This window comes from Methanothermobacter sp. (assembly GCF_030055425.1).
GTDB lineage: Archaea > Methanobacteriota > Methanobacteria > Methanobacteriales > Methanothermobacteraceae > Methanothermobacter.
Map to the genome: position 1 here is coordinate 116901 of NZ_JASFYE010000001.1, position 57509 is coordinate 174409.

Annotated in this window: 59 protein-coding genes, 2 tRNA genes and 1 riboswitch (1 of these 62 only partly in view); of the genes, 19 read left to right on the forward strand and 42 right to left on the reverse strand. The window is 50.0% G+C overall.

The features are described 5' to 3' along the window. Positions 1 to 179: 179 nt before the first annotated feature. Positions 180 to 539: a hypothetical protein gene (locus tag QFX39_RS00680; RefSeq protein ID WP_300476419.1), complete on the reverse strand. Its 360-nt coding sequence runs from the start codon at positions 537 to 539 to the stop codon at positions 180 to 182. Positions 540 to 672: 133 nt separating this feature from the next. Between QFX39_RS00680 and QFX39_RS00685 the strand changes: the two genes are divergently transcribed. After that, the gene (locus QFX39_RS00685; RefSeq protein WP_300476422.1) at positions 673 to 1836 is read left to right on the forward strand and encodes an Nre family DNA repair protein; all 1164 of its coding nucleotides are present in this window, start codon (positions 673 to 675) and stop codon (positions 1834 to 1836) included. A 4-nt stretch (positions 1837 to 1840) separates the two neighbouring features. Then, complete coding sequence (locus tag QFX39_RS00690) at positions 1841 to 2830, forward strand: DegT/DnrJ/EryC1/StrS family aminotransferase (RefSeq protein WP_300476424.1); 990 nt, start codon at positions 1841 to 1843, stop codon at positions 2828 to 2830. A 17-nt stretch (positions 2831 to 2847) separates the two neighbouring features. Here QFX39_RS00690 and cgi121 read toward each other — a convergent pair whose 3' ends face one another. The 5 genes from cgi121 to QFX39_RS00715 form a co-directional block, all read right to left on the reverse strand. After that, entirely contained in the window at positions 2848 to 3318 is a 471-nt protein-coding gene (gene cgi121 / locus QFX39_RS00695) for a KEOPS complex subunit Cgi121 (protein ID WP_300476425.1), read from the reverse strand. Then, entirely contained in the window at positions 3315 to 4814 is a 1500-nt protein-coding gene (locus QFX39_RS00700) for a 2-isopropylmalate synthase (RefSeq protein ID WP_300476427.1), read from the reverse strand. The genes cgi121 and QFX39_RS00700 overlap by 4 nt, the downstream gene beginning before the upstream one ends. A gap of 145 nt (positions 4815 to 4959) precedes the next feature. After that, positions 4960 to 5970, reverse strand: a complete 1011-nt coding sequence (locus QFX39_RS00705) for a TIGR01177 family methyltransferase (protein ID WP_300476428.1) — start codon at positions 5968 to 5970, stop codon at positions 4960 to 4962. Further along, entirely contained in the window at positions 5961 to 7091 is a 1131-nt protein-coding gene (locus QFX39_RS00710) for a geranylgeranyl reductase family protein (protein ID WP_300476429.1), read from the reverse strand. Before QFX39_RS00710 ends, QFX39_RS00705 begins: the two co-directional genes overlap by 10 nt. Beyond that, complete coding sequence (locus QFX39_RS00715) at positions 7084 to 7818, reverse strand: PH domain-containing protein (RefSeq protein WP_300476430.1); 735 nt, start codon at positions 7816 to 7818, stop codon at positions 7084 to 7086. Before QFX39_RS00715 ends, QFX39_RS00710 begins: the two co-directional genes overlap by 8 nt. 137 nt (positions 7819 to 7955) lie before the next feature. Between QFX39_RS00715 and QFX39_RS00720 the strand changes: the two genes are divergently transcribed. After that, the gene (locus tag QFX39_RS00720) at positions 7956 to 8681 is read left to right on the forward strand and encodes a UPF0280 family protein (protein ID WP_300476431.1); all 726 of its coding nucleotides are present in this window, start codon (positions 7956 to 7958) and stop codon (positions 8679 to 8681) included. 217 nt (positions 8682 to 8898) lie between these two features. Here QFX39_RS00720 and QFX39_RS00725 read toward each other — a convergent pair whose 3' ends face one another. Further along, a complete protein-coding gene (locus QFX39_RS00725) occupies positions 8899 to 10131 on the reverse strand; it encodes a proteasome-activating nucleotidase (protein ID WP_300476432.1) in 1233 nt (410 codons plus the stop codon). A 106-nt stretch (positions 10132 to 10237) separates the two neighbouring features. Here QFX39_RS00725 and QFX39_RS00730 point away from each other — a divergent pair, with 106 nt between their 5' ends. Beyond that, complete coding sequence (locus tag QFX39_RS00730) at positions 10238 to 10711, forward strand: multiprotein bridging factor aMBF1 (protein ID WP_300476434.1); 474 nt, start codon at positions 10238 to 10240, stop codon at positions 10709 to 10711. A 78-nt stretch (positions 10712 to 10789) separates the two neighbouring features. Here QFX39_RS00730 and QFX39_RS00735 read toward each other — a convergent pair whose 3' ends face one another. The 9 genes from QFX39_RS00735 to nikR form a co-directional block, all read right to left on the reverse strand. Beyond that, a complete protein-coding gene (locus tag QFX39_RS00735) occupies positions 10790 to 11143 on the reverse strand; it encodes a DUF356 domain-containing protein (RefSeq protein ID WP_300476436.1) in 354 nt (117 codons plus the stop codon). A gap of 22 nt (positions 11144 to 11165) precedes the next feature. Continuing rightward, a complete protein-coding gene (locus QFX39_RS00740; RefSeq protein ID WP_300477124.1) occupies positions 11166 to 12350 on the reverse strand; it encodes a hypothetical protein in 1185 nt (394 codons plus the stop codon). A 75-nt stretch (positions 12351 to 12425) separates the two neighbouring features. After that, complete coding sequence (locus QFX39_RS00745) at positions 12426 to 12863, reverse strand: hypothetical protein (protein ID WP_300476438.1); 438 nt, start codon at positions 12861 to 12863, stop codon at positions 12426 to 12428. 139 nt (positions 12864 to 13002) lie between these two features. After that, positions 13003 to 14409, reverse strand: coding sequence for a Mur ligase family protein (locus QFX39_RS00750; RefSeq protein WP_300476440.1), 1407 nt, complete (start codon positions 14407 to 14409; stop codon positions 13003 to 13005). 78 nt (positions 14410 to 14487) lie between these two features. Next, the gene (locus QFX39_RS00755; protein WP_300476442.1) at positions 14488 to 15546 is read right to left on the reverse strand and encodes a glycosyltransferase family 4 protein; all 1059 of its coding nucleotides are present in this window, start codon (positions 15544 to 15546) and stop codon (positions 14488 to 14490) included. Then, positions 15543 to 16619 carry an acetyl-CoA carboxylase biotin carboxylase subunit family protein gene (locus tag QFX39_RS00760; protein ID WP_300476444.1) on the reverse strand — a complete coding sequence of 359 codons (1077 nt, stop codon included), beginning with the start codon at positions 16617 to 16619 and terminating at the stop codon, positions 15543 to 15545. The genes QFX39_RS00755 and QFX39_RS00760 overlap by 4 nt, the downstream gene beginning before the upstream one ends. A gap of 87 nt (positions 16620 to 16706) precedes the next feature. Next, positions 16707 to 17237 (reverse strand): hydrogenase maturation peptidase HycI, encoded by a 531-nt coding sequence (gene hycI, locus QFX39_RS00765; protein ID WP_300476445.1) that lies wholly within the window; start codon positions 17235 to 17237, stop codon positions 16707 to 16709. Further along, positions 17203 to 17952, reverse strand: coding sequence for a methyltransferase domain-containing protein (locus QFX39_RS00770; protein ID WP_300476446.1), 750 nt, complete (start codon positions 17950 to 17952; stop codon positions 17203 to 17205). Before QFX39_RS00770 ends, hycI begins: the two co-directional genes overlap by 35 nt. An 11-nt stretch (positions 17953 to 17963) precedes the next feature. Continuing rightward, a complete protein-coding gene (gene nikR, locus QFX39_RS00775; protein WP_013295950.1) occupies positions 17964 to 18386 on the reverse strand; it encodes a nickel-responsive transcriptional regulator NikR in 423 nt (140 codons plus the stop codon). Between the two features lie 281 nt (positions 18387 to 18667). Here nikR and QFX39_RS00780 point away from each other — a divergent pair, with 281 nt between their 5' ends. Beyond that, on the forward strand, positions 18668 to 19072 hold the full coding sequence (locus QFX39_RS00780; RefSeq protein WP_300476449.1) for a CBS domain-containing protein: 405 nt from the start codon (positions 18668 to 18670) through the stop codon (positions 19070 to 19072). A gap of 51 nt (positions 19073 to 19123) precedes the next feature. Continuing rightward, entirely contained in the window at positions 19124 to 19606 is a 483-nt protein-coding gene (locus QFX39_RS00785; RefSeq protein WP_300476451.1) for a hypothetical protein, read from the forward strand. Positions 19607 to 19630: 24 nt separating this feature from the next. Here the strand turns inward: QFX39_RS00785 and QFX39_RS00790 are convergent, their stop codons facing one another. The 5 genes from QFX39_RS00790 to QFX39_RS00810 form a co-directional block, all read right to left on the reverse strand. Then, the gene (locus QFX39_RS00790) at positions 19631 to 21163 is read right to left on the reverse strand and encodes a phenylalanine--tRNA ligase subunit alpha (protein ID WP_300476453.1); all 1533 of its coding nucleotides are present in this window, start codon (positions 21161 to 21163) and stop codon (positions 19631 to 19633) included. Positions 21164 to 21197: 34 nt separating this feature from the next. Beyond that, on the reverse strand, positions 21198 to 22115 hold the full coding sequence (locus QFX39_RS00795; protein ID WP_300476456.1) for a triphosphoribosyl-dephospho-CoA synthase: 918 nt from the start codon (positions 22113 to 22115) through the stop codon (positions 21198 to 21200). Beyond that, entirely contained in the window at positions 22115 to 23083 is a 969-nt protein-coding gene (gene hemB, locus QFX39_RS00800) for a porphobilinogen synthase (RefSeq protein WP_300476459.1), read from the reverse strand. Before hemB ends, QFX39_RS00795 begins: the two co-directional genes overlap by 1 nt. Positions 23084 to 23198: 115 nt before the next feature. After that, entirely contained in the window at positions 23199 to 24017 is an 819-nt protein-coding gene (locus QFX39_RS00805) for a 4Fe-4S dicluster domain-containing protein (protein WP_300476462.1), read from the reverse strand. Next, complete coding sequence (locus QFX39_RS00810; protein ID WP_300476464.1) at positions 24010 to 24696, reverse strand: endonuclease III domain-containing protein; 687 nt, start codon at positions 24694 to 24696, stop codon at positions 24010 to 24012. Before QFX39_RS00810 ends, QFX39_RS00805 begins: the two co-directional genes overlap by 8 nt. Positions 24697 to 24943: 247 nt before the next feature. Here QFX39_RS00810 and QFX39_RS00815 point away from each other — a divergent pair, with 247 nt between their 5' ends. The 3 genes from QFX39_RS00815 to QFX39_RS00825 are packed head-to-tail and all read left to right on the forward strand — an operon-like array spanning position 24944 to position 27954. Then, positions 24944 to 25606: a TIGR00266 family protein gene (locus QFX39_RS00815; RefSeq protein WP_300476466.1), complete on the forward strand. Its 663-nt coding sequence runs from the start codon at positions 24944 to 24946 to the stop codon at positions 25604 to 25606. A gap of 28 nt (positions 25607 to 25634) precedes the next feature. Beyond that, complete coding sequence (gene aroC, locus QFX39_RS00820; RefSeq protein WP_300476468.1) at positions 25635 to 26747, forward strand: chorismate synthase; 1113 nt, start codon at positions 25635 to 25637, stop codon at positions 26745 to 26747. After that, complete coding sequence (locus QFX39_RS00825; RefSeq protein ID WP_300476471.1) at positions 26737 to 27954, forward strand: threonine/serine exporter family protein; 1218 nt, start codon at positions 26737 to 26739, stop codon at positions 27952 to 27954. The genes aroC and QFX39_RS00825 overlap by 11 nt, the downstream gene beginning before the upstream one ends. Here the strand turns inward: QFX39_RS00825 and QFX39_RS00830 are convergent. From QFX39_RS00830 to QFX39_RS00840, 3 genes are all read right to left on the reverse strand, one after another. Further along, positions 27936 to 28008: transfer RNA gene (locus QFX39_RS00830), tRNA-Thr, on the reverse strand. The genes QFX39_RS00825 and QFX39_RS00830 overlap by 19 nt on opposite strands. Before the next feature lie 80 nt (positions 28009 to 28088). Continuing rightward, complete coding sequence (locus tag QFX39_RS00835) at positions 28089 to 28859, reverse strand: MBL fold metallo-hydrolase (RefSeq protein ID WP_367185372.1); 771 nt, start codon at positions 28857 to 28859, stop codon at positions 28089 to 28091. 93 nt (positions 28860 to 28952) lie between these two features. Further along, positions 28953 to 29882, reverse strand: a complete 930-nt coding sequence (locus QFX39_RS00840) for a DUF2121 family protein (protein ID WP_300476474.1) — start codon at positions 29880 to 29882, stop codon at positions 28953 to 28955. A gap of 124 nt (positions 29883 to 30006) precedes the next feature. Here QFX39_RS00840 and QFX39_RS00845 point away from each other — a divergent pair, with 124 nt between their 5' ends. The 6 genes from QFX39_RS00845 to QFX39_RS00870 all read left to right on the forward strand — a co-directional run bounded on the left by QFX39_RS00845 (position 30007) and on the right by QFX39_RS00870 (position 36160). Further along, positions 30007 to 32040, forward strand: coding sequence for a thioredoxin domain-containing protein (locus QFX39_RS00845; protein ID WP_300476477.1), 2034 nt, complete (start codon positions 30007 to 30009; stop codon positions 32038 to 32040). Continuing rightward, positions 32041 to 33984 carry a copper-translocating P-type ATPase gene (locus QFX39_RS00850; protein ID WP_300476479.1) on the forward strand — a complete coding sequence of 648 codons (1944 nt, stop codon included), beginning with the start codon at positions 32041 to 32043 and terminating at the stop codon, positions 33982 to 33984. It abuts the gene before it with no gap. Positions 33985 to 34056: 72 nt separating this feature from the next. Continuing rightward, entirely contained in the window at positions 34057 to 34641 is a 585-nt protein-coding gene (gene rbr / locus QFX39_RS00855) for a rubrerythrin (RefSeq protein ID WP_300476481.1), read from the forward strand. Positions 34642 to 34653: 12 nt separating this feature from the next. Next, positions 34654 to 35028 carry a desulfoferrodoxin gene (locus QFX39_RS00860; protein WP_300476483.1) on the forward strand — a complete coding sequence of 125 codons (375 nt, stop codon included), beginning with the start codon at positions 34654 to 34656 and terminating at the stop codon, positions 35026 to 35028. Positions 35029 to 35163: 135 nt separating this feature from the next. After that, positions 35164 to 35523, forward strand: a complete 360-nt coding sequence (locus tag QFX39_RS00865; protein ID WP_300476485.1) for a VOC family protein — start codon at positions 35164 to 35166, stop codon at positions 35521 to 35523. A gap of 148 nt (positions 35524 to 35671) precedes the next feature. Then, positions 35672 to 36160, forward strand: a complete 489-nt coding sequence (locus QFX39_RS00870) for a hypothetical protein (RefSeq protein ID WP_300476487.1) — start codon at positions 35672 to 35674, stop codon at positions 36158 to 36160. Between the two features lie 44 nt (positions 36161 to 36204). On the opposite strand, the gene QFX39_RS00875 is transcribed toward QFX39_RS00870, so the two are convergent. The 3 genes from QFX39_RS00875 to QFX39_RS00885 all read right to left on the reverse strand — a co-directional run bounded on the left by QFX39_RS00875 (position 36205) and on the right by QFX39_RS00885 (position 39566). Further along, entirely contained in the window at positions 36205 to 37404 is a 1200-nt protein-coding gene (locus QFX39_RS00875; RefSeq protein WP_300476489.1) for a sodium:proton antiporter, read from the reverse strand. A 38-nt stretch (positions 37405 to 37442) separates the two neighbouring features. Next, positions 37443 to 37505: riboswitch (Fluoride riboswitch) on the reverse strand. A gap of 39 nt (positions 37506 to 37544) precedes the next feature. Further along, positions 37545 to 38702 (reverse strand): MFS transporter, encoded by a 1158-nt coding sequence (locus QFX39_RS00880; protein ID WP_300476492.1) that lies wholly within the window; start codon positions 38700 to 38702, stop codon positions 37545 to 37547. 87 nt (positions 38703 to 38789) lie between these two features. Next, positions 38790 to 39566, reverse strand: coding sequence for a prenyltransferase/squalene oxidase repeat-containing protein (locus QFX39_RS00885; RefSeq protein WP_300476494.1), 777 nt, complete (start codon positions 39564 to 39566; stop codon positions 38790 to 38792). A gap of 107 nt (positions 39567 to 39673) precedes the next feature. Here QFX39_RS00885 and QFX39_RS00890 point away from each other — a divergent pair, with 107 nt between their 5' ends. Beyond that, positions 39674 to 41851, forward strand: coding sequence for a DHH family phosphoesterase (locus QFX39_RS00890; RefSeq protein ID WP_300477128.1), 2178 nt, complete (start codon positions 39674 to 39676; stop codon positions 41849 to 41851). 148 nt (positions 41852 to 41999) lie between these two features. Here QFX39_RS00890 and nth read toward each other — a convergent pair whose 3' ends face one another. The 4 genes from nth to QFX39_RS00910 all read right to left on the reverse strand — a co-directional run bounded on the left by nth (position 42000) and on the right by QFX39_RS00910 (position 47117). Then, on the reverse strand, positions 42000 to 42623 hold the full coding sequence (nth, locus tag QFX39_RS00895; RefSeq protein ID WP_300477130.1) for an endonuclease III: 624 nt from the start codon (positions 42621 to 42623) through the stop codon (positions 42000 to 42002). Between the two features lie 42 nt (positions 42624 to 42665). Next, a complete protein-coding gene (locus tag QFX39_RS00900; RefSeq protein WP_300477132.1) occupies positions 42666 to 43124 on the reverse strand; it encodes an ATP/GTP-binding protein in 459 nt (152 codons plus the stop codon). Between the two features lie 78 nt (positions 43125 to 43202). Further along, positions 43203 to 44468, reverse strand: coding sequence for a 3-phosphoshikimate 1-carboxyvinyltransferase (gene aroA / locus QFX39_RS00905; protein ID WP_300476496.1), 1266 nt, complete (start codon positions 44466 to 44468; stop codon positions 43203 to 43205). 18 nt (positions 44469 to 44486) lie between these two features. Further along, positions 44487 to 47117 (reverse strand): valine--tRNA ligase, encoded by a 2631-nt coding sequence (locus QFX39_RS00910; protein ID WP_300476499.1) that lies wholly within the window; start codon positions 47115 to 47117, stop codon positions 44487 to 44489. Positions 47118 to 47259: 142 nt separating this feature from the next. On the opposite strand from QFX39_RS00910, the gene QFX39_RS00915 reads away from it, so the two are divergent. Continuing rightward, positions 47260 to 47619: a hypothetical protein gene (locus QFX39_RS00915; RefSeq protein ID WP_300476500.1), complete on the forward strand. Its 360-nt coding sequence runs from the start codon at positions 47260 to 47262 to the stop codon at positions 47617 to 47619. A gap of 40 nt (positions 47620 to 47659) precedes the next feature. Here the strand turns inward: QFX39_RS00915 and QFX39_RS00920 are convergent, their stop codons facing one another. Beyond that, positions 47660 to 48505: a hypothetical protein gene (locus QFX39_RS00920; protein WP_300476502.1), complete on the reverse strand. Its 846-nt coding sequence runs from the start codon at positions 48503 to 48505 to the stop codon at positions 47660 to 47662. Positions 48506 to 48677: 172 nt separating this feature from the next. On the opposite strand from QFX39_RS00920, the gene pheT reads away from it, so the two are divergent. Then, on the forward strand, positions 48678 to 50333 hold the full coding sequence (gene pheT, locus QFX39_RS00925; protein ID WP_300476504.1) for a phenylalanine--tRNA ligase subunit beta: 1656 nt from the start codon (positions 48678 to 48680) through the stop codon (positions 50331 to 50333). A gap of 103 nt (positions 50334 to 50436) precedes the next feature. Here the strand turns inward: pheT and QFX39_RS00930 are convergent, their stop codons facing one another. The 9 genes from QFX39_RS00930 to QFX39_RS00970 all read right to left on the reverse strand — a co-directional run bounded on the left by QFX39_RS00930 (position 50437) and on the right by QFX39_RS00970 (position 57207). Then, positions 50437 to 50850 carry a secondary thiamine-phosphate synthase enzyme YjbQ gene (locus tag QFX39_RS00930; protein WP_300476507.1) on the reverse strand — a complete coding sequence of 138 codons (414 nt, stop codon included), beginning with the start codon at positions 50848 to 50850 and terminating at the stop codon, positions 50437 to 50439. A 140-nt stretch (positions 50851 to 50990) separates the two neighbouring features. Next, positions 50991 to 52121 carry a DUF362 domain-containing protein gene (locus tag QFX39_RS00935; protein WP_300476510.1) on the reverse strand — a complete coding sequence of 377 codons (1131 nt, stop codon included), beginning with the start codon at positions 52119 to 52121 and terminating at the stop codon, positions 50991 to 50993. Positions 52122 to 52154: 33 nt separating this feature from the next. Beyond that, the gene (mch, locus tag QFX39_RS00940; RefSeq protein WP_300476513.1) at positions 52155 to 53117 is read right to left on the reverse strand and encodes a methenyltetrahydromethanopterin cyclohydrolase; all 963 of its coding nucleotides are present in this window, start codon (positions 53115 to 53117) and stop codon (positions 52155 to 52157) included. Beyond that, positions 53110 to 53781, reverse strand: coding sequence for a thymidylate synthase (locus QFX39_RS00945; protein ID WP_300476515.1), 672 nt, complete (start codon positions 53779 to 53781; stop codon positions 53110 to 53112). Before QFX39_RS00945 ends, mch begins: the two co-directional genes overlap by 8 nt. Before the next feature lie 11 nt (positions 53782 to 53792). Next, on the reverse strand, positions 53793 to 54752 hold the full coding sequence (locus QFX39_RS00950; RefSeq protein WP_300476518.1) for a methionine synthase: 960 nt from the start codon (positions 54750 to 54752) through the stop codon (positions 53793 to 53795). Continuing rightward, a complete protein-coding gene (locus QFX39_RS00955; RefSeq protein WP_300476521.1) occupies positions 54733 to 55038 on the reverse strand; it encodes a DUF1894 domain-containing protein in 306 nt (101 codons plus the stop codon). The genes QFX39_RS00950 and QFX39_RS00955 overlap by 20 nt, the downstream gene beginning before the upstream one ends. Further along, complete coding sequence (locus tag QFX39_RS00960; protein WP_300476523.1) at positions 55038 to 55493, reverse strand: DUF1890 domain-containing protein; 456 nt, start codon at positions 55491 to 55493, stop codon at positions 55038 to 55040. Before QFX39_RS00960 ends, QFX39_RS00955 begins: the two co-directional genes overlap by 1 nt. A gap of 23 nt (positions 55494 to 55516) precedes the next feature. Beyond that, the gene (locus tag QFX39_RS00965; RefSeq protein ID WP_300476525.1) at positions 55517 to 56593 is read right to left on the reverse strand and encodes a hypothetical protein; all 1077 of its coding nucleotides are present in this window, start codon (positions 56591 to 56593) and stop codon (positions 55517 to 55519) included. 128 nt (positions 56594 to 56721) lie between these two features. Then, the gene (locus tag QFX39_RS00970; RefSeq protein ID WP_300476528.1) at positions 56722 to 57207 is read right to left on the reverse strand and encodes a GNAT family N-acetyltransferase; all 486 of its coding nucleotides are present in this window, start codon (positions 57205 to 57207) and stop codon (positions 56722 to 56724) included. Between the two features lie 75 nt (positions 57208 to 57282). On the opposite strand from QFX39_RS00970, the gene QFX39_RS00975 reads away from it, so the two are divergent. Beyond that, positions 57283 to 57356, forward strand: a tRNA-Ala gene (locus QFX39_RS00975). A gap of 6 nt (positions 57357 to 57362) precedes the next feature. Here the strand turns inward: QFX39_RS00975 and QFX39_RS00980 are convergent. Next, positions 57363 to 57509, reverse strand: partial view of a DUF354 domain-containing protein gene (locus QFX39_RS00980; protein ID WP_300476530.1) — the 3' end only. Its footprint extends 900 nt past the window's final position; 147 of the gene's 1047 nt are visible here — the last part of the coding sequence; the start codon falls outside the window, past its right edge; the stop codon is at positions 57363 to 57365.

Below are 57509 nucleotides of genomic sequence, written 5' to 3' on the forward strand. Positions count from 1 at the left end.
ACACCTGATGTCATCCAACCCGCCTCAAATACGATAAGAACTGAAGAAAACTGCAGACTACACACCTGATGTCATCCAACCCGCCTCAAATACGATAAGAACTGAAGAAAACTGCAGACTACACACCTGATGTCATCCAACCCGCCTCAAATACGATAAGAACTGAAGAAAACTGCAGACTACACACCCATCATTAAGGCCGCCTCGTTGAGGAGCTCATTGGCCTCGTTTATCATGAGACCTGCATGGACAAAGTGTTCATCATCCCCATCATCATAGAACCTCAGGAACTCCCTCAGAGAATCCCGGTAAATTCCTGCAGCCCTGAGTATCCTGCTGTGAACACCCTCAAGTCCTGCATCCGGAACTTCGAACCTTATATCGTTGAATATTTCACTTAATGAACGCTCTATATCCATGAATTCGTCTTTGAGTTCCTCAGGATTCTTCCCACCCTTCAGAAGAAGAAGGTTACCCCTGAAGCGGTTCACATTGTACCCTATCCTCTGGACATACCTTTCCATACTTCTGGTATACATAGGACCTCCCCATTTTAGTCTGATCTTTCCCTAAAATAGATTTGCACAAGATCACTTCGCTATAGAAAGATATAAAGAATAAGTTAAGGGATCACCATAAAAACAATAAATATCCAGAAACAGAGCTTTAACGATGATACGGTCAAAGTACGCCTTCCTCAAGAGGCTCACCAGGGACCTCAAAATGAGGTCTATAGATGTGGGAGAGGAGCTTGAGGGGGCTACACCCCCATCGGTTTTCATAGGGAGCTGGAACTACCCCAAGGTCTACGCCGGACCCATGATAGCCCCCATGCAGGGGGAGGTCGAGATATTTGACTCCCCTGAGAGATGGATACCCGAGAGTAAAACACAGGAGGAAATCATAGACTACCGCCTCAACCTCATAAGGGGCAAGCAGCTCGTGGGAGTCAGGGACCTTGATAACCATCTCGTGGAGAAACTTCAGGAAATATCACTCTCATCAGGGGCCATTGAAAGTGAGGCCCAGTTCAGAAAAAAACCAAGAGGCCTGTTTTTCAGTGAGGAGCAGACACCCCACGGCCCCAGCGCAGTCCTTGAAAACTTCGAGATAGAGAACGTTAAATGGGACCGGGAACTTGAAAGGGCCCACTACGACACGGACCTCAGGGCAGGTGAGGCGATAGTGGAACTCCACCGGAAGGGAACCCCATTCTCTGCCATCCAGAAGGCCCTCTCGGTGGGTGCACTTGGTGATGCCATGAAAAGGAGGCTGGTCCCCACAAGGTGGTCAATAACAGCCTGCGACAGTACCCTGGCGGACCACTTCCACAGGAGGGTCCTTGAATATGATATCCTGGACACCTACAGGGTCCATGAATTTGAAAGCCTTAAAAACAGCTACCTCATACTCCTCACACCCTCAGAGTGGCAGTATGAATGGATGGAGGCCTTTATAAAGCGTGACGGCCGTGCAATGATATTCTCAGACCATGAAACACTGAAGGGTAAGAGGGAGTACTCAAGGGTTGGTGGCTGCTACTACAGCGCCAGGATGGCTGTCCTCGAGGCCCTGGACAGGGAAGAGAAACAGGCAGGCGCAATCATACTCCGGGAGGCCTATCCGGGTTACGTGCCCCTGGGTGTCTTCAATGTCAGGGAGAACGTTAAAAACGCCATGAAAACCAAAGCTCATGAGTTCAACAGCCTTAAAGAGGCCCTTGAATTCATGGACAGCAAACTGAAACTTGGACTTGATGCATTCAGAAGAAGTAGCAACCTGCTGCGGGATATCAGTTCTTCAAGGCAGATAACCTTGGACTCCTTCTTCAGGTGAGACTATGAATTCAGAAGAAAAGACAGAGCTGAGAGAGGATAGTGCCCTCCTGAGACTCAAATTCAGAGAACCATCCCCCGAGACAAAAAGAGCCGTCTGCCACGCAGCCCTTTACGGGGAAACACCTGAACCTGAAAAGAAAATCAAAAAGATCACAGGGCACAGATACGTAAGAATCCTGAGCAGCGGAAATGCCGCGATCCTCCTCACAGTATCCCTCCTTGATGGTCCTATCCTTGTGCCTGACCAGGGCGGATGGAGGGGCTTTAAGAGAATACCTGAGATCCTTGGCAGGAAGGTTTTCACGGTCAAAACGGAGCGGGGGCTCATTGACCCTGATGTCCTCAACTCACGTCTTGAAAATACTGGTGCCAGGGCACTTTTTGTCACAAGCTTTGCGGGTTATACAGCGGAGCAGCCCATCGCCGAACTCTCAGATATCTGCAGATCCCACGGCGCGATCCTGGTTGAGGACGCATCCGGGAGCGTCTTCGACCCCCTTGGGAGGCTCTGCAATGGTAAATACAGCCACGTCATAATCGCATCCACTGGCTCCCCAAAAACCGTTAACGCAGGGGGCGGCGGGTTCATCTCAACCTCCATTCCAGAGTTTGCACAGCAGGACATGCTGCTGTCTGCCCTCAAGGCGGACCCCTATGTAAGGGCCGCCATTGCCGCCGAACTTGATGCCGCCGAGAGGAACCTCACAGAGACCCTCAGGGCATGCAGTTACCTCAAAGGAAAACTTGAGGGGGTATTCCACCCTGAAAAGAGGGGTATAAATGTTATAATCCCCTCAAGTACCCCCAGAGAGGATGTTAAAATCCTGAAGAAACTTATAACCGCAGATGGTAGGAGTATCTTCACAGTATGCCCATCCCCCGACAGGATACTTGAGAGTGCGGTTGCAGTGGAGGTTAAGAACCTGGATGTGGGATGCCTCACCCATGAGAACCTTGAGAGGATGGCTGAGATCATCTCCTCAGTTATATAAATGGGGAGTATCCTCCTCTATAAAACCTGGAGCATCGTCGTCCTCTCCATAAGCGCGTTCTCAACTCCAACCGTTTTTACCTCCTCTCCAAGGTCATAGAGGTTTCTGAGGTAATCCCCATCCGGTTCAAGGACACTGTCATCCCTCTGGAACCTTGAATCAAGGAATTCCCGGGCATCGGTTCCACAGTCCACAAGGACCGCGCAGATCTCCATTTCACCCTCCCTGAGACCCAAAAGTTCAAGGGCCCTGCTTATCTGCCTGGTACCTGCAATACGGAGGCATATCTCAATTCCAGGGTCACTGGAGATATTCTGACCCCTCTCAAAGGCCCTGATGGCGTGGAGTGCACCATGGATGGCATGGTCACTCCCTGCAACGGCCCGTGCATCAATAAGCTGGACTGTGCATGGAAACCCCTTTATCTCATTCAGGAGTTCATCCAGGTCTTCAACGGTTCCACGGTATCCCCTAATATCTATATTCACCTAACCACCTGCTGATCCTCAGATGCCTCACTTGCAAGCAGCCTGTTAACACCGCTGAGGAAGGCCTCCACACTGGCCATGATGATGTCAGGCTGGGTGCTCCTGGCGCTTATTATCCTGTCACCGTGCCTCAGCTTTATTACAACATCGATGAGGGCATCTGTACCCCCTGTTATTGCGTCCACATGGTATTCCTCAAGGGTGATGTCTGCAAAGTCCTCAAGGCTTTTCTTTATGGCAACTATTGCAGCGTCAACTGGACCAACCCCTATACCTGCCTCAAGGACCTCGTTACCGTCCACCTTAAGTTTGACTGATGCTGTGGGTGTGACCCTGTTACCTGAGACTATGGTGACCTCCTCGAGATCCACAACCTTGTCCTCCATGACCCCGAGAACGTCCTCTGCTATTGCCTGGAGGTCCACGTCGGTGACGCATTTACCCATATCCCCCAGGGCCTTGACCCTACGGAATATCTCCATAAGTTTATCCTCATCGACCTTCATTCCAAGTTCATCAAGCCTCTGTCTGAGGGCATGGGTACCTATGTGTTTGCCCATGACGAACCTTCTCCTGTGGCCAACCATCTCGGGTGTTATGGGTTCATAGGTTTCCGCCTTCTTGAGGACCCCATCTGCATGTATCCCTGATTCATGGGCGAAGGCGTTTTCACCGACTATTGCCTTGTTTGGCTGCAGGTATACCCCGGTCATCCTGGCGACCATTCTGGAGGTTTCATAGAGCATCTCGATGTTGATGTTTGTATCAACATCATAGAGTGATTTGAGTGCAACCACCACCTCCTCAAGGGCTGCGTTACCTGCACGTTCACCTATGCCATTGATGGTTGCGTGGACCTCAGATGCTCCTGCCCTTAAACCGGCCAGGGAGTTTGCAACTGCCAGTCCAAAGTCGTTGTGGCAGTGGACGCTCAGGGGAGCCCCGAGTTCTGAGAGTTCACCGTAGAATTCATAGGAGCGTTCGGGTGTGAGCATTCCCACGGTGTCACAGGCGCATATCCTCTCTGCCCCTGCAGCTATACCTTCACTGAATACCCTCCTGAGGAATTCCATATCGCTGCGTGTTGAGTCCTCTGCTGAGAGTTCAACCAGGAGTCCATGGTCAACAGCGTACTCTGTGCAGTCCACCGCCTGTTCAAGGACCTCCTCCCTCGTTTTTCTGAGCTTGTGTTCAAGGTGCAGGTCAGAGGTAGGTACAACCAGGTGCACACTGTCAACATCACATGAGAGTGCGGCATCTATGTCATCCCTGACGGCCCTTGCAAAGCTGCAGATCTCAGCATTCAGACCCTCTGATGTGATTTTCCTGATGCCTTCCCTTTCACCCTCTGATGTGATTGCTGAGCCAGCCTCGATGATGTCAGCGCCCAGATCATCGATTTTGAGCGCTATTCTGAGTTTCTCCTCTGGGGTAAGGGAAACCCCTGGTGTCTGTTCTCCATCCCTCAGTGTGGTGTCAAGTACTCTAACCTGCAAATTAATCCCTCTTTCAGGTGTTCAGAAAATAGTTATTTAAGTTTTAGTTCCGACACTTATATATGGTTAAGTGTTCACTTATGTGCAACGGCGGGTGACGAAGCTATTCAATCACTGTCTGGTGAATAGGGACCCCATGATATCTTTACACAGTTTCAATCACCCTTATAACCCTTGTGAGGCTCCTGTGCATCCTCATGGAGTATTTTTCTCTTACTCTGAACCTATCATCAATGAGTCCCTCAAGGTCAAGGTAGTGGGGTGCTGCCATACATATAACCCCATCCTCTGTAAGATTTGAGTATGCTGAGTCCAGAAACTCCCTGTAGAGTTTTTCGCTCTTCTCACCTGCGGTTGATGCTGATATGCCGTATGGTGGATCTGTAACTATTGCATTTACCCTTTCATCAAGCTTCAGATCCCTGGCATCTGATCTTATAACCTCAAAATCAGTTATGCCATAGTGCTGGAGGTTTTTTCGTGTGCCCTCCACCATCTTCCAGTCTATATCCGCGCCGATAACCCTCACGCCCATTAGGCCTGCCTCTATGAGTATACCCCCTGTACCGCAGAATGGATCGAGGAGTCTGTCGCCAGCCCTCACGCCTGCGAGGTTCACCATGCACCTTGCAAGTTTAGGGCTCATTGAGCCAGGATAGAAGAAGGGTCTTCTGTGGGGTTTGGCCTCATTGAAGTGATCCTTACTTATCTCTGCAAGGCGCAGTGTGAGGATGAACCTGTTGTCAATGAGCACAGGCCTTACAAGGGTCCATGGATTCTCAAGGTCAACCCTTGCACCTGTCTTATTCTTAATGATGGCCCCGAGGCCTCTCTCGAGTTCCCTTGCATCCACCTCACCCCTGAGTTTCTTTATCCTAACCGCAAAACTGCCCTTAACATGACTCTTCCAGTCTATTTTCTCTGCAGTCTCTTCAAACTCAGCGGTGGTAGAGTATCCAAAGACCCTGCAGATTTCATGGGCGTATGCGAGCCTCCTCTTAAGGATTTTCCATGTTGATGGGGGGGTATCCAGAATCACATATCCCCTTCCATCCTCAATTACACTGAATTCTATACCCTCTGACCTCAGAACAGATTTGAGTTCAGCAGAGGGGAGTTCAGGGTGTTCCTGTGAGAGTATAACCATTATTTCCATATGCTGGCCACCTTCCTTGAGAGGATAGAAGGTATTATCCTGAATAGCAGTCCTCTCTTAAGGAATTCCCTTATGAGTGGTGTCTGTCTGTCCATGTCCCCGTACCTCGATATTATCTCCTCTGCACCGTACTCCCTCATCTTGAGGAAGATATGGTCAAGGTCCTCATCGGATAGTATCCTGAAGGTCCTCTGCACCCTCATCTGGTTCTTCATCTCACCCATATAGAGATTTCTGCAGGCTTCCTGGTAGTTCTCAAGTAGCCCAACATCATCCTCAAGTGCCATCTGTATTGTCTCCGCTGCCACGTGGGCCGCCCTAGACGCCAGAACTATGCCTCCGCCGGTTGTGGGTTTTACCTGTCCTGCGGCATCACCTATCCTGATGTATCTTCCCCTTACAAGTTCCGCATCAGGGTCGGGTTCCGGGATGAAGCCATGGTAACTCTCCATGATCCTGAAATCTGTGCTGAGGTCTGAAATGAATCCCTTAACAAGGTCCTTGAGATTTTTCTGGGGTCCGAATGCACCCACCCGGGCTGTTCTTTCATCAACAGGTATTCTCCAGAGGAAACCAGGTGAGAGTCGTGAGTCAACCTTGAGGTCAACAAAGTCGGTGTCCATTTTCTGGTCCCTGAACCTCACAAGGAACTGCCTTGCCGGGTACTTGTTGCAGATAGCGGCCTGCCCCCTTGCATCCACCAGCACAGTGGCCTTAAGAGTTCCTCCATTTACCTCCACCTCGCCTGTGGCCTCACTGAAGCTCCTCACGGCTGTCCCTGTTCTCACCTCAGCCCCTGCTTCACCTGCAAGTTCTGCAAGGTGGAGATCATAGGCTGTCCTGTCAATCACATGGGCCTCGGGCCTCTTCTTGGAAACCCTGAGTTTTATGCCTGATGGTGAATGCAGCACCGCGCCCCTCACACTGTTCAGTATAAGGTTGTCTGGGAGCACATTCGCCTCAGTTATTCTGTGGGATATGAGTCCCGCACACTGCAGGGGGACACCTATTACTTTCTTCCTGTCGAAGACTCCCAGAGTGAACCCCCTGCTGGCAGTGAGTCTTGCAAGCGTTGAACCTGCCGGTCCGGCTCCCATGATGATGACATCGTAGTCAGTCATCCCTGCCCTCCTCTCTGAACCTCTTAAATTTCCGTGAATGTCTCTCCATTATTGACTCTTCGCTGCCACCCTCTTCCACAGGGGATTCCCTAGGATTGCTTTCATCGAATTCATCTGTATCCTCCCAGAACTTCGGGTCTGCAAATCCCCTCCCTTCTTGCCTTTCTGATGAGAGTTCCCTTAGTATCTCCTCTGCCTCATCCACTGTCCTTTCCCCTGTGAACCTGTTAATGTGGTACTCGATCCTGGCCGGGGATGGGGCATCCTCAAGGATTATGTGGGTATCCTCGTGGCCGCCATGAATCTTTATATCCGCAGAGTTCAGGAGCCTCTCGATTATACCCTGTGAGAAGGATACGTCCACTATCTTGCTGTGGTTTATGTAGAACCTCCTCTTCCTTAAAACTCCGCTCTCAACTATAACCCTGTGGTCGGTGATTATGTAGCGCCTGCTCCTCCAGGAAATCACATCCCAGAGCACACTGAGCACCAGTATGATAAAAACCGCGGTTAAAATCCAGACGACCTTCTCTGCAACCGTGAAACCGTACCTTACGATGAGAATGTTATCAAGGTCTCCTGCGAATTTAACCGCTGCTGGAAAGATGTATATGATGAGTGCAATGAAGAGAATTTTTATGATGGATGACCTTGAGTTGAGGATGAACCGTGGCCCTGTCTCATATAGAACCCTTTCACCCGGATATAACCTCTCCCTGCCAAACATGTTATCACAGTGAACTTACATAGTGATTAAAAGGAGTTAACTTCAATGTACATTAATTGTTCGCATGTGTTTTTATATCTAATGGTTGGTTCAGAACAGAACTTCAAGGATTGATCATGCATAGGGGCGCTGATTAGATGACAGCAGAGAATATAAACATCGGGGAAACTCATATAAAGCTCAGGACCGACATCAAGGATCATGGACTTGCGGGGTTCATCTTAGGGGAGAGAATGAAACTCATAGAGCATATAAGGAGAAATCATGAGTTTTTAACATCCCTTGAACCCATCCATGTGAAGGAGGGGCCCCTGATAGTGAGGATGATGTCCCGTGCCTCAAGGAAGGCAGAGGTGGGCCCCATGGCTGCTGTGGCAGGAACAATAGCCCAGCTATCCCTCATGCACCTCATGGGCATCGGCTCCAGGTGCAGTATAGTGGACAATGGTGGGGACATTGCCCTTGTGAACAACCGTAAGGTTACCGTGGGGCTTTATGCCGGTTCATCACCAATTTCAGGGACGGTGGGTTTTCTCCTGAAGCCATGTGCCCCCAGGGGTATATGCACGTCCTCGGGTACATTGGGTCACTCCATAAGCTTTGGGAGGGCCGACTCCGTGACCGTATTCGCATCTGAGGCCAGCACCGCAGATGCCCTTGCAACCTCAATAGCCAACAGTGCGGATGGACCCGATGATAGATCCGCTGTTGAGAGCGCGCTTGAGAGGGCTGATGACTTTCGTGAGCACTTCAGGGGGGTCATGGTTGTTGTGGGTGAGCATGCAGGGACAGTGGGTAAGATACCAAAACTCGTAATGACCGATAGAAAAGCCGTGCTCTCAGACCTATGGGAGGAAGTCTAAATTTATCCTAAAATTAAAAAACGTACATTTAGACACTATAAATAAACCATATGAAGTCTAAACTATCCTAAAAACTAAAAAACGTACTTTCTGACTCAGCAACAGATCTAACTGATAACAGCTAAATTTTAAAAAAAGATATAGGTTACAGCCTCAGATCGCCCATCATTCATCACCTATTCAGAGCTCATAGGGTTCATCACAGGCTGCAGTGCATTTAACCGAACATTACGCCGGTTTCCTGCTTGTATTCCTCCTCCTTCTCAACACCCATTATCTTATCAACGGCGTCCATGAAGTCATTCATTGTGACCTCATCACGTTCCTCCCTGATGGCGAACATACCTGCCTCTGTACATATCGCCTTGAGGTCCGCACCGGATGCGCCGTCTGTGATCCTTGAAAGGAGTTCAATGTCAACCTCCTCTGCAAGGGCCATTCCAGATGTATGTATCTTGAGGATCTCCTTCCTGCCGTCCTCATTTGGCAGTGGAACCTCAATGAACCTGTCAAATCTTCCAGGTCTGAGGAGTGCAGGATCCAGGATGTCTGGCCTGTTGGTTGCAGCGACTATACCAACGTTACCCCTGGATTCGAAGCCATCAAGCTCTGCAAGGAGCTGCATTAGTGTCCTCTGAACCTCCCTGTCACCGCTTGTTGAACTCTTAAGTCTCTTGGCTGCCACAGCGTCAATTTCATCTATGAATATTATGCTGGGGGCCTTCTCCTTGGCCAGTTCAAAAACTCCCCTCACAAGCCTTGCACCCTCACCTATGTATTTTCTGACGAACTCTGATGCAACTATCTTTATGAAGGTGGCGTTGGTTTCATGTGCAACCGCCTTTGCAAGGAGTGTTTTACCTGTACCTGGTGGTCCGTAGAGCAGTACACCCTTTGGTGGTTCTATACCTATCTTCTCAAATAGTTCAGGTTTTTTAAGTGGTAATTCCACTGTCTCCTTGACCTCACGTACCTGTTCCTCGAGGCCACCTATCTGCTCGTAGGAGACGTCAGGTTTTTCTTCAACTTCCATACCCGTTACCACGGGGTCCTTTTCTGATGGAAGCACGTCGACTATGCTGAATGTCTGCTGGTTGAGTGCAACCCTGGCACCTGGCTCCAGCTGTTTCTTATCAATGAATCTTGAATAGTTTATTACGAAATGAGGGCCCGTGCTGCTCTTAACTGCGACCCTGTGATCATCAAGAACCTCTGTAATTGTGGCTATGACCAGTGGCGGGGTTCTGAATCTTTCAATCTCACCACGGAGAGATTTGACCTCCCTGTCAAGCCTTGTCTTTTCATTTTCAATTAAAAGTTTATCCTTCTCAAGTTTTCTGATCTTCCACATCAGATTCCTTTTTGTCTTGGAATTCTCCTCTTTAAGCATTCTAATTTCTTTTTTGAGGTCCTCAATCTTTTTTAATACATTCTGGGAGTTATTTTCCATGATTTTAGAACACTCCTATTTAAATTTTGTTGTATAGTATCTTGTTTCTAGTAATATTTAAATATTGGGGTGGGATAAATCTAGTATAAAATAAAAAGGGATCTTCATGAGATGCGAGATTTGCGGCAAAAAGATTGTTGGAAAACCTGTGAAGACCAAAATCGACAGTTCAGTGATGGATGTATGCAGGGAATGCTCTAAGTTCGGTAAGATCATCAGGGAACCCCCCAAACCCAAAACCCATAAAGCAGGTGTCAGGAGAGCTCCCAGGAGGTCAAGGAGACCAATGGAAACCCTTTATGAGGTTGTTGAGGATTACGGTGAGATCATAAGGGCTAAGAGAGAGTCCAGGGGATGGTCAAGGGAGGATCTCGCTGAGAGGATCAATGAGAAGGTCTCAGTCATAAACAGGATTGAATCTGAGAGAATGGAACCCGACATCAAACTTGCAAGGAAACTCGAGAAGCTCCTTAAAATAAAGATCCTGGAGAAATTCGATGCCGGCGAAGAGGAAAAGATTGAGAGTGGAGGGTTCCGTGGAGCCACCATAGGTGATATAGCAAGAATAAAAAGGGGTTAAACCCTCCGATTCCCCCCCCCTAAACACTCACTTCTTTTTATATGGGAGTTAAACCCTCCGATTCCCCCCCCTAAACACTCACTTCTTTTTATATGAATAATAGCCCTTGAGGACCTTCAGAGTGCCAAACATTTCCCTGAGGTCCTCATATTCATCATATTCGCTGCTCACAACAATTATGTGGGCCGGTGGGTGTATCCTCCTCACAGCCATTATGGTCTCTGTATCACCCTCCTCGACCTCAACTGCAGCTGCAACCGTGGACCTGGTCCGGAGGTTACCTCCAAGAATGGATGCTGCCATTTTATCTGCGGTTTCATGTTTCATTATGCGGGGCCTGCCCCTGACCCTCAGGCCAGCATGTCTTTCAAGATCCGCGAGGGCATTCAGGATCTTATCCCTGCTATCAGCCCTTAAGATTATTAGAGACACATTAACCACTTCTTTTAAGGATTCAACCCCTTCTGAATGAACTTATCAGGCTGCTCCTGAAGAGTACCAGGAGTACCATTACAAATCCCAGGGCGGTCTGTATGTTGCCCAGGAGATCCAGGAGATCTGAACTCACAGGCAGCTCCATGGGGGGTGCTGTTCGATCGTCTGGTAGTGGTGTGTAGTAGACACCAACCGCCCTTGAACTTGGTTTGACGTTTATGTCCTTGGGTTCAACATAGTTCACACCCACAAGGAATCCGTTCTTTATTGCCCTGTTTATGGATCTTGCTATGGCCTCTGCACTGTAACCATTCTTTCTGACCGATGCCCTCACAATCTCCTGGGTGGTCTGCACAACACCTGCCTCCTCTGTTCCGTACACCGAAACTGAAACAGAGCCGTTTGTCACTGTTATGGCGTCCTTAAGGGCGTCGTATGCGTAGATGACCTTGAGTTTACTTCCATCTATCGGGCAGACTTGATAGCTTTCGGCTGCAGGGTAACCTATGCTCCAGCCGCACTCGTCGCATACCTTGACGTAGGGCTCATCCATTGGATAACCTGTCTCATTGAGGTTCTCAGGGGTGAACATGTCCCCCGTGGATACCCCTGAGGCGAGGTTCACTGCACCACCACCGTATTTTTCACCGGCGTCCTTTGCAACCTCCTCGAAGACCTTTCCAACTATGTAGGTGGCTGAGTAACCATCCCTTATCATCTTACCTATGTTCACCGCTGTCTCCTGGCGCACCCTTGTTGCGGTACCATACTTGGGGTTACCATGTGTGTTCCTGAGGTGTATTATTGCCCCCTTCTTCCCTGGTGGGAGGACAGCAATACCTCCTGAGTATGGTGTCACCGTTATTGTACCGTCATCCTCCACGATAACCACGTAGGCATCGAAGGATCCACCAACAGCCGCACCTATACCAGGGCCGCCACACATTACCCTTATTCCAGGGTAACTGTTTGCTGCTGATGCTGCCTCTGCGGCTGTGGCCCCATTCTCAAGGCGGTTTATAACATCCATTATCGCCATGAGCCTCGTTATAGACTCGCCTTCACCCCCAGAGAGGACAGCGAAACGTTTCTCCTTGGACATGAGAAAGGTGGACTGGAACATGTTCTGTGCAAAGGACATACTCCCTGCTGCTGCCCCGTTGGGGTCCACACCTGTTGGGTCCGTTATTACGATGACGTTCATCGTGGCGGATACCGGACCTATAAGGAGGTTAAATATGAATATCAGGGTGATTAACTTTGAAATTTTATGCACCGGTTACCCTCCTGTTCTGTTGGTGATCTTAACGGTCGAAAAGTCCTCGATGACATTAACCGTCACTATACCAGTTCTGGTGTCCACCTTCACGTCTGCAGCCGCTATTGGTGTGACACGTGTTCCGGGTATTGTTGTTCTCTTAACAAATTTCTCTGCGTTTTCTATTGCCTCGCTCAGGGGAACCTTCCTCTTGGATGTTACAAGTATATCCCCCTTTATGTAGCTCCCTGGTCTGAATCCAGCAGCATACACGTTGGTCTTTATAGATGAGAGTGGAACTATGTCGTTACCCTTCACTATGACACCCGCTATTGGAACTCCCCCTGTATCCTCCATTGATGAGGCATAGGCAAGGTAGGTCATAACGCGCCCCGATAGGATGAGTATGAAGGCTAGGAGGAGTATCACAAGCGTGTCCCTTCTGATCTTTATGAGCATTACACTTCACCTTTAAACTGCACTTCATTACAGTTACTGAATATTAATTCTCGGCTCAAGGTTTATAAAGATTGAGCAGCATGAGATGGTGCTGGACTGGTATGCTGATAAAATATCCGGCGGCCATAAAAAAGTTAATTCAGGAGTTTTTACTGGTTAAACCTTCTATAACCTCCGTTGCAGGGTCCATTCCCTGGGCCCCAAGGAGGAGAACCGTATCACTGGGCTTTGCATTTTCCAGAACTCTTCTGAGTGCCTCCCTCAGATTTTCGATATGGGTATACCTTATCCCATTCTCATCCAGAACACCCAGGAAGACCCTCCTCTCGTTTTCAAGGACCCTGTTCTGCTCATCAACAAGGTCGCTGCTTGATGTTATCACCAGCTCAACATCAAGACCCTTCACTGAGTCTGCCAGGGCCTCTGCATTCATGATATTGATGTCCTCCCCCCTGGATCCCCTTATGGCATTCACAACCCAAAGCCTTCCATTGATGTCAGAGGCCGCGCTTTTAACCGTTGCCCTTATGCCGTCCGGGTTGTGGGCGAAATCGTCAATGACCCGGGGATTATCCATGAGAAGAGTGAATCTCCTCTTAAGTGGCCTGTAAGTTTTAACACCCATCCTCACATCCTCATATGAGAATCCCAGTTCCAGTGCCGCTGTGACCGCTGCAAGGGTGTTCTGTATGAAGTGTTCACCGGTGAATGGGAGTTCATCTCTCTGAACTACAGGATCGTCTCCACAGTAGATCCCATCACCAGTGTACCTTACAGTTCCATGGGATCCATAGAAGACCGTCCTGAGGAGGGGGTTAACATCTGCCATTGCCCTGACCCTCTCATCATCGGAGTTCAGTACAGCAACCCCTGATTCAACTGCCCTGAGGGCTCCTGAAACCTCCCTGAAGACGTCATCCACCGATTCAACGAGTCCTATGTGGTCCATTGCAACGTTGGTTATGACAATCATCTCTGGCTGGATTGATGAGGTCATGATGTGGGCGTGGTCTCTCATGACCCTTCCAAGCCAGCCCTGAACCTCTGAAACCTCGATGACCATGAATTCCAGCTGCTCCTTACTGGCAGCCTCTGCTATCTGCTGTGCAACGACGGGGTCAATGAGTGTGTTGAACTCTGACCTTGAATCTGTATTTGTGTAGGATGACCTGCCAGCTGTGGTTATGATGTGGTTGATCATGTGGGTGGTGGTTGATTTCCCGTTGGTTCCGGTTACAGCTATCCTCCGGGAGGACGAGGCAAACCGGTTTATGGTCCATGAAAGTGCAAGGGCATTTGCGATTTCAATCCTATCCACAAGGATGATTGGCACATCCAGAACCCCTGTGTCGGACCTCAAATCCTGGGTTATTATGGCTGCAACACCCCTTTCTGAGGCAATCTGAATACCCCTATCGTCGATCCAGTGCCTTATAACAATGTCACCTTCCTCTGCAGCCCCCAGGGTTGTGAATTTACCCCTGAATTCTCCTCCACTTCCCACGAGTTTTCCTGAAACCCTCTCTGCGATTTCCTCGATGTCCATCTTATCCACCATCCTCTGAAGTTTCTGATGGCAGGGACGGCGATGTTGAGAGCTCCACAATATCCATACCATCCACCATCAGAATTTGAACCCGCTTAGGTAGAGTCCAAGGCCGCAGACAGCCGCGGTTATCAGCCAGTAGAGCAGCACGATCCTCCTCTCGGACATTCCACGGTAGTGGAGTGTGTGGTGCAATGGCTCCACAGGTAGTCTGATGACTCCTGCACGGTGAAGGAGGCTGATTATAACTGAGACCACGGGGACAGCTATGGCGAGAACACCGAAATAAACTTTATCTGTGAGCATCACAGCCGTTGCATATCCTGCTCCAAGGGCAAATGAACCTGTGTCACCCATGAATATGCTGGCCGGGTGCCTGTTGAATACAAGAAAACCTGCAGAGATCCCTGCAAGGACCACGAATGGAAGAGCTGCTGCAGATAATCCCAGGAGCAGTGCACATGATAGAGAGGCTATGAACATTATCCCTGAGGCCATCCCATCCATACCATCTATCAGGTTCACCGCGTTGATGGCACCCACCATTCCCCCGATAACAATGGGTGCCGCTGCAATACCCAGATTGAATCCTCCAAGTCTGGTAACCGCGCCACCAATAACAAGGAATACCCCTATCATGAGCTGGGCGAGTATCTTCTCACCCTCGCTCACCTCGCTCTTTATGGGTGCCTCACCCACCACCTCAACAAACCCCCTCTCCAGGAGCTCCTCCACATCCCTTTTTGCCTTATCTGTGGCCGCCCTTGCCTCCTCCCCTGGTTTCAGCACCAGCTGGCCAACCTCAAGGGGACCGTCAGATACGTTTCTGATTATCCTCTGGACCTCCTTAACCTTAAGTCCAATCAGGTCGTCGAGGAGTCCCACAATGGCAGATGTGAGGATTATGAGTGCTGTGAGGACAAGGTATGGGTTGTTGCGGTAGATGATGGTTACAAGAAGCACTGCAAGGAGCATGCCAAGGCCCCCCATTGTGGGTGTCCCTGCCTTGTGGCTGTGCTCTGTAACTATTGGCCTGTCCCCGATACCCGCACTTCTTAGAACGTTCCTTATAAAGAGTGTGAAGGCCGCTGACGCGGCGGCACTTATAATGAATGCTGCTAACCCAATCTCCATCATATCACCCTGAGTCTCTTCATGATCAGATCAAGTTTCTCACTATTCTCAGCCCTTGCTGTGAGCCTCATATGACTCTGAGGCCCGTGCAACAGCCACTTTACCCCCTCAGGCATTAATGATTCGATATTCCCTGGATTTCCCAGGGGTATCTCCAGCGCATGGTAATCCTCTCTTTTAAGTTTATTGGGGTTCCAGTCCCCAATTGCCATGTCCACAAGGCTGTGCATTGGATTTATTCCTGTGGCGGCCTCGGAGATGTACCTTGTACCGCTGGGCCTTGTGTTGACCTCTATAGCATAGAGGATACCGTCGTCAGAGAGTATCATGTCAACGTCCGTGTTTCCCTCCGCTCCAAGGAGTTCAGTTATCCTGGAGGCCATTTTAATGCCTTCATCTCCATTAAAGCCCTCAATGACTGCGGGGGCCCTCTTCACCTTCCCCAGTGGGTGGATTCCCTCCGTACTTGTGGGGCCCTTGTCCACAGCCACAAGGGGGAATGTTTGCCCATCCCAGCGGAGGACCTCCACTGAGATCTCAACTCCCTGTATGTATTCCTCCATGATTGCAGATTCATGGGAGCCGAGGTATTCCTCCACATCAGTATATGAAGATGCAACCTTTATGTTTGATCCCCCCTGCCCCCCTCTCTGTTTAAGGACGGTGGGGAACCCCCTTACTTCATCTGCAGTCCCTATCAGAGCATACTCTGGTGTTTTTATACCGTTTTCAGTGAAGAACTCCTTGGTTTTGAGTTTATCGGTGGAGATCTCTGCCGCCCCTTCGCCAGAGGCAACAACTGGAATCCCGTGACTCTCCTCAAGTTCCGTCTTAAGCCTGGCAACGTCTCTGAGGGGACCGTCGACACCTATGAGGGGTACAACCGCGTCGACATCCTCCCTCAGTGCAATTTCCAGGGGTGCATCCATGCCACGGGGCACTATGAAGTGGGAGTCTGCTAGTTCAAGGTTGGGTGCCTCTGGATTTGACTCTGAAAGTAGGGTGGTAACTCCCCTTGATGATGCATAGTCTGCAACGTCATTGAATAGTCTTGAGCCAATGAATAGGATCCTCATGTTATCACTTAAAAAATCAAGAACTGGTTTACTGTTTGGGAAGCTATTATAAATAATTTAATACCCTTTAAGTTGGGAGGCTATGATCTAGATCTGATTTAAATTAGAGGGGCTCTTCTCACAGGATGTCTCATCGATTGCCGAGAGGAGTAAATCTTTGAGTTCATATGCGGCCTTCCTGACCCTTGCAGATAGTTCCATTCCAAATTCAAGGTTTTCTGGCTGAACCCCTATCAGGGTTATCCTGCAGTCACCCTGCTCCTCAAGGTACCTCACCAGGAATGAAAGGGGCATGGCGTGGGTGGATATGCTGTACTCTGCTATCCTCTCTCTATCAATCAGCATGATGGTCCCTGGCTCTTCACCCATCTCCACCGCATCCACTATGATAATATGGCTGGGCTTCTCTGACCTTATCCTTCCTGTGAAGTTTTCAGGGACTGTGCCTGCATTTATGAGTAGATGGCCCCTTTCAGTAACATTCCCTGATATGATTGATGCAAGGTATGGTCCGAATCCATCGTCGGACCTCAGTTCATTTCCAACTGTAAGTACAAGGAGCCTGGTGCAGCCCTCCAGGAAGTCACTTAATCTCTGCCTTAACCGAATCAAGACCACCGCCCATTGTGTATGAGACCTTAACCCTGAAATCACCCTCCTCAAGGGTATCACCCAGGGGTAGGAGGAGCGGAGGGTTCATCATGGGTGTCGGGCCACAGATTATATTCTCTGCCGGGACTGTGAATGAGGTTATTCTTATGGCGTTGAAGGAGCCCGACGCCACAAGTTTCAGGGTTCCCCTGAACTTTTCAGGTATCCTCCCCCTGAAATCAATCCTATCATAAACGTGGAGAGGGCCTGCTGAGGGTGCTCTGATGTTTTCATCATATGAGATGCCTCCACCCATCATCATCACAGGCTCCGCAGCGTTGATAACCGCAGCGGGTATGACTTCACCCTCCTTTTTAAGGAATCTAACTGCCCTCCTCAAAACCGGGACCTGCTCCTCATCTATGAGTGCAGTGTCAAGCATTTCACATATGATTGTATCTGCCCTCTCAGTGAATTCATATTCCAGGGCATCCTCATTCACAACCGTGACATTCTCAAGATCAGAGAGATTTTCCCGTGCACATGCCGCTATTCTGGGGTCCCTTTCAATTGCAATGACATGATCTGCGTATTCTGATGCAAAGAATGAGAGAATGCCGCTGCCAGCTCCAAGGTCATAGGTGAGCCCCCGCGCAGTGGAGGCTATCGCCTCATAAAATGCTGAAAGGCGTTCATGGTCCCGCAGGAGGTGCTGGTGATACGCTGTGACCCTGAATTTCATCTGATCCTTGCCTAGTGCTCATGCTCCACTTTCTGTTCTGTTGATGTGCTTGTGAGCCTTACGTGTTCAACACCCTTGAGCCTCATCATCTTCTCTGTGAGCTCCCGAATCTTTGAAACGTCACCCTTGACAACGATCACCTCAAGGCAGTGCTTCTCTGTCATGTGCACATGCATAACCGCATTGATGTATTCACGGTAGTCGTGCTGAATATCCGCAAGATCCTCCATGACACCCGTATAATGGTGGTCATAGATAACCGCAATTATACCGATTCTCTCTCCTTCCATTTCATTCATCCACTGGTACCTGACAATGTAGTCCTTGAGGGCATCCCTTATACCCTTGGACCTTGACTGGTAACCACGGTCCCTTAAAACTTCATCAAACTCATTCAGTAGCTTTTTTGGTAGAGACATGCTTATTCGCATCATGGCTATTACCCCACAAGTAATTTCATATGAATTTATGATAGTATTAATCTAAAGTCATATTTAAACTTTTTTTGGCATGCAGTATTGTCTGTATGGAACAATCAGTTATTACATGAATAATTAACATGAATATTTAAAGGCATCGGAAAGGGAAGTCGTTGCAGATCCAGCTCCATGGGATGCATGGTAGCCCACCATCAAACAGTGCAGATGGAACAACAAAACATAAAAAGATGCCCCATCATAATATTAATCAGTGGAGTTTTTTTGAGGGATTATCAATGAAAGTTAAAGAAGCAATGAACGCCGAGATAATAACGGTGAGCCCCGAGACAAGGCCCCTTGAAGCCTTTGAAAAGATGTACAAACACGGTGTGAGAAGACTCTTTGTGCTTGACGAGGAAGATAAACCTGTTGGCGTTGTATCCTACACAGACCTCATAGGGGTCCTCGGGTCAATAAAACCCGACAGTGAGCACCCTGAGAGGGACCTCAAGGTCAGGGACATCATGGTGGATGAGGTGATAACAATCTCAGCCGACGATAACATAGAGGACGCCGCAAACCTCATGCTGAGGGCCGATATTTCAGGCCTCCTGGTGCTGGAGGACGATAAACCTGTCGGGGTGATAACAAAAACAGATATCTGCCGGCTGGTTGCAGCAGAGATACTGGTACCCTCCTGATTCAGAGTTACAGCAGAAGTGTTCTGATCATTCTTACAGAGGAGGTAACCCTTGAAGATTATAACAAGAAAGGAGAACATGGTCTACAGGGAAATACGGTACATGCAGCTTGATCTCAACGCCCCTGTATCCGAGGAGATGCTTAAGAGGAACCTTGACCTTCCTGAACACGAATACCATGACATAGCAGCGAGCCTTGAGAAAAAAGGGCTTATATCAAGAGAAAACGGGAGGATAGCTGCTGAGAACCCTGATGAAGATGTGCAGGTAATGGAAAGTCAGGAGGAAGTCAGGGAAGCCGAGCTGAACCAGATAGAGGAGGAAACCCTGAGGACCATTAAGGAACTCGGAGGCGGAGGACCCGTTCCCCGTTACCTCCTTGAGGGCCACCTCCTCTATGGTCCCCTGGGGCTCAGCACAAGGCGCATGTACAACGTGCTCCTTTCACTTGAAAATAAAAAGCTAGTAGAGATGGTGGTGCTGGATGACGGTGAATATTACCGCCCCTCAGCCCCCGATATGGCCGGCAGCTGAACCATCATTTAATCCCCTGCAGCTCTAGAGTTTCAGATCATCCGTCACAGGGAGGCCCCTGAGCCAGCCAAGGTCGCTCTGGTATAGCATCCTTATATCTTTTATATCGAATCGTATCATTGCAAGTCTCTCGATACCCAGGCCAAAGGCAGCCACAGGGGTCTCAACACCCAGCGGTTCGAGGACCTCTGGCCTGAACATGCCCGCCCCTCCAAGTTCTATCCAGCTCTTCTTCTCAGGGAGGTAGATCTCACATTCTGTTGAGAGGTAGGTGTAGGGGAAGTATGCCGGCCTGAACCTCACCTCAAATCCCAGTTTTCTGTAAAACTCCCGCAGTATACCCAGAAGGTTTCTGAAGTTAACATCCTCCCCTGCGACGATACCCTCAACCTGGTGGAATTCAGGCAGGTGCTTGTAGGTTATGGTCTCCCTCCTGAAAACCCTGCCAACAGAGAACATCTTGAGGGGTGGTTCATTCTCCCTAAGGAACCTGGCAGATACACAGGTTGTGTGGGTCCTGAGGACGCTCTGCATTGCAACGTCCCTGTCCCATTCATACTGCCATCCCTCTGATCCGGTGGAGCCCCCTGTTTCATGGGCACTCTGCACTGCCCTCACAAGATCCTCATCCGGGAGTTCGGTTACTGGGGGATTTTTAACGTAGAATGTGTCCTGCATCTCCCTTGCAGCGTGGTCCTGGGGCTGGAAGAGGCAGTCAAAGTTCCAGAATGCTGATTCAAGAAGTGGGCCCCTTGACTCTGTAAACCCCAGTTTAAGGAATATGAGCCTTATCTCATCAATTATGCGCCTCAGTGGGTGCATCTTGCCGGGATAAACCAGAGGGTACTCTGCATCAATATTGTAACCCCTGTAGTGAAGCTTCCTCCAGGAGCCTGTCTTCAGGTGCTCATGGGTGACCTGGGTGGCCTCCTCAGCGATCTCAACACCCCTCTCAAGGAGTTTCCGGCCCTCAGGTGTGAGTTCAATCCTGTGCTTCCTTACCTTTTTAATATCAACTATGCCCTTTCTTCCTGCAAGGTCCTTAAGGGCACCCTTCAGGTGTTCAGGAAGTTCCGCGGTCCTTATAGACCCTTCATCAAGGAGTATTTTAAGGAGTTTCTCGTCATCTCCACTCTCAGGGGGTTTCTCCTGGGTGGCTGAAACCTTCCCATCAGATATCCTTGCCCATCCCTTTCTCACAAGCCAGCCTATGGCGATTCCTGATTCCGCCTTATCAAGGCCGGCCCTTCTGGAGAGTTCGGACATTTCAAGTTCCCCCTCCCCGGAGATGATATCGATGACCCTCCTCTCTGGAAGACCGTGGGTTGCATAAACCTTCCCGTCATCTGTGAGTGATACTACTTCCTCTACCTCCTTGATGACCCTCACAAATCCCCTTGATTCAAGTGCGCCCGCTGCACTCATCACGGATTTGATATCCATATTCTGTGACTCTGCTATATCTTCTGGTTTAAGGGGTTTATCTGAATCCTCAAATGCCTTCAGGACCTTTTTCTCGTAAATGTGAAGCTGATCGATTACCCTATCAGGATCCATATCGATTCCTCCATAAACTGCTCAATCCAGTTTTTCATCTGTGTTCTGAATAATAATCAAGTAGACCCACCATTATGGATGAAGCTGTAAGATCGGCTGTTGTGCCGGGGTTTAAACCGCTGCTGTGGAGTTTTCTGTCAAACCTTTCAACACGTTTAAGCCCGGCCTCAGTGAGCACACCTCCCCTGTCAACAATCTCGGCGGCCTCCTCTGAAACCTCCTCGGCTATTTTTTCATCATACTTCCTTGCTATGAGGGTGTCCGGAAACCTTGCAAGTATTGTGAGGAATGTCTGGACAACAGCCCGGTTCATCCCATATTCCCTGACCGTCGCCTTGAACACCGGGAACCCGACATTGAAGGTGACCGGCATCCCCGATGTGAGTTCCCTTGCAATGAGGTCCCAGTCAGAGGACATCTTCAGTGTATCGAAGAGTGTGATTTTCTCATCCAGTATCCTCTGCTCTGATTCGGGGTCATTAACATCGAGGCTTTCATGTTCACCCATACCCCCGGGATTCGCAGCAGAAATGGCTCTGTAGAGATTAACAGCATCTTCAGGTGTTGTCTGAAGTATTAACCTGTTCACCTGTTCCCTTAACCCCTGCAGATCCCCCTCATCAACTATTCCTGCGGCCGCAGAGAGTGGTGCAAGGAGCATGACTATACCCAGGTTTGTGTTGGTGGAAACCCATTTTCCGGTATCCTCCACAGCCCTCAGTATGAGTTCCCCCAGTCCAATAGCTGAGAGATCCAGACTATCCCGCAGTTCGACTCCCCTTCTAGCGGCGAGGCGCATGCTATCCCCGATAACTATCCCGCTCACCAGGAAGTCCTCATAGACCATGTCATCAAAGTCGCGGGTTCTGTGGACGTTGCCAGGTTTCGGATAGCCGCTAACCTCCAGTACAGATGCTATCTGGGCTATCCTTGAAACATAGAGGGGGTCCACTAGATCACCCCCAGAAGTTCGGGGGCGAAGTGTGAAATTATAAGGTCAGCCCCTGCACGTTTTATTGACAGAATAGATTCATATATCGCCTCTTCAGTAAGGTATCCGCTATCTATGGCCGCCCTCAGCATTGAATACTCCCCACTCACATTGTAGGCTGCAAGGGGGACCCTGAATCTGTCCTTCACAGCCCCTATCACATCGAGATATGCCAGGGCGGGTTTTACCATCAGTATATCGGCGCCCTCCTCAAGGTCAAGTTCCGCCTCCATGAGGGCCTCGCTGACATTTGCAGGGTCCATCTGATATGATCTGCGGTCACCAAATGCTGGGGCTGAGGAAACCGCGTCACGGAATGGTGCGTAGAATGCGGATGCATACTTGACGGCATAGGACATTATAAGAGTCTCACTGAAACCTGCGTCATCCAGGGCCCTCCTTATAGCTGCAACACGTCCATCCATCATATCTGAGGGGGCAACCACATCTGCACCGGCCTCTGCATGGGAGAGGGCTATCCTTGAAAGGACATCAAGGGTCTCATCATTGACCACCTTCCCCTCCACGACGATGCCGCAGTGGCCGTGGGTTGTGTACTGGCAGAGGCAGACGTCTGTCATGACAACTAGTTGAGTCTCCTCCTTCAGCCTCCTCACGGTCCTCTGCACAGCGCCATCAGGGTCATATGCTGATGAGGCAAGCTCGTCCTTGGTGGATGGCATGCCAAATAAAAGGACAGCTGAAAGCCCTTCATCCTCAAGTCTGGATGCCTCAGAGACCGCATCATCCACAGAGTACCTGTACTGTCCAGGCATTGTGTCTATGGCCTCAGGTTCACCCCCTTCAAGTTTTTCGCTCACAAAAATGGGGTAGATGAGGTCTGATGAGTGCAGCCGTGTTTCTCGGAAAATGTCACGTATCTGTGGACTTTTCCGCAATCTTCGCATCCTTTTTGTGGGAAACTCCATAATATCACTCACAGGTAAACTCTTAAAGAATTGAACAGGATAATATTTATTACATTTTCACCTCTAAAAAACATAACGCCCTGATGCTCTACTTCTGAAGGACGCTTCACTGATATCATGATTCCACATCCACAAGAACCTCAACCCTCCTTACAGCCTCGTCAACAGCATCGGAATCCATAACTATTTTCACGGCATCTTTGGGGCACCTCTCAGCGCATCTTCCGCATATGAGGCACCTCCCGGTATCATGGTTTGCTCCTCCTTCACTGATGGCTCCTGTAAAACATGCCTTCTCACAGCACCCGCAAAGAACACACCTTTCAGCGTCCCTTACGATACTGACACCCTCCATTGGTGTTATGGACGACGCTATGTCCTCAGAAAGAAAGGGTGTCATCCTCCAGAGACAGCAGCATTCACAGCAGTTGCAGACAGAAAGTAATTCATCGTGCGGGTCTGAATTGAGCCAGACAGAGTCTATCCTGTTTCTACCTATTATGTGGACCAGGCCCGCCTCCCTGCACCTTTCAATGTGTTCAAGGGCCTCCTCTTTTGATATGAGGCTCCCGACCTTATCTGATATCCTGAGTGCCCCTGGACCCAGGAAGATGCAGCCAAGATCGTGGGGGTATTCACTGCATCCCGAGGAAACCCTGCATATGCAGAAGTCCATCCTGAATATGTGTTTTGAGCGAAGTATCATCCTCCTCAGAACATCTGACGGCAGTGCAGTGCTCTCTGGCAGCTGGAAACTCCTGTTCACCTCAACCGACGTGTCCCTGGGTATGACCTGTATATCGTCCCCCTCAAAAAACAATCTCTTAACAATTTTCCTGAAGGTATCTGACCTTTCAGTGATCCTGGCAAGTTCAAATCTCCTGTGAAATGTCCTTTTTATTATTGCAATACTCAGATCAGTGAAATCAATCACCTGAATCACCATAGAGTCTCTGTGGGAGGGGATCCCCCTCACCATGAACCCGCCCCCGGTAATACAGTTTTCCGTGCCTTACAATGAGGGCATGGTACTCCTGGAAGACCCTGAAATCAGGTTCAAGGTTTTCTTCAAAGATCCCCTTTATCACCGAATAGCCCTCATCCCCCCCTATAATACCATTATGGGATAACATCCTCCTTGTGTATGCATCAACCACGAATTCAGGTTTTCTGTATCCATAGAGGAGGATGGAGTCTGCTGTCTCATATCCAACACCCCTTACCCCCAGGAGCTCCTTCCTGGATGGTATGGCGCCCTCGAGGGATATGAAGAACTCTGAAATCTCTCTCAAGTATGATGTCTTCTGTCTGTAGAAGCCGGCACATCTGAGGGCGCCCTCAAGTTCATCGTCATCAGCTGCTAGTATACCCTCAGGTTCAAGGATATTCAGTGATGCCAGGTTGCGTAGTGCGGCTGCGGCAGCGTCCCATGAGGTGTTCTGGGTGAGTATTGCCCCTGCCATCACCTCAAAGATCTCAGTCTCAGATGATGGCAGGGTGTAGTCGCCAGGGTGGTACCTGAGTTTGAGGGTATCCCTATCAAGGAGGGGCCACCACCCCTGGGGACCATAGAGTTCCATGAGCACACTGTAGATATCCCTGAGCACCTTCATGTATAGGGATAAGTATGGAGACAACAGTTAAAGGTTTAGGTTACAGGCACTGATAGAATGTGAATTTGTCGCAGCCGACCCCACGATACTGAATAACATGCTGCGCAATAACCCTCCATGATCTCCACCTTCTTCGGGTCTCCAACACATGGTCTTCAGTGAAATCAGTTCACCAATTCCCTGGAAAATCTGCACACATCTGCTTCGGCTGATCAGTTTATTAATTAAAAGCTACACAGATAACTGCATGAAATATGAAATTATACACAGACCAAGTTACAGTATGGCGAATATCCAGCTTGAAAGCGGTGAAGCCATAAAGGCAGAGGCCGGTGCAATGGTGAGTATGAGCTCAAACATAGAGATCCAGACCGAAACAGGGGGTCTTCTTGGGGCTGTTAAGAGATCCATGCTTGGGGGGGAAAGTGTCTTCCTCAATACCTTCCGTTCCCAGGGGAGGGGTGAGATACAGCTTGCACCATCATACCCCGGGGATGTTGAGGTCATTGAAACCCATGAGACAGTCTATGCTCAGAGCGGCTCATTCATGGCGGCTTCAGAGGATGTGGAGATAGATACAAAATTTGGGGGTTTCAAAACATTCTTTGGAAGTGAGGGCCTCTTTCTGCTTAAACTGAGAGCCTCTGGACCCATATTCCTCTCAAGTTTCGGGGCAATATACCACAGGGAACTTGTGAATGAGAGGTTCGTGGTGGACACAGGACACATCGTGGCCTTCACAGAGGGTCTCGACTTCCATGTGAGAAAGGTCGGAGGACTTAAAAGCACATTTCTCAGTGGAGAGGGACTTGTAGCTGAATTTGAAGGTACAGGAACCGTTTACATGCAGACAAGAAGTGTTGATAGCTTTGTTGGATGGTTAATACCCATGCTCCCCTCAAGGAATTAGATGATAAAAACTCCATGGTGGTGATTCGGTGGCTGGAAACAGTACCGGCGAAGTATTCAGGGTTACAACCTTCGGGTCCAGCCATGGACCTGCACTTGGGGCGGTTATCGATGGCTGCCCCGCAGGCCTTGAACTGAGTGAAGAGGACATCCAGAGGGAACTAGACAGGAGGAGACCCGGTACGAGCAGTTTAACCACTCCCCGGGGTGAAATGGACAGGGTCGAGATACTTTCAGGGATATTCGAGGGTAAAACAGACGGGACTCCCATAGCCGGAATTGTCAGGAACCGTGACGTTGACTCTGCAAGTTACAGTAACCTCAAGTCGGTGCCAAGACCCGGCCACGGCGACTACACCTGGAGGGCCAGGTTCGGCCACTATGACCACCGTGGAGGTGGCCGTGGAAGTGGAAGGGTAACCATTGGACATGTGATTGGCGGGGCGGTTGCAAAGAAGCTCATGGGAACCCAGGGTATCAGGGTGAACGCACACGTGGTACAGGTGGGTGACATCAGGGCAGACAGGGTTAACCTGAAACTGATTGAGGAGTACTCAGAGAGAAACCCTGTTAGATGCGCTGATCCCGTGGCGGCCAGATTGATGGAGAAAGCCATCCTTGATGCTAAGGAAATGGGAGACTCCATTGGCGGAGTCGTTGAGGTCGTGGCACTGGGGGTGCCCGCCGGGCTCGGGGACCCTGTCTTCAGTAAACTTGACGCTGACCTTGCAGCTGCACTCATGGGTATCGGGTCTGTGAAGGGTGTGGAGATCGGAATGGGATTTGAGGTTGCAGAGCACCATGCCAGTGAAATAAACGATGAGTTCTACATCTCTGGCGGTGAAATCAGGACAACCACCAACACCTCAGGGGGTATACTCGGGGGTATATCCAGCGGCATGCCCATAACTGCAAGGATAGCTGTGAAGCCCACACCATCAATATCGCTGCCCCAGAGAAGTGTTGACCTTGATAGGATGGAGGAGACCGAGATCGAGATCCATGGAAGGCACGACCCCTGCATATGCCCGAGGGTTGTGCCGGTTGCCGAGGCCGCAGTCGCGATGGTCCTTGCAGACCACATGATAAGGGCAGGTTTCATCCACCCCACAGATATAAGAAAGCAAAAAAATGACGGATAAACTGGTTGAATTCCTTGAGGAGCTCAGCAGGGCACTTATAGCCTCAGGGAACTCTGTTTCTGAGACTGAAAGAATTTTGAGGGACGTTGCAGAGTCACAGAATGTGGAGGTTGAGGTTTCGGTCCTCCCAACCATGCTGATAATCAAGGCTGGTGGGGAGACATCAAGGATGAGTCTTGCAGTCCAGTCCCCCGGTGTGATGCCACTCCACCAGGTTACAAAGATTTACAGACTCATTGACGATGTCAGGTCAGGCTGGACCGAAATCAGCGACGCACTTGATAAACTCAGGGAAATAGTGGGTGGCCCCCACAGGTTCGGGCGCTATGGAATGTTCCTGGGGTACCTGCTCCTCTCGGTGGGGATAGCCTTCCTGATACAGCCTGATCTGAACCTTGTGGTCTATTCCTCCCTTCTAAGCATGATATCAGGTGCGCTAATAGTGCTGGGTTATGGTAACAGGAGGTTCTCCCTTATCATGCCTGTCCTCGCCTCCTTCACGGTTTCAGGTGTTGCATTCTTTCTGATAAGAGCAGGGGCCGTCACAGGTAACCTCACCCTCATTGTGCCCCCACTCATATACTTCATCCCGGGGGTCACCCTCACAACGGGCATATATGAACTTGCAAGCGGTGAACTCGTATCAGGGTCCAGCAGGGTGATATACGGCTGCATGCTCCTTCTGCTCCTGGTATTCGGTGTTCTGATGGGTATGCAGATCAATGGATTTCCCCAGGAAGAATTTGCGGCAATCAAAATTTCAACACTTAGTTACAGTCCCTACATTGGCGCTGTGCTCTTTGCGGCTGGAATATACCTCTTCCTCTCGGTTTACAGAAGCGATTTCCCATGGATACTCCTCGTGCTCTACACGGCACTCGTTGGCCAGCAGCTTGGAAACACCATTGGAGGGGGGCTTCTAGGGGCATTTCTGGGTGCCCTCTCCATGACGCTGGTGGCGAGGGCCATTGAGATGGCCGGTAAAACCCCACACTTTGTCACGCTCTACCCTGCCTTCTGGTTCCTCGCACCGGGATCCATAGGGTTCATAGGACTTGCCAATCTCCTCGGGAAGAACTACCTGACATCCATTGCAGAGATAACACTCTTTTCAATGACGGTGATTGCAATAGCCCTCGGACTCCTGGTTGGAGCCCTTCTGACCGAACCATTCCATGAGAAAATAAGAGCCCCGAGCGGGGATTGAACCCGCGACCTCGGGATTACGAATCCCGCGCTCTCCCACCTAAGCTACCGGGGCATGTCAAGAATTAATGCATTTTTATTATATAAAATTTTGGTGCTCCAGGTCCTCACCCTTCAGCACCATCTCAGGTAAAATCAGCGGACCATGTTAAAAATGCCGCTCTCATCCAGTTCGATTTTCATCCCATCCCTTGCTGCCAGTGTACGGATCCCTGTAGCCTCCTGAACCCTGAATGCCTCCATTTCAGGGTCATTGAGTATCATCTTCATTCCAAGGTGGCTCATCACCGCAAGTCCCGGTTCAACCTCCTCAACCAGTTTTATGAAGTCATCGGTGCACATGTGACCCCTTATATGGTCATTCCCGGGCCTTATGACGCTTGCTATGAGAACATCAGCATCTCTGTGATATTCTGAGAGCCCATCAAAGTATTCCGTATCCGATGTGTAGGATAATGTAACATCATCTCTCCTGAGTTTGAATCCCACCCCTGTGGGGTCTCCATGCACGGTCCCGGTACCTGTCACCTCAATCTCCCCTATCTCCACGGTCTCGCCGGGGGATAGTGTCAGGCAGCGAGATTTTCTCTTGTGATAATCTGATATGCAGGGGCCCCAGTCCATGTAGCCATCTATAACACTCACACTACCCACAACAGCCCCATTCTGGCGGGTCATCCCCCTGGTCATCGCCTCGATGAGTACCTCGGCGTCGGTGTAATGGTCCGTATGTGAATGTGAGACCATGACTGCATCCAGTTTTCTGGGGTCAGCATCAAACTGGTAGGACCTCACAAGGGCACCCGGACCGGGATCCACATGGATGTTCATTCCACCGATTCCATCAATTCTCAGTCCACCGGTCATCCTCTTCTGTGTTATGGTGGCGAAATCGTCCGCCACCACTCCCCAGAAATGTTAGCCTCATTTTATATCACCTATCTATGTAATGGGAGAAGATTATAAAAATCTATCCCCCCTGACGAATTTACTAAAAGTCTATTCCTCAGTGCGGCAGATTATGACGTCGCACTCAAGTTTTATGTCCCTGCCGTCCACGCAGAGGTTCTCGTTCCTCACGGCGACCCTCTCACCTGCAGCCACCACAACATCATCTGAGAGCCTCATGAGAACATTCTCACCGGGGCCCGCAACACGTTTCCATCTGGTGTCGTAGGCCTCAACACCATCCGAAAGTTTTACCTCAACATGGTTGCCGTCCTGACTGATTACACGACCAACCTCCCCCTCTGTGAGTATTCTGGATGCCAGTTTCATCTCCTCTCTGCGATCAAGCATCTCCTGTTTAAGTTTAGCCCTCCACTTCTGAAGGAGCCGGACGTCCCTAACGATTGTATCGCTGAGAAGCTTATGTGCGCTCCTCTTATCCAGTAAGGGGCTCTTCATGAAGATGTCATATTTACTGCCAACTGAGGGGGTTCTGGATGAAACGTAATCCATGAGTTCCCTGAAAAGGTTTTCAACCTCCTTTAGGGTCGTCTTTGTCTTCCACCTCTTCTTAAGGAACCTGTTTGTCAGTTCCTTTGCCACCTTATTTCCGAAGACGATTATCGCAGTTTCACCCTTCTCCATACTGGTTATCCTTGAGCCTGTGAGATCTATTATCTGATAGGCGCCTGTTGTTGCATATATCCTTCTCCTCTTTGTCTCGAATGGGGTTTTCTGGCTTATCTCCCCAACAACCACATCCCCCAGACTTCTCACCTTGGCTGTGTCATCTGTGACCTTTATACTGACACCAAGCTCCGACGCCCTCCTGTGGAGTTCATCGTCGCTCTTTATCTTCCCACTGTAGAGTTCCTCTTCAAGCTTTTCCCTCTTTGATTTATCCCCAAAGTAGGCTATTCTGCGTTTGTCTCCTGCTATCACGCATCCCCTGGTACTTATGTATGTTATGATGAGACTCATTGTGGATCACCCAACAGGTACCATATCTGGTGGGGAAAATAATAAACTATTCGAATCCCACCATCAGCCCGCCTCTTAATATTAATAAAGCCGGATCAACATAATTAATTATTGAGGGGAGGAAATGAAAGGTAAAGAATTCACTAATTCTCTGATAAATGAGAAGAGTCCCTACCTGCTGCAGCATGCCCACCACCCTGTCAACTGGTACCCGTGGGGGGATGAGGCATTTCAGCTGGCAAGGGAGGGCAAAAAACCCATATTTCTATCCATAGGCTACTCGACATGTCACTGGTGCCATGTGATGGCAAGGGAATCCTTTGAGGACCCTGAAATCGCAGGAATACTCAATGAAAACTTTGTGGCTGTGAAGGTGGACAGGGAGGAGCGCCCTGACATCGACGCCATCTACATGAAGGTCTGCCAGATGATGACCGGGACAGGTGGCTGGCCCCTCACAATCATCATGACCCCTGAGGGGGAACCATTCTTTGCGGGAACCTACTTCCCGCCCGATGACAGGGGTGGTGTACCCGGCCTCAGGACAATCCTCGAAAGGGTGGTTCTGCTCTGGAAGAACGCCCCTGAGGGAATAGTAAAAACCGCCAGGGAGGTTGTCAGTGCCCTTAAAAAGTCTGTGACAGAATCATCCGAACTCAAACCTGAAACCGTGGATGCAGCATATGAGTATCTAAGGAGGAACTTCGATGCCAGGAACGGCGGCTTCGGGTCCTACCAGAAGTTCCCGACCCCCCACAACATCTACTTCCTCCTGAGGTATCACCTGAGGCGAGGGGACGATGAGTCCCTGAGGATGGTTAACCTGACCCTCAGGAGGATGAGATACGGGGGCATATATGACCAGCTTGGCTACGGATTCCACAGATACGCGGTTGAGCCCACCTGGACTGTGCCCCACTTTGAGAAGATGCTCTATGATCAGGCACTGATACTGAAAGCCTACCTGGAGGCCTTCCAGGTTACCTGTGATGATCTCTACAAACAGACATCCCTTGAGATTGTTGAATACGTCCTTGGAAACCTCCAGTCCCCTGAGGGGGCTTTCTATTCAGCAGAGGATGCCGAGAGTGAGGGAGTTGAGGGTAAGTACTACCTCTGGAGGGCCTCTGAGATACGCGAGGCCCTGGGGGATGAGGCAGACGTTGTAATGCGCTACTTCAACGTCCTTGAGGATGGAAACTTTGCATGTGATATGAGGGGGGAGAACATACTCCACATAGGCTCCCCAGAGATGGTTGCAGATGAGTTCGACCTCACGCCTGGTGAGCTCAATGAGATCATAGAGCAAGCAAGGAGGGCCCTCCTCGAGAGGAGAATGGAGCGGCCGGCCCCCGCCATGGATGATAAGATATTAACGGACTGGAACGGCCTCATGCTTGGGGCCCTTGCAGCTTGTGGGAGGATCCTCGACAGCAAAGAGGCCCTGGCCGCCGCAAAGAGGTGCCTTAAATTCATCATGAACAACCTGCACGTGGATGATGAGCTTCTTCACCGCTACCGTGACGGGGAGGCTGGAATAGACGGGAAACTCGATGATTACGCATTTCTCATCTGGGGCCTCCTTGAGTTGTATGATGCGACCTTCAGGGAGGGTTACGTTGATATGGCCCTTGAACTATCAGAATCCCTTGAGGATAGATTCGGTGCCCCTCATGGTGGATTCTATTCAACCGATGACCCCCGGCTGATAGTAAGACCCATGGATGCTACTGATGGTGTTATACCCTCAGGGAACTCTGTGCAGATGCTAAACCTCCTGAGGCTGGGGGGCATCCTCGAGGATGATGATCTAACAGAATCTGCCAGGGGAGTGATGGGGGCCTTTGCCGGTGATGTTGAATCTGCACCGGCAGCCCACACATTCCTCCTATCCAATTTAGAGTGGGCCCTCAGTGGCGGGAGGTCACTCACCATCGTCTGCAGCGGAAAACCCGTTATACCTCTGGAGCTCAGGAAGAAACTGATACCCGACTTCACCATGACCGTTATGCCCCGTGACTGGCCCACTGCACCCCCACACCTGAGGGATAAGGGGGCTCCCCCTGAGGGCTGCGCATACTACCTCTGTGATGGCAGAAGATGCTACCCGCCGCTGAATGATCCCATGGACGTCATGGAACACCTGGGGGTGATCTAAATGGAAATGCACAGACACCATGAAATGGAATACAGGAGGCGGTTCATTGTATGCCTCCTCCTTACCATCCCTGTTATCCTGCTTGGTGAACTGCCAACAGGGACTGTCCTGGTAAGCTTTGAGGGTAGTGAACTGGCTGTTCTCATCATATCCTCCATCATATTCTTCTATGGGGGCTACCCCTTCCTGAGGGGATCCCTGAGGGAGATCTCATCCAGAACCCCCGGTATGATGACCCTCATCGCAGTGGCCATAACAGTGGCTTACATCTACAGCCTGGGGGTACTGGCGGGCCTTGAGGGCATGGTATTCTTCGTTGAACTTGTAACCCTTATTGACGTAATGCTTCTGGGTCACTGGATCGAGATGAGATCCGTCCGGAGCGCCTCAGGGGCCATTGAGAGGCTTGCAAGGCTCATCCCCAAGAAGGCCCACCTCCTGGTCGACGGGAAGGTTGAGGATGTTGATGTTGCCACCCTCAAACCAGGTGACATTGTGCTTGTGAGGTCAGCAGAGAAGATACCCACCGATGGGACTGTGATAAAGGGGGAGTCCCATGTAAATGAGGCGCTGCTCACAGGGGAGTCAGTTCCCGTCAGGAAGTCCCCCGGTGACCGGGTTATTGGGGGTTCCCTAAACACCGGAGGCTCCCTAACCGTGGAGGTGGAGCGTGTTGGTGAGGAATCATTCATTTCCCAGATAATCCAGCTTGTGGGAACAGCCCAGGAGGGGAGGACAAGGACGCAGGTGCTGGCAGACAGGGCGGCATTCTGGTTAACACTTGTCGCCCTTACAGGGGGGGCCCTCACATTCACAGCATGGTACGCCCTTGGTATGGGGGCCTTCTTCTCACTTGAAAGGTCAGTGACGGTCATGGTCACCGCCTGCCCCCATGCCCTGGGACTTGCAATACCCCTTGTGATAGCGGTCTCCACCGCAATCTCAGCGGGAAGGGGGATACTCATAAGGAACCGGGAAGCCTTCGAAAACGCCATGAACCCTGATGTTGTTGTCTTTGACAAGACAGGGACACTGACTGTTGGTGAGCTGGGTATAACCGATGTCATATCCTTTGACCCTGAAATGGATGAGGGGGAGATACTATCCTATGCTGCAGCCGTTGAGTCAGCCTCCAGTCACCCCATAGCCAGGGGCATAGTTGAGGCCGTGGATGAGGTGCTCCCTGTGGAGAACTTTGCGGCGATAGGTGGAAGGGGCGTTATGGGGCATGTGAACGGCTCAAGGGTGAAGGTACTCAGCTACAGTTACACAGAGGAACTGGGACTCATGGTCAAGGACCCCCGGGTTGATGAACTCATGGAGCAGCCAAAAACCACGGTCTTTGTAACCGTGAATGATGAACTGAAGGGCTGCATCGCCCTTGCAGATGTCATACGCCCCGAGGCCAGGGATGCCATCAGGATTCTCAAATCAAGGGGTGTAAGGTGTATGATGTTAACCGGTGACAGCCAGAGGGTCGCCGAGTGGGTTGCCTCAGAACTTGGCATTGAAGAATACCAGGCAGAACTCATCCCCCAGGAGAAATATGAGGTTATCAGTGATCTACAGGGTGATGGACTGAGGGTTGCCGTTGTGGGGGATGGTGTCAACGACGCCCCGGCCCTTGCACAGGCAGATATAGGAATAGCCATAGGGGCCGGGACCGACGTGGCGATTGAGAGTGCCGATGTGGTGCTTGTGAGGAGCAACCCCATGGGCGTTGTTGACCTCATGGACCTTGCATCGGCCACCTACAGCAAGATGAAGGAGAACCTGATCTGGGCCACAGGTTACAACGTCATAGCCCTCCCGCTTGCTGCCGGGGTGCTGTATGGTCAGGGTCTTATCCTGACGCCAGCCATGGGGGCCATACTCATGTCTGTAAGTACTGTCATAGTGGCCCTCAACGCCAAGACATTCAGCTTCAGGGGTCAGAGCGGTTAAGTTCACAGCCAGGGAACATGAAATGAAAGGATTTAATATGAGTTGATGGCATATATTAGATGGGTGAAAAAAATGAAAAGGACCCTGGAGAACCTTACAAAGGCCTTCATTGGTGAAAGCCAGGCAAGGAACAGGTACACCTTCTATGCGAAAATTGCAAAGAAGGAGGGATTCGAGCAGATATCTGAGATATTCCTGACCACCGCGGACAATGAGAGGGAACACGCCAAGTGGCTCTTCCGCCTCATAAATCAACTCAGAGAGGAAGCAGGGGATGAGCCCGAGTCCATTGTTGTGGATGCCGAGGCCCCCCTCATACTTGGAAGTACCGATGAGAACCTGATAGCTGCCATTGCAGGTGAACACTACGAAAACAGCGAAATGTACCCTGAATTTGCCGATGTTGCAGAGGAGGAGGGGTACCCTGAGATTGCCAAGAGGCTCAGGGCAATAGCAGAGGCAGAGAAACACCACGAGGAACGTTACAGAAAGCTACTTAAACTTGTTGAAACAGGCAAGGTTTACAGGAAGGAGGAACCTGTGGTCTGGGTCTGCAGGAAGTGTGGCTACGTCCATGAGGGTACAGAGCCACCAGAGAAGTGTCCATCATGTGACCACCCCGCCAGATACTTCCAGGTGAAATGTGAGGAGTACTAGAAGGGAGGCCACATGACAGAAAGGAACCAGATATTTCAGTGCAACGTCTGCGGAAACATCGTTGAGGTGCTCAACCCCGGTGCGGGTCAGCTTGTATGCTGCAACCAGCCAATGGAGCTCCTCGTTGCAAGAAGGACAGATGTTGGCCCTGAAAAGCACGTGCCAGTTGTTGAGGGGAGCGGCGATGGAATCAGGGTTAAAATTGGTGAGGTACCCCACCCAATGGAGGATAACCATCACATACAGTGGGTGGAGGTCATAGCAGGGGAGGAGGTCCACAGGAGGGATCTCAGTCCAGGTGACAGGCCAGAGGCGGAATTCCCTGTTGACCCTGACTCAGAGTTCATGGTGAGGGCCTACTGCAACATCCATGGACTCTGGTACTGATATGGTCCAATCAACCCTTAATTTTTTTTTAATCTATAGAATTTTTTGCTCTAAATTATAAATAGGAAGTATCTGGGCATGTATTAGTATGTACGGGATACTCTGGAGAGTTTTTATGGAAGGAGGCTTTATTTTATGAAAATTAAATACATAACCATGATAGTTAAAGATATGGATGAATCCGTCCGATTTTACCGGGATGTAATGGGTTTTGAGGTGGATAGCCAATATAACCTCGGAGATCATGGTGAGATAACCCTCCTCAGGGGTGAAGGGGAAACCATGGTGGAGCTCATAAGGAATCCCATCAATAAACACGGACTATTCTCGGTGGGAATGGACGTTGATGACCTTGAAGTCACACTTCAGGAGCTGAGGTCCCGGGGGGCAAAGGTTGTAATGGAACCAACACCCATAACTGTGGGAAAACTTGCATTCATAGAGGACCCCAATGGGGTGAGGATAGCCCTGATTCAGCACATGGACAGTGAGTGAAGATTAATTTACAGACTATCTGACTCCATACCAGTGAAGAATTCTGACACCATAAACCCATAGTTAAGACCATCTGGCTTCATAACCACCAAAAAAACTGAACCCCTAAACCCAAAACTTTTATTTTTCAAATTATAAAATCCTCCCCATGAAGAGGATCTATCTTATGGCACTCCTTCTTCTTACCGTAAGTGTGAGTGGATGCATAACTTCAGGAAACAGCAGCATCAACCAGCTTACCCCCCAGATAAATGATCATATAAAAAAGGGTGACACCTATTTCAATGAATCAGCACTTGCAGCAAACAGCTTCAAACTGGACGAGGCGCTTTCAAAGTGTGAACTTGCAGAGAGTGAGTACAGTTCCGCGAGAAACCTTGCATCCGAGGCCCTGGGCCACGCGAAGGACGCAGGTGACCCCATAGTGGTCAACTACATCGAACTACTGGTCTCTGAGCTGGAGGCAAAACTCAACGCCACCTACCAGCTTAAGAATGCCATACAGATGTTCACACTGAACGATACCGAGAGCGGGAACTCCAATATAGAACTTGCAAATGGTTACATGCTGAGTGCAAAGGAATTTGAAAGAAAAAGACAGGAAATTGTGAATAAAAATCCTGAAAGGTTCAGGTAACCCACAGTACACACTTTTTATAATCTGAAAGGTTCAGGTCCCCCTTATGGGGCCCCTTCAACCTCCAGAAACCTTTCCCCTGTGATTCTAACAGCCAGCGATCCCACAGGTGCCGTGAAGAGTATGGCAAGCACCGCCATTGCGAGTATTGTCTGACCCGCTGCAACCCCCGCGGCAAGGGGTATTGCACCCACGGCTGCCTGAACAGTAGCTTTTGGTATGTAAGCTGCTATGCAGAACACCCTTTCCCTCAAATTGAGGTTGGAGCCCCTGAGTGCCAGGAGCACACCCATGCTCCTTGCTGCAAGACCCAGGAGTATCACTGCAAGTCCCAGGAGACCCACCTGGAATATGAGTTTAACGTCAACCGCTGCCCCCACAAGCACGAAGAGCAGTATCTCTGCAAATATCCATACCTTGTTGAATTTCTCAGAGAGCTTCAGTCCCGTCTCAGGCATCCTCTCAAGTATAACAAGTCCCGTTACCATCACACCAACCAGTGCTGCTATCGGGACATGTGCACTGAGTATATCCCCTCCATTTTTAAGAAGTATTGCAGCTCCCAGAATGATGAGTGTCTTCTCAGTGTTTCTTATCTCAAATTTCCTGAAGAGATACACTAGGGAAAGTCCAAGGGCAAGACCTGCAACTATACCTGTCAGGATGGATATCGGGACTCCCAGGGCCTCCACAAGGAAGTTAACCTGCTGTCCCCGATACATTCCCAGGAACACCGAGAAGAGGGTTATTGAAACAACGTCATCCACAGATGCGCCTGTCAGTATAATGGTGGGTATACCTTTGGCTGTCCCCATCCTCCTCTCAATGAAGGAGAGCATCTGTGGGACTATAACTGCAGGTGAAACTGCGGCTATAACAAAACCAAGGATACCCGCCTCTATGAGTGAAAGCCCCAGTATGTAGTGGGCCGCGAACATCACAGCGAAACCCTCAACCATGTCGGGTATGAAACTCATCTTAACCGCGGTCATACCCACCTTTCTGAGGCTTTCAAGGTTTATACCGAAACCAGCCCTCAGGAGGATTATTATAAGTGCTATGACCCTGAGGTCCGGTGAAACGTCCATTATACTTTTTGATATCAGGTTCAGTCCATGGGGGCCTATCAGCATACCAAGTAAAAGCATCCCCAGGATTCCAGGTATTCCGATACGGTTGAATGCCCTGCTGAAAAGAAGGCCAAGTAAGATAATAACAGCTACGCTGAATGCAACATACTCCAAATTGATACCTCCATCTGGAGGATAGCTCCTCCTACATTTTTTCTGCAGGAGTCATCAGCCAGAAAAAGCGTTTAAAGGTGGACTCCATCACCTATACACTGAGATTTCAGCTGGTTTTATATAAGTTTTGTGGTTGCTTTTCATCTAGTAACCTTCCCCTCCATCCTTTCAATACCAGCTATTACAGCTATGGCAGCTGACTGGGTTATAACTGAAAACAGGACAACCGCGGGTATCCATACACCGTAGAGGTAACCCATAAGGAGGCTTCCTGAAAACCAGGCGACCCCAAACACCATGTTGAATGTCCCGTAGGCTGAGCCCCTCTTCTCTGGTGGGGAAAATCTTGAAACAGCAGCCCTCATAACAGACTCCTGGGCACCCATACCCACACCCCAGAGTGCGGCGCCAGTAAACGCTGCCAGTGACCCGCCAAGGAAGGCAAGGGGGGCATAGAGCATGGATATGAACACCGCAAGGGCCATAACCCTGAAACCATACCTGTCAAAGTACCTTCCAAAGATGAGCGCTGAGACGGCATCTGTAAGCATTGCAAGGGAATAGAGGACAGGAATCATTGATGAATCCAGAACCCCGCTCACTCCAAGGTGGTAACCCACAAGTGGAAAATCAGCGTACCCGAGGGCTATGAAACATACAGCGAGCAAGTAAATCCAGTAGGAGCCCCTGAAGGACGTGTAATCAATTCTTGTTGAGGTTTCAAGTTCACCTGGACGCGGAAAGAGCAGGTACCCTGCAGTTAGAACTGAAAGTGCCATGACCGCTGGAACTGCAAGGACCAGGAACCCCTCCCTGAACCCTCCGCCAAGTGCCAGGACCAGGAAAACTATGAAAGGTCCTGCAACAGCCCCGATCTGGTCAAGAGCCTCATGTATCCCGAACCCAGTTCCATGACCCATACTGGAGGAGGCGTATGATAAAATAGCATCCCTGGGTGGTGTTCTGAGGCCCTTACCCATCCTCTCCATTATTATCAGGAGAACCGCCACCTGCCAGTTACCTGCAAATGCAAGTAGAGGCACAGCGATAAGGTTGATAAGGTAGCCGGCAAATGTTATGAACCAGTACCTCCCTGTTCTATCTGAGATGTACCCTGAAAGGAACCTTATGAGGTACCCTGAAAGTTCACCGAAACCTGCCGCAAATCCAACCATGAATGCGCTGGCGCCTAGAAAGGCCATGAATGGCCCTGTTATTCCCCTGGCACCCTCATAGGTCATGTCAGCAAGGAGACTCACAATTCCAAGTATGATTATGAATTTAGTTGCCCTATTCATGATAAACCCCTCAGAAATGAATTTTCCATCCCAAGAATTTACTGTTCCATTATATATAAAATCCCATCATACGAATTAATTTCCAGCCTACGGATCATCACACGCTCCACTGAACAGCATGTAAACTGCCCTGTAGGTGTACTCGGGTTCAGATATACCCATATAAAGTGACCTCCTGAACCCGCCATCAGGGTTTCTCAGTTCCAATATAAAGTCCTCCACGTCATATTTCCTTCCCCTGAGGATCTCATTGAGCCTGAAGCCCGCGTAAACCGTCTCAAGATAGGGTGGATAGGATAGGGGTGTGAAGTTCCAGCCACCATCACCCCAGCAGGAATCAGTAAATTCAAGCACATCCTTCCTGCTGAAATTCACACCATGGGCCTCCAGTATCTCAACTGCGAAGTGGGTGTTTATGATGTCTGACCCGTACCTCCCAAATCCGCCGTCATCGTTCTGAAGTGAAAGAACCCACTCAGGGACCCCCTCAAGGTATTCGCCATGGAGTCTGAGGACCGAATCCATGTAATACGTTATTTCAAGCTTTGATTTCCTGTAGGACCTTCTGAGAAGATCTAGAAACCTCTGCTTTACCCTGAATTCCCTGCCATAATCAGCCAGCAAAGTGCACCTGTAGAAGAGTCCCTGGGCAGCGAAGCTACCTTTTGAGTGCAGCTCCTCAAGCCAGTCAAGGGTTCTACGGATATCATCCGGGATAGAATCTATGACCTCAAGGGCCCTTATGGCGTAATACGTGTTTTTCGAGTCAGGAAGTCCCTCATAAAGTGTGTAACCCCCTGATGGGTGTCTCCTCCTGTCAAAAAAGTTAATGATACCCTCAACTATGGGTGAAGTCCCTGACATGTTACTCCTCCGGGTCCACAACAATCAAATATAAATAATGAACACCGCCATTATATAATAAGTTCCGGTTATTTATCATTAAATAAATCGTTTCTATGAGGAATACCATGATCCAGTCATGTAGTGAATGTAAGGGTAAGGGTTACCGTGTTAAAAGTTACAAAATATGCAGCGCATGCCATGGGACAGGCTACCAGTCAACAGAGGATATTAAGGACCACTTCAAGGGTGTGTCAAACACTGCAAGGCAGAGGTTCGACCTTGAGGAGACCCATGATGTGCCCTGCGAGGTATGCAGGGGAAAGGGCGAGGTCGAGGTGAGGGAACCCTGCCCCACCTGTGAAGGTAAGGGTGAGGTTAACATATGCCCCTCATGTGGAAAGAGGATAAGTGGCAGGGACGAGTACTGTCCCAACTGCCAGAAGAAGGAGCCCGTCTACGTCCTCCACCCTGCATGCACCATCGACGACCTTGAGGTTGGAAGCGTATACAGGGGGAAGATAACAAGGATAGAAAAATATGGTGTCTTCGTGAGCCTCAACAGCCATGTCTGGGGGCTCATGAGGGGCCTGTTCCCTGACAACAGGATCGGTGACGAGATATTCGTCAGGGTATCCCATGTGAAGCCCTACAAGGGCGAGGTTGACATGATACCCGCCAGTATAAAGGGCCCATATGAGATCGTTAAATTAAAAAAGGACCTCCCAAGGACAAGGATAGCTGATATAGACACCAAGAGTCTTGGTAAAACAGTCAGGATAGTGGGTGAGGTCATACAGATACAGCAGACCTCAGGACCAACAATATTCACAATCTCAGATGAGACGGGCACAACCTGGGCGGCGGCCTTTGATGAGCCAGGCATAAGGGTCTACCCCCACATCCAGATAGGACACATAGTTGAGGTTATAGGTGAGGTTAACCAGCACACCGGTAAGATCCAGATAGAATCAGAGTCCATTGAACGCCTCATAGGAAAGGATGCAGCTGAGGCAAGGAGGCTAATCGATGAGGCAATTGACAGGAGGGCAGAACCAGAAAGGAAGGACCTTCTCATAGAAAGCGAAACCCTTGAAAAACTGAGGCCGAAACTCATTGAAGCAGCCAAGGCCATAAGAAGGGCAATATACGATGGAAGATCCATACTGGTAAGGCACCATGCAGACGCCGATGGTATATGTGCGGGTGTGGCCATAGAAAAGGCCGTTGTGCCCCTGCTTAGAGAACTGAACCCGAGCACAGATGCGGAGTGGCACTACTTCAAGAGGGCCCCAAGTAAGGCTCCATTCTATGAACTGGAGGACGTTGTGAAGGACCTCTCCTATGCACTTGAGGACCTGGAAAGGCACGGGCAGAAACTCCCCCTCCTTGTGCTCCTTGACAACGGGTCAACAGAGGAGGACATACTCGCCCTCATGAAGGCAAAGATCTATGACATCGAAATAGTTGTCGTGGACCACCACTACCCGGGTGAGGTCACCGATGGAAGGGTGGAGGTTGATGAATACGTTGACGTGCACGTAAACCCATACCTTGTGGGTGGGGACTCCCAGATAACCGCTGGTGCCCTTTCAGTGGAGATAGCCAAGATGATAAACCCTGAAATCACCGAGAGGATCCTGCACCTCCCAGGGATTGCTGCTGTGGGGGACCATGCAAACTCCCCTGAAGCCGAAGGTTACATTGAACTTGCAGGTGAGAGGGGCTATGAACGGGATGAACTTGAAAAAATAGCCGCCTGTGTTGACTTTGAGGCGTTCTACCTCCGATTCATGAATGGAAGGGGGATAATAGACACCATCCTTGGCCTTGGAAATCTTGATAAGCACAAAAAGCTGGTGGACGCCCTCTACAGGGAATACGAGAGGAAGGTTGATACCCAGCTCCGGGCCGCGATACCCAACCTCAAATCCACGAGGCTCCCCAATGGTATACTCTTCAATGTCCTTGACGTTGAGAAGTACTCACACCGCTTCACCTTCCCTGCCCCCGGCAAGACCTGCGGCTTCGTCCATGACTACATGGTCCAGAAACACGGTGAGGAGACACCGATAATCACCCTTGCCTATGGACCGGACTTCGGGGTTATAAGGGCAACCGACGCTGTGAATGAAAAATTCGGGTTCAACCTCAACGAGATAGTCTGGGAGCTGGCAGAGGAGATTCCTGAGGCTGTGATCGATGGGGGTGGACATGAATGCGCGGGGTCACTCAAGTACATTGAGGGCCTCTCAAAGAAGGTTCTATCGGCCTTTGCAGAGAAGGTGGCATCCCTCAGGGAATAAAATAAACCAATTATGATATGTTCTCCTATAAGACCCTGCGAACTGATTAAATATTAAATCTTAAATTTTAAAGTAGTTAATTTTAAATTCAGATCTTAATCAACCATTATTTTCTTCGTTAATGTTCTGAGAAAAATAATTTTAAATCCTAAACATCAGGGTTTTCCCTTTCACCCACCAGGCTCTTATAGTAGTCGCATTCATCTGCGATGGGACATTCCTCATGCCTCGGGCCCACTGGCCGGCAGATGTCCTGTCCGAACTGGACCATGAGGTCATTGAGTTCTATCCAGTATTTCCGGGGTATGACCTCCATGAGGGCCCTTTCGGTCTCCTCAGGTGTCCTGGTGTTCACAAGACCAATTCTGTTTGATATCCTGTGGACATGTGTATCAACAGGGACCGCTGGCTTATTGAATGCATATACCAGTACACAGTTCGCGGTTTTCCTCCCAACACCTGGAAGTTTAAGGAGTTCATCAATGTCATCAGGGACCTTTCCCCCGTATTCCTCAAGGAGGATCCGAGAAACCTCCCTGATCCTCCTTGCCTTGACGTGGTAAAAGCCAGCCTTTCTTACAAGCTGCTCCAGTTTCTCGACAGGAGCATATGCAACGTCCTCCATGGTGGGGTACTCAGAGAACAGCCTGGCGGTTGCCTCATCGGTGTTCTCGTCCCTGGTCCTCTGGGAGAGTATGGTTCTTATGAGGACACGGTAGGGGTCCCTGTCCTCAAAGACTCTCAGGGAGTAGAGGCTCCTAAGACCCTCCATTATCCTGTCAATATCCCTGATGGATACCACCGGAAAAAAGAATCAGTTAAGTTTCTGGAGCAGAAGCTGAAGACCGTCCATCAGCCCCTCACCCTCGGTTGCAATGGTGGGCAGAACATCCACATCCCTGTCAATCTCAAGTTCAGAATCATCAAGGTCCTGTTTATTTGAGAACACAACGTAGGGGATGTTCTTCTCCTCAAGTTCTGCCATTATCTCCTTCTCAGCCAGGGTTACCCCCCTTGAGTTATCCACCACTATTATGGCGGCATCAAGGCCATTGGAGATGATCTCAAGCATGAACTTGAACCTCTCGTGGCCGGGTGTTGCAAAGAGGTGTACCTTCTCACCGTTAACAATGCAGTTACCATAATCCAGTGCCAGTGTTGTGCCCTTGTACTCGACCTTTGTTATCTTATCACATAGCTGCTCAAGGGTGGTTGTTTTACCGGTATCATAATCCCCGAAGATTACAACCTTTGTCTCCTTATTTTTCATTATAATCAACTCACACTCAATTTATAGTTAAGTATAATGTCTGAATGCTGTGTTCCATATTATGTACCATATTTTATATATTTAATGCTGTGGGAGGTTTATCCTGCACCCAATTGACCTCATCCTCTCTGGAAAATCAGGAAACGAAACACTGAAGACCTCACCATCCATTATTCTTATGCCCTCTCTGAGACCGATGATGGTGAATGCCATTGCAAGTCTGTGGTCGCCGTGGGATGAGACCACTCCACCCCTCACACCACCCTCAATGACCATGCCGTCCCGTAGCTCCTTAACCTCCACTCCCAGTTTTCCAAGTTCAGTGGCGCATGTCCTTATTCTGTCTGTTTCCTTGTACCTTGCATGTTCAACTCCCCTTATCTCGGTTCGTCCATCGGCAAGGGCCCCGAGGACCGCTACAGTTGGGAGGAGGTCCGGGGCGTCATGGAGGTCCACCTGGACACCTGAAAGTTCGCCGGTGGATGATACAACCACGTGGTCATCTCCCACAACAACATCGGCCCCCATCTCCCTGATTATGTCAAGTATGATACGGTCCCCCTGCCGGGAATCCCTGAAGAGGTTCTCGATTCTGACCTCTCCGCCTGCAACTGCAACTGCCCCTGCAAGGTAGGATGCAGAGGAGTAGTCACCCTCAACCGTGTACCTCCTTCCCCTGTACCTGGATGGTTCAACAGAGAATACGCCATCAGAGTATTCCACCGGGACAGAGAATTTCTCCATCACATCAAGAGTCATGTCAACGTAGGGCCTTGATATGAACTCCCCTTCAACCTTCAGGTCAACGCCCTCCGAGAGGGGTGCTGCTATGAGGATCGATGATATGAACTGTGAACTCAGACTCCCATCTATTGATGTCTCGCCGCCCCTGAACCCTCCCCTTATTATAACAGGTGGGAGGCCATTCATCCTTGAGGATACCGCCTCAACACCGAGTGGTTTGAGGGCTTCCAGGAGGGGCTGCATGGGTCTTGTCCTGAGGGACTCATCACCGGTGAGTACAGTGTAGTTCTCTGCAAGGCCAGCCACCGAGGTCATGATGCGCAGGGTTGTCCCTGAATTTCCAAGGTATACAACATCGTCGGGTGTTTCAAGTTCACCCCCGCTTCCGGTGACGGACCATTTCTCACTGCCCTCTATGTCAACCCCGAATGCCCGGCAGGCCTCCACCGAGGAGAGGGTGTCCTCCGCCACAAGGGGGTCCCTGATCTCTGATATGCCATCTGCAAGTGCCGCCACTATGACCGCCCTGTGGGTGTAACTCTTGGATGGTGGGGCCTTGACTGTCCCTGAAAGTTCAGATGACACATCAACTTTAAGTTCCATTGAAACACCTCGAGGGGATCAGCGCACTATTTCTATTATGATTTCAGGTTCATCCATGTTGAGCACATCGACCCTTTCGCCGGCTGTTCCCACAACCTCCTTTCTGAAGCTTATGTATTCGGCTGTGAGTCTTTTTCCAGCAACCTCTATTTCCCCCTTTTCCTGGAGTTCATCGTAGATATCCTGGGGGTCAGATCCCTTGAGATGGGAGATTATGGCGGGGGCGTCTCCCCTGAACTCGGGCCCTATCCTGTCCATTCTCGGTTCAAGTTCCACGACCCTCTCTGTTATTTCAGGTTCACCCCTCTCAAGGCCCACCTCAGATATATTCATTGTCCCGGCTATGTCCTGGAGGAATGGTTCCAGCATTGCCGCTGAATCCTCATCCGTGTATATGGTGGCTGATCGGAGGGGTGCGTTGAGGGGCATCTTTGATGATGACTTGAACCTCCTGATTTCACCTATAACCTCAACTGTAAGGTCACCCATCCTCTCGATTTCAGGGTCAACCATCTCAGGTCGGTACTCTGGCCAGCCCTTCACATGTATTGATCCCTCGCCGATGTGCTGGTGAACCTCCTCTGTGAAGTGGGGTGTCACCGGGGCAAGGAGCCTGAGGCATGTCTCGAGGACCATCCTCAGGGTGTTCTGGGCTGCCACCCTTGATGACTCATCCCCCTCCGAGTACAGCCGGTACTTGACAGCCTCTATGTACTCGTCACAGAAGTCATGCCAGACGAACTTCTGGATCCTCCCCACCGCTGAGGCGAAGTTGTACTCCTCCAGACTCTCTGTAACGTCCCTCACCAGGTTCATGAGCCTGGAGAGTATCCAGCGGTCAAGGGGTCTGAATTCCGCCTCCCTGTCATCTCCCAGGTGGATGCTTATGAATCTGAATGCATTCCAGAATTTCCTCAGGAACTTGTAGCCGTACTTCACGTCCTTCCAGGCAAATGGAACGTCTGACCCTGGCACACTGCCTGCGGCCCAGAGCCTCAGTGCATCGGCACCGTAGTCCTCAAGGACCTCTTCGGGTGCTATAACATTTCCCCGGGACTTGCTCATCTTGTGTCCGTCCTCCCCGAAGACCATCCCGTTTATCACTATCTCACTGAAGGGTTTCTCGCCGGTGAGTGCCATGCATCTCAGTATGGTGTAGAATGCCCAGGTACGGATTATGTCGTGTCCCTGTGGCCTAAGATTTGCGGGGAAGAGGTCCCTGTAGGATTCATCTGGCCATCCTGCAACCGAGAGAGGGGATATTGAACTGTCCATCCATGTGTCAAGGACGTCCTCCTCACCAATGAATTCTGTGCTTCCGCATTCACATTTTATACCTGGATCGTCCCTTGTTGGGTCAACTGGCAGCATATCCTCATCTGCAACGTGGACCCTTCCGCATTCCTTGCAGTACCACACGGGTATGGGGGTTGCGAATATCCTCTGCCTTGATATGCACCAGTCCCAGTCCATGGACCCTGTCCAGTTGAGGAGCCTGGTCTTCATGTGTTCGGGCACCCATTCCATTTCCTCAGCAGCCCTTCTAACATCGGGTATGAGTTTCTTTACCGCCACAAACCACTGCTTCTTGACCAGGATCTCTATGGGTGTCTTGCACCTCCAGCATGTGCCCACGTTCTGCTTCACAGGCTCCTTTCTCAGGAAGAAGCCCTCCCTTTCAAGGTCCTCAATTATCTGTTCCTTGCACTCCCTTATGGTAAGACCCTTGTATTTGCCTGCGGCCTCTGTCATGTAACCCCTTTCATCTATAGCCTCTATAATGTCTAGGTTATGGCGGTTGACCCAGGTAACGTCTGTCTTGTCCCCGAAGGTACATATCATGACAGCGCCGGTACCGAATTCAGGGTCAACATCGGGGTCCTCTATCAGTTTAACCTTCTGGCCAAAGAGGGGTACCTCTATCTCCTTACCCTCAAATTCAGTGAATCTATCATCATCAGGGTGTACAGCCACCGCCACGCAGGCTGCCATGAGCTCAGGCCTTGTTGTGGCTATCTCTATATCTTCACCACCATCGACAGGGAACCTCACGTAGTTGAGGTTTGTCTCGTTCTCAACGTATTCGACCTCTGCAAAGGCTATCGCAGTTTCACACCTGGGGCACCAGTTGACCGGGTGCACGCCCTGGTATATGAGGCCGTCCTCGTACATGCGGAGGAATGAGAGCTGGGTTCTCCTCATGTACTCGGGGGTCATGGTCACGAATTCGTGGCTCCAGTCCTGGCTGAAGCCGAGGCGCTGCATCTGCTCCTTCATCATCTTTATGTTTTCCTGGGTGAGTTCCACGCAGAGGCGCCTGAATTCCTCACGTGACACGTCACTCTTCTTTATGTTGTGGGTCTCCTCAACCTTGACCTCAGTTGGGAGCCCATGACAGTCCCAGCCCTGGGGGAAGAGGACATCGAATCCCCTCATTCTCCTGAACCTTGCTATTATGTCCATGTAGACCCAGTTGAGTACGTGGCCCATGTGTATGGATCCTGTTGGGTATGGTGGTGGCGTGTCTATGATGTACCGGGGCTTTGTCCCTGACCCTATGAAGCGGTATATGTCATCTTCCTGCCATTTTTTCTGCCATTTAACCTCGTTTTTATGGTTGTAATCCTTTGGGATCTGGTTATCGGTCATCTTATTCTCTCCCTGATAGAAGCTGTGAAGTGCTGGAAAAGTTATATGATAATATTCACTACCCAATCTTTATAAAGATGTTTGAATACTCTAACTTTGTGGAGAAATAAAAGGAGAGCAAGTTCTCATATGGTGAATGCCAATGGAGTTGATCTGGTTCTACATAGCACTCTTCCTTGCAATAAGTGATGAGATACACACGAGGATACTCTGGAATGTCTTCTTTGACTTCTACATACTTCTTGCCGGGATCATCAAGGAGACGGTCTCATCGAACATACAGCTGTGGCTGGTCCATGAGGGCCTGGAGGCCCTCTTCCACTTCATAGTGCTGTCCCTTGTGTTTCTCTCATTTGAGATAGGGTTCCTTGCAGCCCTCATACATCTTATTGTGGATCTTTACCATCAGCTGAGCGGGGTGGACCATGGATGGCTGTATCACAGGGCTCTCCACTTCACCGTGGAATCGGTTTTCTTCATAATGGTCTTCTCTGCCCTCTAGAAATACCATTTTCCTTTTAAATCAAATTGATCTGTATTTATCAGTTTCTCTTCAGTGACACAGAGCCTATGAATTTTGTGGTGGGTATCCGTGGCAGTGATGATGCTGCCACATATTTTCCAAGGAATATTATGTTATCGGGCCTTCCACGGTTTCTTCCAAGGAGCCTGCCCCCATCAAAGGTTGCGTGCACCCTCAGAAGTGTTGAGTTCTCCCTGCTCAGGGTCTCGTAGAGAAGTATGTTTCGCCTGTTGTATCCCCAGCGGTCTGTCCCGGCAGCATAAACCGCTGCCTTAAGGGGATTTTCGCTCCAGCGTGAATAGTAGCCTCTCCTGTAATAGGATGGGCTGTTGGGTACACTTATGTACTCCCCATTCCGCAGCCTGAATACCGAGAGCCTTGAGTAGCCCCTCCTGTAAATTGAAACCCCTGCCTGACCCCCCGGGCCCCTTATAACAAAGTGTCCAAGGCCGAGTTTCCTCACGAGGCTGTGGGCCCTCTTCATATCATAGGACGTCACGTTGCCGCGCCGGATGATGTCTCCACCTATGGACTCAAGGGCCCGGTTTATCCAGACTATATCGGGTCCGCCGGCCCCCATCATCCAGCCGCCCTCTGAGATTATGGTGTGGAAGAAGTATCCGTTGACGGTCTTGTATTCCTTCAGAGTTTCCCTGCCATTCCAGACCGTCTTCTGAATCTTGAGGGTGGCGGCATAGGTGGAATCCCGCCTGTAGGCAAAGACAGCGTCACTCTCATTAACATTAACCACCACCGAGCAGCAGTCAGAGTCCACCTCATGGTGATGGGTCCCTGATGACCCCCAGTTACTCCAGCTCTTATTTGCAGGTGTCTGATCCACAGCTGCAGCTGATGCTGCACCCATGAGAATCGCGATTACAAAAAATGTAGCAAAAAAATGTGTCTCAACAATCTCACCCCCCCTTTATGTATTTTCTGTTCCCTGGACTATATGAATGTTGAGATAAGGGGGCGGGTTAATTATTTATTGGATACCCATGATAATTTGAACCATCATCTTTACCGGAGAGATCACCATGCCTGTTATAACGTTGGATTACGATGACCTGAAGGAACTGGGCATTGACCTTGATAGAGAAAGGCTCATTGAAGTTCTGCCGATGATGGGAAGTGACATTGAGGACTTTGACGATGAGGGTATTAAGGTTGAATTCTTCCCCAACCGCCCTGACCTCCTCTCGGTTGAGGGTGTTGCAAGGAGCCTCAGGGGATTTCTGGGGATTGAAACAGGCATGCCCCGTTATGATGTTCCTGAATCAGACATTGAGGTGACCGTTGATGAATCTGTCCTCAATGTGAGGCCCCACCTTGGAATGGCTGTCATTGAAAATGTGAGATTCACAGATAAGAAGCTCAAACAGGTCATGGAGTTCCAGGAGGACCTCCACTGGGTTATAGGACGTGACCGGAGGAAGGTGGCCATTGGTATACATGACCTTGACCGTGTTGAGCCGCCCTTCGTCTACAGTGGAGTTGAACCTGAGGGTGTCACATTCACCCCCCTTGAGAGTGTATGTGAAATGACACCCCGGGAGATACTGGAGGAGCACCCCAAGGGTGTGGCCTACGCACATCTCCTGAGGGACCATGAAAGTTATCCCCTGATAACCGATAAAAATGGAGACGTACTCTCCCTTCCCCCCATAATAAACGGGGAACTCACCAAGTTAACCACAGAGACGGAGAGGATACTCGTTGATGTTACAGGCACCGATGAGAGGGCAGTTAACCAGGCCCTGAACATCATATGCACGTCATTTGCAGAGGCTGGTGGTGTCATAAGGTCAGTAACGGTGAGGCGTCCTGATTCTGAGTTAAGGCTCCCGGACCTCACACCAAAGGAGATGAGTGTCTCTGTATCAACAGCTTCACGCATAACCGGCATTGAACTTGACGCTGCTGAGATTAAAGGGTTCCTCATGAAGGCCCGTATGGATGCATCCATTGTCTCCCCTGACGAGGTTCTTGCGGTTATCCCGGCCTACAGGGTGGACATCCTCCACGAGGTTGACCTTGTGGAGAACATAGCAACCCAGTACTGCATAGGGAGGATCGAACCCCTCATCCCTGAAGTTGCAACCATTGCAGAGGAGGATAACTGGAACAGGGCCGATAAATTCATAAGGGAGGTTATGGTGGGTCTGGGCTTCCAGGAGGTTATGAGCCTCATGCTGACGAGTGAGGAGAGCCACTACCAGAGGATGAGGCTCGAGGAGGATGAAAGGGTGCAGGTTGCCCAGCCAATTTCACAGGATCGGACCATGATCCGCAAGAGCCTCCTGAATGGTCTCCTTGAATTCCTTGAGGATAACAGGCATGAGGACCTCCCCCAGAGAATATTCGAGGTTGGGGACGTGGTATACATTGACCCTGAAGCCGAGACCCGTACACGTACCGTGAAGAAACTGGCATGTGCAGTCACCCACTCAAGCGCGGGTTTCACCGAGATCAAGTCAATTGCGGCTGCAGTGGTTGAGAACCTTGGATATGAGTTCAGAGTGGAACCCCTTGACCACCCATCATTCATAATGGGAAGGTGTGCGTCCATTGAATCTGAGGGTGAATCATCGAGAATAAGAGGGTTCTTTGGTGAGGTTCACCCCGAGGTTGTGACAAACTTCAACCTGGAGTACCCTGTCATTGCCCTTGAAATTGAATTTGAGGAGAAATGAATAACCAACAATACCAGATCGTGGGGTGTTGTGATCATCCAGTAGAAAAATAAATAAGCGGGTTGGGATTTACACAGAAAAACCTGACCCCAATAACCGTCCTTCAGGGCCTACCAGCAACCGAAACCCTGATCCTCCTGTTTCTTGGTCCGTCAAGTTCAGCAAAGAATATGCTCTGCCATGTACCCAGGTCCATCTTCCCATTTACCACCGGAATCGTCTGGCTCCCACCAAGAAGCACGGCCCTCAGGTGGGAATCCGCATTGTTATCTATTACATTATGGCCATATGAACCGCCTGAAGGCACCATACCTGTGAGCATTGACTCTATGTCCCCCAGAAGCCGTGTCTCATTTTCATTTATGAATATCGCTGATGTGGAATGCCTTGAGAAGACGTTCAGTATTCCCTCCTTTATTCCAGATGACTCGAGGACCCCTGAAACCATGGAGGTTATATCAATGAGTTCAACCCGCATGGAGGTCCGAAGTGGAATCTCCTCTGTATAGAATTCCATGGAAACACCGGTTTTAGTTATGGCCCTATATCAATAAAAGTTTTGGTGTTCGCCTCACCAGATTAGGGTTTTTAGGGGTCCTCCAGAATCAGATATCAATAAAAGTTTTGGTGTTAGCCTCACAGTCAACCTCAAAAAAACTATTTGAGCACACCTGAGAACAGACTGGTAAGCCTGTAGAGGATGCTTTTATCCTGGTAGAAAGCCCTGTGTGGGCATACCTCCATGCAGCAGAGGCAGTTTATGCAGCTTGAGTAATCAAACTCCGGTACCAGCGCCCCGGACTTCAGGGCGTCTGCAGGGCAGCTCTCAACACAAACATTACAGTTCCTGCACCTTTCAGGGTCTATGGCCGGCCTTGACCACCAGAGTTTCATGAGTGCACGTGCAAGGCCCGATGGGAGTAGATCAAGGGTGTAGTATATGTTGGAGGGCCACTTGAAGTCATCAACCGCTTCAGCCTTAAATCCCAGAATCTCTATATCTGAAGGGTCAGGAGCAAGGTTCCTCCTCCGTGCAGCCTCATTCACGGGTACCCTGAATGGGTCCATCCCCAGGAGCAGGGGTATGTAAATGTCAAGTGCCAGTGCATCCTCGGATGCCAGAAGAAGCCCAAGGTCTCTTGGATCCCCTCCTGAGGGACCACTGCCCTCCATCCCCACCACCCCATCCACCAGGGTGAGTGCAGGATCCGTAAGCAGGTAGATCTCGAGGAGCTTCTCGGCAAACTCAGATGGCCCCGGGTGTTCCCTGTGATAATCCGCCTTCCTGAAACCGGGAACAGCACCGTACATGTTCTTGACAGCGCAGGTGAAGATGGTCATGGAGTGGGTCTTGAGTTTGGGTAGGTTGACAACGGCGTCACTGTCCACAACCGGCCTTGAGATGGGGTAACCCTCCCCTCCCATTATGTATGATCCTGCAGCCTCAAAGTTTACGAGTTCAATATCAAGCCTCTCTGCCACGTCAAGTATCCCTGTGGCCCTCCAGAACTTCTCAATATTCCTGAAGGATCCACCTGGACTGTCCCCAACTCTTACCTCCGCCCCGGTGTCTATGAAGAGCTCTGCAACCGCCTCGATAACCACAGGATGTGTTGTGACGTGTCTCTCAGGGGGGGCCGCCATGAGCATGTTGGGTTTCAGAAGGACCCTCTCACCGGGTGATGCGAATTTTTTAACGCCCCCAAGGTGATCCAGGCACTCCCTAACACCATCCCTCACCTCCTCAGGGTCATAGGACCGGCAGTGAGTTACTGATACCGATGGCATGAACTGCTACTCCAGAAAAAGTTAAGAAAGAAATTAAAGTCCAAAGGACTTCATCAGGAGTTCTTCATTGACGAAACCTGCCCTGAAGACCTCACCGGTTCTGAGGTCATTTATGACGACCTCTGCTGGTGCGAACATGCCCTTGTCTATCTTGTAGAAGTCGTAGTCCGCCTCCTTGAATACGTCGTAGAATGGTTTACCGTAGCCCTCAGAGGCTGATGATGGCAGGTTCTCTGCGAGGGATTTTATGTCATCACCCTCCTCTGATTCTATGTAGTAGTAGGTCCTGCCTCCAAAGAGGACGGCGTCATTGGTTTTACCCATGGCCTTAAGGCTGTCAGGGTCCACGGGGGCTATTGGTGCGATACCTGCGGCGTATTTGACCTTGTTAACATCGAAGTGGAGTGCCTCAAGCATCTTGTAGGTACCGTTTTCCACCACACGACCTGAGATCTGTATTGAACCCACGAGGGATGATGTTGGGGCCACGAGTACGTAAACATTCTCCGGTGAAACATCACAGTCCTCTGCAATCTTGTCTGTGACGTCCTCCCCTGGCAGTTTATCTGCTTCAAGTGTGAGAACTGCAATGTCAGCCTCGTCCTGGTAGCCTATCTCCTCATAGGTCTCTGCCGGCTTAAGTGCAAGTGCCCTTGCCGGTCCTGAACCAAGGGCAAAGAAGTCACCAACACTGACTGACCAGCCTGCCTTCTGGGCACCCAGTGTTGAGATGGCCGGGAAGTCTGTCTTTATCTTGACTGATGGTAGGGCGAACCTCTCTGACAGGTCACCGGGTATTGATATGCCCACATCTGCAAGGCCTCCAAGGCACACCGCAGTGTAGAGTTCACCGGCCTTTATGCTACCATCAACGTTAACACCACAGTCTATGACTGTTGAGCCATTTTCAAGTTTATCAACGCTTATTTTAAGGTCATCTGCACCTTCGATCATCCTGTCAACTATCTTTTTTGCCTCAATGTTCACACTAACCATTTTCAATCACCTCTTTTGCTTCTTTGAAGTTAACCTCATATATATGAGCGCTAATGGAGTGGATGGTTATATGCCCCACGTCAACCCCCACCTCCGATGCAACGTGATCTGCAAGGTAGGCGAGGCCGACGGCGTTGGGGAACCATGCCCCGTAGATGTCGTGGCTGCGCCAGAGTGCCGTGGTGAAGAGCCTCCCGTCCCTCACCTTGAAGTCCACAAGGATCATGCACGGGACCTCATCACTTTCAGTATCTATTTCAGGGTCCCATGTGACCATGGTGGCCCTCCGGGACTCTTTACAGTTTTTCAACCTCTCTATCGCCCTATCCACCTGGTCCACACCGAAGTGTGCCCTGAGACGGTTACCATAGGTGTATACGAATCCCTTCCTTTCATCCGAGAGGAACTGTTCTGAGTACTTCTCAAGTTTCTCCCCACTCCAGAAGTACCCCTCTGGGACCCTTATATTGATGAGTGATCTGGCCGGGAGGTGGTAGAAGTCCCCTGACCTGCCTAGGGGGTTTTTTATTGTCACAACCGTGTTCATGACCTCCCTTGTGAGGGAACCCCTTTCATCCCTTATCTTTCTTCCATCACGCATTATCTTCCTAACCAGTTTAAGCCAGCCCTCTGCAATTTCATCGACGCTTATCTCATAGGCCATCTTTGAACCCCCTAAAACTCTGATGCAGCCTTCACCATGTTTCTGAGTTTGGCGAATGCCGCCTCCCTTGGAAGTTTCCTCATTCCACAGTCAGGGTCTATGTAGAGGTTATCCTCCCCGGCTATATCAGCACCCCTTTCAATAAGGTTTTTTATGGTATCGGTGGACTCAACAACCTCAGTTGATGTGTCAACGCAGCCGAATCCCAGTTTTTTATCGCCCCTCCATTTCTCTGCCAGCACTTCAAGGTTTGATGGTCTTCCTGCAAACTCAAGGTCCAGCATATCAACCGGGAATGTAAGGAGTTCCCCAATAACCCCGCTGATGTCACCGCATACATGGAGGGAGACATCCACATCGAGGGCCCCTGAAATGCGTTTAACAGCCCTTCTTGCTGTCCCCATATCCACCATACCCGTTGAAAGGAATGGTTCATCTATCTGTATCATGACCGCCCCTGCATCCTGTAGGTGTTCAGCCTCAACCCTAAGGGCCTCTGCCATATCCATAATTGCCCTTTCCCTCTTCTGGGGGCTGTAGAATCCCTCTATCCTTGAGGCGTGCACCATGGTGGATGGTCCTGTGATTATCCCCTTAACACCCTTTGATTCGTCATCTGTAAGTTTCCTGAGTATGCCCATTGCATATCTGAGATCATGTGATCCTATGGAGCCTGAAGGGGGTGTTATCCTTGAAAATATGATTGATACTCCATCCTTTACCCTCATGCCGCCCATTGCCTCTGCAAAGTGGCCCACCATGTCCCCCCTCACCTGTCCATCTGAGATTATGTCAATCCCTGCCATTACCTGGTCCCTCACGGCAGTCTCTATGGCGGGTCTGCAGGCATCATAGGACCCGAGAAAACTTGAAATTCGCTCCCTTAATGTTTCAGGTCCCCTGGGGGTTGCGGGGTAGCTCCCAACCACCGTTGTGATCACTATATCACCGTCAGTGCTCTGCAACTTCAATTATTCTCTCTATTTCATCCTCATCCACGGGTATCTCTATGACCGCTGTCCCATAACAGGGCTTTGTGTAGGGTATCATCACGGTTGAGCGTTCCTCATCTATGCCAACAGGTACCGGGGGTATTCCTATTATCCTTGCACCCAGTATCTTCTCGCCGGGCCTTATATGGACGACCCTCCTTGCCTTTTTCTCAATGAATGCCGCACATTCCCTGAACCCTGAACGGGTCATGTGGATTTCATAGTCGTCGGACTGCTGCAGGTAGGTCTCTATGCAGAATGACATCATAGCTCCTCCAGGAATCTGTCTATCCTGACCCTCAGTGGGGCCGGGTTGTGGTGTGCCCTCGCAGCTATTATCTCGGCTTCTGTACCTTCCATAACAGCATCAACCAGTTTCTCAAGGGTTTCCGCGTCCCTTTCAAATACTACCGCCAGTATTTCTGTATTAAGTATTCCTGCAAACGTCGCGAGGTACGCGGCGGCGGCATCATTGGGTACAAAACCCACAATGAATTCATAGTCCCCCTCAGAGAGTTCATTGAGGCAGGAGTCGAGGTCGGTTAGGTCACCAGTGTATACACCCTCTGGGTCTGCAACCTGCACAAGCCTTATTGCAGCAGGATTTGCTGTTATTGTAACACTGAACCCCTTCTTCCTGAGTTTATGTGATGTGTAGATTGCCAGGGGAACCTGAACCGGTGACTCCGGGCATCCGAGTATCATCAAAGCCTTCTTCATCTATACACTCCCTGAATACTGAATTATTCCTTCACCCCGAATGAAGTGGCGAATATGAGTGAGCTGAGAAATATGAATGTCATGAGCGCTGTTCCGTTTATTGTCCTGTTTATTATGAAGAGTCCTATGAGTGCCTGGGACATGAAGGCTGCAAGTGCGCCTGTGAGGAGAACCTCCCTTCCAAGGTATGTTTTTGAGCCATTTTCCCTCATATCCCGGTACATGTAGAGCATCCTGAGGCCCATGATAATGATGCCCACACACCAGATTAAAAGGAAGAACATTGTAATGTAACCAAAGTCATATGCCCATCCAAATATTCCAGGCACCATGTAATCTATCACATCCTTCTTGTTGACCAGTATGCCATAGAAGACCGGATAGGGAAGGCCAAAGAAGAGTATCAGCTGGAGTGGCAGTGAAATGTAGCCGTCTGCAAATCCACTTGAGAGTTCACCCCAGTAGGATGACATGGGGTTATGTCCAAGGAGGGTTGTGTTCTTGAGTACAAGTTTGAGGCTCGGGAGTGAAAAGGTTTCAAGCCTTTCTATACGGAGGAGGGGGCTTAAAACAGGCATCTGAAGTATTCTTGAGAGTAACTCCAGGCCCCCGAATCCTGCGACCGCGATGAAAGCGAAGCCAAGAACCCTCTTAACTGTTATGATGGATTTCTGCCTCATTGACTTGGAGATCAGAAAGAAACCTATCAGCAGCCCCAGGAGCCACAGGAGAAGGAATGATCTATGCATGAGGCCCCCAAAAACGGTTATTCCTGCCATGAGAATATAAACGAATCCCCTGAGTCCACCCACCTCAACCCCTGAGTCCTCCATGATTGCAAGGGCTGCAAGGGATGATATGGTAACAAGAAGTGCTATGGGGCCAAATGGGTGCGTGAATTCACTCTGCCCAAAGGACATGAAGAGCGCCACAACATCAAGGCCAAATATTATATTGAATCCTATCCCCAGCACAAGACAGAGGAACAGTATCATGCTGAGGGAAAGGGGTGCCAGGTTCAGCAGGAATATCATGGTCGCATACATGAGGATGCCGACCTCGACTATGAACTGAAGGTGATTCTGTGCTATGAGGGCCAATTTAATCCTCCAGAAATTTATCAGATTATCAGATACATCCTTATATTGGGGGTCATCTTAAAAAGTTTTTCTGGAGCTGGAGCACCTGTTGGGGATAGCAGGGATGCATTCCCAGGGGTCCTTTAGCGTCAGATGAGTCTTCTGAATACCACCATGTCCTCACCGGGGCCATTGTAATCTGCCACCGCCTTTACAGGACCAGCATCAACTGTTTCGCCCTCCTCCACCGCCCTGAACCCATTTTTAAGGTAAAATCTTATCGCCCTCTGGTTCACTGGTTTTGTTATAAGGTATATGACACGGGCACCTCTTTGCCTCACAGTTTCTGTGAAGACCTCAAGAAGCCTTGATGCCACACCCCTTCCCCTGATGTGTGGTGAGACACAGAGAAGATGAATGTATGCCTCATGAGGGTCGTCCTGGGATATGAATCCCAGGAGAAAGCCGGTGATCCTTCCATCCTCCTCTGCAACAAAGGATGTGCTGCTGAAGAACCTTGTGAATATATGGTAGATTGAGTTCCTCTCTGTAACCATGGGGGGACATCTAAATGCCAGTTCCGCTATAGGAGTGAAATCCTCCTCCCTCACATTCCTTAAGATCAAGCAAACCACCAGAGATATTGATGAACTGGAGAACTGTTAAGGGGTTAAGTTTAAATATGAAAAGACTTAATGTATACTGTGTTAGGGCTGGTAGCTCAGGTTGGTAGAGCGTCGCCTTGGCATGGCGGAGGCCCCGGGTTCAAATCCCGGCCAGTCCATCAATACTACTTTTTGTGTCCTGAATCAGCTGCCCCATAGACACTGTCAATTATTATCTTGAAAAGGTCGTCTGTTTTGATTTCCTTAGGACCCTTTCGTGAAACAAGAAGCCTCAGTGCCACGTTGACTATTTCATCAACATCTGTTGACCT

Bases quoted from the DNA above. Each gene is read 5' to 3' on its own strand.
- QFX39_RS00680 (WP_300476419.1), bottom strand. From the start codon at position 539: ATGTATACCAGAAGTATGGAAAGGTATGTCCAGAGGATAGGGTACAAT.
- QFX39_RS00685 (WP_300476422.1), top strand. From the start codon at position 673: ATGATACGGTCAAAGTACGCCTTCCTCAAGAGGCTCACCAGGGACCTC.
- QFX39_RS00690 (WP_300476424.1), top strand. From the start codon at position 1,841: ATGAATTCAGAAGAAAAGACAGAGCTGAGAGAGGATAGTGCCCTCCTG.
- QFX39_RS00705 (WP_300476428.1), bottom strand. From the start codon at position 5,970: ATGGAAATAATGGTTATACTCTCACAGGAACACCCTGAACTCCCCTCT.
- QFX39_RS00710 (WP_300476429.1), bottom strand. From the start codon at position 7,091: ATGACTGACTACGATGTCATCATCATGGGAGCCGGACCGGCAGGTTCA.
- QFX39_RS00715 (WP_300476430.1), bottom strand. From the start codon at position 7,818: ATGTTTGGCAGGGAGAGGTTATATCCGGGTGAAAGGGTTCTATATGAG.
- QFX39_RS00720 (WP_300476431.1), top strand. From the start codon at position 7,956: ATGACAGCAGAGAATATAAACATCGGGGAAACTCATATAAAGCTCAGG.
- QFX39_RS00725 (WP_300476432.1), bottom strand. From the start codon at position 10,131: ATGGAAAATAACTCCCAGAATGTATTAAAAAAGATTGAGGACCTCAAA.
- QFX39_RS00730 (WP_300476434.1), top strand. From the start codon at position 10,238: ATGAGATGCGAGATTTGCGGCAAAAAGATTGTTGGAAAACCTGTGAAG.
- QFX39_RS00740 (WP_300477124.1), bottom strand. From the start codon at position 12,350: ATGAACGTCATCGTAATAACGGACCCAACAGGTGTGGACCCCAACGGG.
- QFX39_RS00745 (WP_300476438.1), bottom strand. From the start codon at position 12,863: ATGCTCATAAAGATCAGAAGGGACACGCTTGTGATACTCCTCCTAGCC.
- QFX39_RS00750 (WP_300476440.1), bottom strand. From the start codon at position 14,409: ATGGACATCGAGGAAATCGCAGAGAGGGTTTCAGGAAAACTCGTGGGA.
- QFX39_RS00755 (WP_300476442.1), bottom strand. From the start codon at position 15,546: ATGATGGAGATTGGGTTAGCAGCATTCATTATAAGTGCCGCCGCGTCA.
- QFX39_RS00760 (WP_300476444.1), bottom strand. From the start codon at position 16,619: ATGAGGATCCTATTCATTGGCTCAAGACTATTCAATGACGTTGCAGAC.
- QFX39_RS00770 (WP_300476446.1), bottom strand. From the start codon at position 17,952: ATGAAATTCAGGGTCACAGCGTATCACCAGCACCTCCTGCGGGACCAT.
- nikR (WP_013295950.1), bottom strand. From the start codon at position 18,386: ATGATGCGAATAAGCATGTCTCTACCAAAAAAGCTACTGAATGAGTTT.
- QFX39_RS00780 (WP_300476449.1), top strand. From the start codon at position 18,668: ATGAAAGTTAAAGAAGCAATGAACGCCGAGATAATAACGGTGAGCCCC.
- QFX39_RS00790 (WP_300476453.1), bottom strand. From the start codon at position 21,163: ATGGATCCTGATAGGGTAATCGATCAGCTTCACATTTACGAGAAAAAG.
- hemB (WP_300476459.1), bottom strand. From the start codon at position 23,083: ATGGAGTTTCCCACAAAAAGGATGCGAAGATTGCGGAAAAGTCCACAG.
- QFX39_RS00810 (WP_300476464.1), bottom strand. From the start codon at position 24,696: ATGAAGGTGCTCAGGGATATCTACAGTGTGCTCATGGAACTCTATGGT.
- QFX39_RS00815 (WP_300476466.1), top strand. From the start codon at position 24,944: ATGAAATATGAAATTATACACAGACCAAGTTACAGTATGGCGAATATC.
- QFX39_RS00825 (WP_300476471.1), top strand. From the start codon at position 26,737: ATGACGGATAAACTGGTTGAATTCCTTGAGGAGCTCAGCAGGGCACTT.
- QFX39_RS00840 (WP_300476474.1), bottom strand. From the start codon at position 29,882: ATGAGTCTCATCATAACATACATAAGTACCAGGGGATGCGTGATAGCA.
- QFX39_RS00845 (WP_300476477.1), top strand. From the start codon at position 30,007: ATGAAAGGTAAAGAATTCACTAATTCTCTGATAAATGAGAAGAGTCCC.
- QFX39_RS00850 (WP_300476479.1), top strand. From the start codon at position 32,041: ATGGAAATGCACAGACACCATGAAATGGAATACAGGAGGCGGTTCATT.
- rbr (WP_300476481.1), top strand. From the start codon at position 34,057: ATGAAAAGGACCCTGGAGAACCTTACAAAGGCCTTCATTGGTGAAAGC.
- QFX39_RS00860 (WP_300476483.1), top strand. From the start codon at position 34,654: ATGACAGAAAGGAACCAGATATTTCAGTGCAACGTCTGCGGAAACATC.
- QFX39_RS00865 (WP_300476485.1), top strand. From the start codon at position 35,164: ATGAAAATTAAATACATAACCATGATAGTTAAAGATATGGATGAATCC.
- QFX39_RS00870 (WP_300476487.1), top strand. From the start codon at position 35,672: ATGAAGAGGATCTATCTTATGGCACTCCTTCTTCTTACCGTAAGTGTG.
- QFX39_RS00880 (WP_300476492.1), bottom strand. From the start codon at position 38,702: ATGAATAGGGCAACTAAATTCATAATCATACTTGGAATTGTGAGTCTC.
- QFX39_RS00885 (WP_300476494.1), bottom strand. From the start codon at position 39,566: ATGTCAGGGACTTCACCCATAGTTGAGGGTATCATTAACTTTTTTGAC.
- QFX39_RS00890 (WP_300477128.1), top strand. From the start codon at position 39,674: ATGATCCAGTCATGTAGTGAATGTAAGGGTAAGGGTTACCGTGTTAAA.
- nth (WP_300477130.1), bottom strand. From the start codon at position 42,623: ATGGAGGGTCTTAGGAGCCTCTACTCCCTGAGAGTCTTTGAGGACAGG.
- aroA (WP_300476496.1), bottom strand. From the start codon at position 44,468: ATGGAACTTAAAGTTGATGTGTCATCTGAACTTTCAGGGACAGTCAAG.
- QFX39_RS00910 (WP_300476499.1), bottom strand. From the start codon at position 47,117: ATGACCGATAACCAGATCCCAAAGGATTACAACCATAAAAACGAGGTT.
- QFX39_RS00915 (WP_300476500.1), top strand. From the start codon at position 47,260: ATGGAGTTGATCTGGTTCTACATAGCACTCTTCCTTGCAATAAGTGAT.
- QFX39_RS00920 (WP_300476502.1), bottom strand. From the start codon at position 48,505: ATGGGTGCAGCATCAGCTGCAGCTGTGGATCAGACACCTGCAAATAAG.
- pheT (WP_300476504.1), top strand. From the start codon at position 48,678: ATGCCTGTTATAACGTTGGATTACGATGACCTGAAGGAACTGGGCATT.
- QFX39_RS00930 (WP_300476507.1), bottom strand. From the start codon at position 50,850: ATGGAATTCTATACAGAGGAGATTCCACTTCGGACCTCCATGCGGGTT.
- QFX39_RS00935 (WP_300476510.1), bottom strand. From the start codon at position 52,121: ATGCCATCGGTATCAGTAACTCACTGCCGGTCCTATGACCCTGAGGAG.
- mch (WP_300476513.1), bottom strand. From the start codon at position 53,117: ATGGTTAGTGTGAACATTGAGGCAAAAAAGATAGTTGACAGGATGATC.
- QFX39_RS00945 (WP_300476515.1), bottom strand. From the start codon at position 53,781: ATGGCCTATGAGATAAGCGTCGATGAAATTGCAGAGGGCTGGCTTAAA.
- QFX39_RS00955 (WP_300476521.1), bottom strand. From the start codon at position 55,038: ATGTCATTCTGCATAGAGACCTACCTGCAGCAGTCCGACGACTATGAA.
- QFX39_RS00960 (WP_300476523.1), bottom strand. From the start codon at position 55,493: ATGAAGAAGGCTTTGATGATACTCGGATGCCCGGAGTCACCGGTTCAG.